This window comes from Flavobacterium beibuense F44-8 (assembly GCF_000769915.1).
Classification (GTDB): Bacteria; Bacteroidota; Bacteroidia; order Flavobacteriales; family Flavobacteriaceae; genus Flavobacterium; species Flavobacterium beibuense.
Window position 1 is genome coordinate 1 of record NZ_JRLV01000006.1, and the last position, 57,671, is coordinate 57,671.

A 57,671-nucleotide genomic window follows, 5' to 3' on the forward strand; every position below is an offset into this window, starting at 1 on the left:
AACTACAAATAATATAAACCAAAGCTTCTGTGTGGTGGATGCACCTACAGTAGCCGATATACAGGTAAATGAGACTGGAGTTGTTTGGTATGATTCCCCAACCGGAGGCACTGTGGTCGCGAACACGGCATCGCTCATAGATGGAATGGTGTACTACGCGAGCCTAACCGACCCTGTTTCTGGTTGTGAAAGTTCGGTAAGGTTAGCGGTAACAGTAAATGTAACCGATGCACCTACACCAACTACAAATAATATAAACCAAAGCTTCTGTACTGTGGATATGCCAACAGTGGCCGATATTCAGGTGAACGAAACCGGAGTAGTTTGGTATGATGCTGCAACAGGTGGTAACCTGTTGCCGGATACAACTGCATTAACCGATGGTATGACCTACTACGGTAGCTTAACCGATACAAACGGTTGTGAAAGTTCGGTACGACTAGCGGTTACAGTAAATGTAAACGATGGTATGACGCCAACAACTACAGAAACTAATCAGATATTCTGTAGTGTGGATAACCCTACTATAGATGATATACAGGTAAATCAAACAGGTATTACATTCTACAATACTGCAATGGGAGGTACTGCAATTGCAGCAGGAACCGAACTGGTAGACGGAATGACTTATTATGCAAGTATGGTTGACCCTGTTAGCGGTTGTGCAAGTGCTGTAAGGTTAGCAATTACTGTTACCCTGAGCAACGGTACTACGCCAACGACCAACAGTGATGCGCAAACATTCTGTGCGGTAGATATGCCTACAGTGGCCGATATTCAGGTGAATGAAACCGGAGTGATTTGGTACACGGCAGCTACAGGTGGCACACAAATACTGGATACAGCAGCGCTTGTAAACGGTATGACCTACTATGCCGGTATAACCGATGCCAGCGGATGTGAAAGCTCGGTAAGGTTAGCGGTAACAGTAACAGTAGATAGTGGTGAAACACCTACAACAGATGATGTTACTCAAAACTTCTGTGCGGTTGATATGCCAACAGTAGCCGATATTCAGGTGAACGAAACCGGAGTTACATGGTATGATGTTGCAACAGCTGGTAACGTGGTAGATCCGGCAACGGCTCTGGTTTCGGGAGCAACTTACTATGCATCGGTACAGTCAATAGCAGGTTGTGAGAGCTTAATACGATTAGCTGTAACAGTAACGGTAGATGAAGGTGTTACACCAACAACTACTAATACAACTCAGGATTTTTGTGGAGCAGATATGCCAACAATTGCCGATATTCAGGTATCACCTGTAGGAACTATATTCTATGCTTCTATGACAGGCGGTGATCCCCTGGATGTTTCAATGGCATTGGTAGACGGTATGACTTACTATGCTGCTTATGTGAATGCATCAGGTTGTGAAAGTGTGAACAGGCTTGCAATAACAGTTAATGTAAACGATGGTATTACCCCAACTACTACAGATACCACTCAGGATTTCTGTGCGGGTGATATGCCAACAGTAGCCGATCTTCAGGTAAACCAAACGGGAGTGATTTGGTACTCATCTCCAACAGGAGGAGCACCACTACCGGATGATACCGAGCTTATGGATGGAGGAGTATATTATGCTTCCATCATAAACGGAGGTTGTGAAAGTTTGGTAAGACTTGCAGTTACAGTTAATATATACGGTAATACTACAGCAACAATATCTACTTCTAGCCCTAGAACGTGTTATGGTACAGAAACGGTATATGTCACTGAAGATGGTATGACCGACTATGTATGGACAGTTGACGGAGGTATAATTGTAGACGGAGGTACTGCTACAGATAATACCGCTTCAGTAATATGGCTGGATCTTGGTCCTGGTAATATAAGTGTTTCTTATACAGATGCTAACGGATGTGCCGGAACTACAGAAGGTTCACTTGATGTGGATGTGGTAAGCTGTTCTGATTTAACGATATCCAAATCTGTTAACAATTTTAATCCGCTTATCGGTGAAAATGTTATTTTTACCATTACAGTGACAAATGAGGGTGACAGTACCTTTACTGATCTTGAGGTAAGCGAGCAGCTGCCAAGCGGTTATGATTATGTTGATTCTACAGTAACACAGGGTACTTATAATGAGGTAAGCGGTATATGGGTTATACCGTCACTTGGACCGGGAGAATCGGCAGTACTGCAGGTAGTTACTCAGGTACTGTTTGGGGGAGATTATAACAATATAGCCTTCATAGTTGGATCCAACCCTATAGACAGCCAAACAGATAATAATGAGGCTATAGCCTGGGTAGAACCGTCATGCTTAACAGTATATAACGAGTTTACACCAAACGGAGACGGTGCTAACGACACCTTCAGGATAGATTGTATAGAGTACTATCCAAACAATACGCTTTCGGTGTACAACAGGTATGGTTCGCCGGTATACAAAACGTCGGGTTATCAAAACGACTGGGATGGTACTGCAAACCAGGATGGTACTGTAAGAAGAGGAGAAAAGCTACCGGTAGGTACTTACTACTATGTTCTTGAAGTAGAGGGTGCAGTGAAAACAGGCTGGTTGTATATAATGAGATAAATAATGGTTTAGATAAAAAGAGTGGCAGCGCCGCTGTCACTCTCAATTATCAATTAACAAAATATATTTAAGTATGAAAATCACACCAAAATTTATAAAAAGATATTTCCTGTTCGGGCTACTCTTTGCGGCATTTGCTGTAAATGCACAACAGGAAGCTCAATATACCCAGTACATGTATAACACGCTAACTGTTAATCCTGCTTACACAGGTACGGTAGGGCACTTTCAGGGAGTGTTGCAGCACCGCTCACAATGGGTAGGGCTGGACGGTGCTCCTACAACCCAGGCATTTACTTTGCACTCTCCTGTGTTTAATGAAAGGATGGGCTTAGGCTTAAGTGTTGTGAATGACAGGCTGGGACCTTCTCAGGAATTTTTTGCCAATGCTAACTTTGCCTACATTATCCCTGTGGGGTATGATGCTAACCTTTCATTTGGGTTAAAAGCAGGTGTAAGGTTAATGGATATTGACTGGTCTAAGGGTATTTACTATCAGCAAAACGACCCGTTACTTAATACTAACATCAATAATAAAACAACACCTACCATTGGAGCAGGAGTGTATTATTATACCGAGAAGTTTTATGCAGGACTTTCTGTACCAAGCTTCATCAGGTCTGATTATTATGATGATGTTCAGGAGTCAACCGTGTCAGACAGGCTACACTATTATGTAATGGGTGGTTATGTATTTGACCTTTCAGAGAATTTAAAGTTCAAACCGGCTGTTTTAGGTAAGGTGGTTTCAGGAGCACCCGTAACGGTAGATGTTTCGGCTAACTTCTTACTGTATGAAAAACTGACTTTAGGAGCTTCATACAGGTGGGACGATTCGGTAAGTGCATTAGTGGGCTTCCAGATAACGAACTCGATTTTTGCAGGATATTCATATGATTATACCGTAACCGATTTTAATAAGTACAACGACGGATCTCACGAAGTAATACTACGATTTGATGTATTACCTAAAAACAAACGTGTTAAATCTCCAAGATTTTTCTAAAAGATAAAGATTATGATGAGAAAACTATTTTTATACAGTTTACTATTTTGCATAGCATCAGGATTTGCACAACAGAGAGAGCTTAAAAAGGCCGACAGGCTTTTTGAAGATCTGGCTTATGTGGAAGCAGCGAAAGCTTATGAGAAATATCTTAAGGAAGAATCTGCTCCCGGTACCCAAACCATAATGAATGTTGCTGATGCTTATTACTATACAGGTAATAACGGTAGTGCCCTAAGATGGTACACCAAGCTTTACAGTGTTTTAGCCGATAATATGGATGATACCCATTTTAACAGGTATATACAAACCCTAAGAGCTACCGAAGATTATAAAAAAGCAGACGAACTGTTAAAGAAAAGACTGGAGCAAAAAGGCGATCAGGCTATGATTGACAGGTTTATCAGTCAGAGAAAATACCTTGACAGTATTAACGGTCAGCCGTCTAATTATACGGTAAGTAATTTGGATTCTAATAGTGATAAAGCCGACTTTGGTACGGCATTTTACGGTAGCCAGATTGTGTTTTCATCCAGTAGGGATACCACAAAAGTAGGAGGGAAAACCTATTCGTGGAATGAGCAGCCTTACCTTGAGCTCTATGTGGCCGACAGGAATGCCGAAGACGGTTCGCTGTTTAATATCCAGAAGTTTTTGCCTAAAGAGCAAACACAGTATCATAACGCTACTATATCGTTTATGCCCGATTTGAAAACGGTTTATTATTCGGCAAATATTGTTAAGCCTAATGATAAGTTAATTACAGACGATGAGGGTACAGGGAACTTTGAGATAATCAAAGGAACTATAGAAGGTGAGAAGCTCTCTGCAACCGAAAAACTTCCTTTTGATAATAAAAAATATTCGGTGGGTCACCCGGCGGTAAGTGCCGATGGTAAATGGCTGTTCTTTGTGTCAGATATGCCCGGTGGTTATGGAGATGCCGATATTTATGTAGCCCAGATTTTTGACGATGGTAAACTGGGAGAGCCTAAAAACCTAGGCGATAAAATAAATACCAGTGGCAGGGAAATGTTCCCGTTTATTAACGACAGTATTTTATATTTCTCTTCAGACGGGCATTACGGACTTGGAGGTTTGGATGTGTTTGAAAGTAAAATGACAGGCAGGGCCGAATTTGAAGCGCCTAAAAACCTGGGAAATCAGGTAAACAGTAATGTTGATGATTTTGCCTTTATTATTGATAAGGATAAAAAATACGGATACTTTTCTTCCAGCCGTAAAGGCGGAATGGGCGATGATGATATTTATTACTTTACAAGGCAGGAGCCGGTTTGTATACAAACAGTGTCGGGTATTGTGACTAATGCCAAATATAAAGTGCCAATCAATCAGGCCGATATTAAGGTGTATGATGAATTTGGTGATGTAATAGCATCGGTTAAAACTAAAGAAGATGGTACATATAGTGTTGAGGTTCCGTGTGGTTCAAAAATCAAAGTAGAGGCTTCTAAGCCTAACCATACCAAAGCAGAAAAGGAACTGGAAACAGATAAAACACCTAACCATGAAACTAAAGACGTGAACTTTGAGCTTAACAACTATGAAGATCTTGTTAAGAAAGAAGACGACGTTGAAAAGGTAGATATCAATCCTATTTACTTTGATTACGACAAATGGGATATTACCCCACAGGCGGCAGAAGAGCTTGATAAGGTGGTGTATATTATGAAAAACTTCCCGGCAATTGTTATTAAAATTGAATCGCACACCGATTCAAGAGGTAAGGATGCGTACAACATGACGCTATCTGAAAACAGGGCGCAGTCTACTTACAAATATATCACTGAGCATGGTATCGATCCGTCAAGAATTGAGAGTGTAAAAGGATATGGTGAGTCGCAGCTTAAAAACAAATGTAGTAACGGGGTAAAGTGTACTGAAGAAGAGCACGCAATAAACAGAAGGTCAGATTTTATTATAGTGAAGAAGTGATTTTAGCTTAAGTTGTTTAAGTTGATTTTGATGGCAGGGCACCCTTCTTTGGGGTGCCCTTGTTTGTTTTTGGCGGATTAACACAAATAATGTTGTTAAATGTTCGCGAATTGTTATTTTTGTTGGTTGCAAAAAAGCAACGAAGCATAATTTTTTTATCTCCGTTGCGTTTACTTAACCGTATTACAGTGTTACAAACTATTTAATAATGAAATTAAAAAAGGTTCTTCTTGGGATTTCACTGTGTGTATCGGCACTTTCGTTTGCCCAACAAACAAAAAAAGAGGTGTTGTTTACCATAAATGAAAATCCTTATTATACAGACGAGTTTGTGAGGGTTTATAATAAAAACCTTGATTTGGTAAAAGACGACTCGCAAAAAGACTTAGATAACTACCTTAATCTTTTTATTGGTTATAAGCTTAAAGTAAACAGGGCTTACGAACTGGGACTTCAGGATAACAGGAAGTATCAGTTAGAGCTTAAAAACTACCGTGAGCAGCTTTCTAAAAACTATCATCTTGACAAAGAGGTGACAGACGAGCTGGTTCAGGAAGCTTATAACAGACTTCAAAAAGAGGTAAAAGCATCGCATATTTTATTCAAACTGGATGAAAATGCTTTACCTGCAGATACTTTAAGAGTATACAACAAAGCAATGGAAATAAGAGCCAAGGCTCTTGCCGGTGAAGATTTTGGTAAGCTGGCACAGCAATACTCTGAAGATATTCCTGCTGCAAAAACCGATAAAGGTGAACTAGGCTATTTCTCTGCTTTCAGAATGGTTTATCCGTTTGAAACAGGAGCTTACACTACTCCGAAGGGAGAGGTGTCAATGCCTATAAGAAGCCGTTTTGGTTATCACATTATAAAGGTTGAAGATGTTAGGCAAAACAGGGGAGATATTATAGTAGCCCATATAATGTTGCTTAAATCAAAAGATAATGCCTCTGAAGAAGAAAAGGCAAAAGTAAAAACCCGTGCCGAGGAGATATACCAAAAGTTAAAACAGGGAGAAGATTTTGGTGAACTGGCTAAGCAGTTTTCTCAGGATGGTTATACAGCTACAAAAGGCGGCGTGCTTGAAAAGTTCAGCTCGGGGTCATTAAGCTCTGAAGAGTTTGAGAACAGAGCGTTTGCATTAAAGGTGCCTGGTGATTATACTGAGCCTTTTGAAACACAATACGGTTGGCATATTGTTAAACTGGTTAAAAAATTCCCATTACTTACTTTTGAAGAAAGTAAAGAGGATTTAGAGGCAAGAGTAGCTAAAGATGACCGTTCATCTGTTATTGCAGAAGCGATGACTGAAAAGCTTAAGAAAAAATACCCTATGGATACCGATAAGAAAATGTATTCAAAGGTGCTTACAGCTGTAAACGATTCTTACTATGTTACTGCATGGAAACTACCTGAAAGTGCTGATAGCTTTAATAAAACTTTATTAACTATAAACAATGATAAAGAAATAAAGGCTTGGGAGTTTCTGGAGTATATCAATAAAGAGCAAAAAGGAGGTATTAAAGCGAAACCGCTTAACAGGCTTGTGTCTATTTTGTTTGAAAAATTTAGTAATGAAAAGCTAAACGAGTATTACGACGAAAATCTTGAAAATGAATTTCCGGAGTTTGCAGGTGTAATGCAGGAGTATAAAGACGGACTGTTGCTGTTTGATTTAATGGAAAAAGAGATATGGGATAAAGCTAAAAAAGATACAGTAGGCCTTAAAAACTATTACAACGCTCATCTTAATGAGTACAGATGGGGTAACAGGGTTGATGCCGAGGTTATTTCTTCTACAGATAAAAAGATTATTGAAAAAGCAAGAAAGCTTCTTAAAAAAGGTAAAGACATTGCTTTTATAAAAGAAGAGCTTAATACAAACGGTAAAATAAATGTAATAGAAAGATCGGGTGTGTTTGCTCAAAATGATGAAATGTTACCTGTTCTTGATAAATGGGAAACAGGGATAAGTGATGTGGTTAGCAAAGGTGATTACTATTATGTTATAAAAGTAAATAAGGTATTACCGGCAAGCACTAAAGCACTTGATGAATGCAGAGGTCGCGTGGTAAATGATTATCAGCAATATCTTGAAAGCACTTGGGTAGATACACTTAAAAAAGAGTTTACCGTTAAGATAAATAAAGGTGTTTTTGAGAATATAAAAAAACAGCTTAACCAGTAATGATTAAAAAAGCAGTATTGTTTTTACTGGCAGGGTTAGCCGTATCCTGTAATTATTTTCAAAAAGAGGCAAAGCCACATGCTGTTGCAAGGGTTAACGATTCCTATTTGTATGAAGAGGAAATAAATAAGCTTGTGCCGGCAGGAACCTCAAAAGAAGATAGTCTGGCTATTGTGAAAAGCTATATAGACAGGTGGGCTACTCAAAAACTACTTTATAATGCGGCAGAGCTTAACCTAGGTGCAGAAAAGCAGGAAGAGTTTAACGAACTGGTAAGGCAGTATAAAATTGATTTATATACAAAGGCATACATAGAAGAGCTGGTAAAAAGGAGTGTGGATACTGTAGTGGCAGATGCCGAGCTTAAGGCTTATTATGATGCCAATAAAGAAAACTTCAGGACTACCGGTACACTTGTTAAGCTTAAATACATACACTTATTAAAGGATCATCCTAAATTTGCATCGATAAAGGAAAAATTTTCCAGTAATAAGAAAACAGATATAAAAGCGTTAAGTGATATAGCAATACAATTTAAAAGTTACGCTTTTAACGATACAACCTGGGTAGATATGAACCAGGTATATAGAAAGCTGCCATTTATAACTCCAGAGAACAGGGATACATATATAAGCAGTAATATGTCTTATCAGTATCCTGATTCTACAGATGTATACTTGGTAAAGGTTTCAAAGGTGTTAGGTAAAAATGAGATTTCCCCGTATGAATATATAAGGCCAACTTTAGAGCAGCTTATAATAAACGGCAGGAAGTTTGAGTTAATAAAGAAATTCGAAAAAGATATAACGGATGATGCGATTAAAAATAAAGACTATGAAATTTATAAATAGCAAACTGGCTTTATTTCTTGTAACCAGCTGTATGGTTTTTGGAAGTGTGAGTGCTCAGGAAATAATTAAAGATGAGCCTGTGCAGGATACAGTAAAACCAAGAGCGCCAAAAGGCAAAATGAAAGTAGACGGTATTGTGGCTGTTGTTGGTGATTTTGTAGTACTTGATTCTGATATCGATATGATGTATAAGGAACTTCAGGCTCAGGAAGTATCTGTTAAAGATATTACCCGATGTGAACTGCTGGGTAAACTTATGGAAGATAAGCTGTATGCTCACCACGCTATACAGGATAGTATTATTGTAAGTGATGTTGAGGTTAACGAAAGAATGCAACAACAAATAGACTACTTTGTTGAGCAGTTAGGTTCTGAGCAGCGTATGGTTGAGTATTTCAAAAAAAGAGATCTTCCGTCGTTTAAGGAAGAGCTTTTTGAAATGATCAAAAACCAGAAGCTCACAGAGCAAATGCAGAAAAAGATTATTGATGAGGTAGAGGTAACTCCTGAAGAGGTAAAGATATTCTTTTCTAAATTTAAAGGAGATGAAATACCTCAGTTTGGTGCCGAGGTTGAGATAGCTCAAATTGTAGTGAAGCCTGAAATATCTCAGGAAGAAAAACAAAAGGTTATTGATCGTTTAAAGGAAATTAAGAAAGAAGTTGAAGGTGGGGCAAGTTTTTACAGTAAGGCTGTACTTTATTCTGAAGACCCTGGATCAAGATCATCGGGAGGTTTTTATAAAATGACCAGAAAAACAGCTTTTGTAAAAGAGTTTAAAGATGCAGCCTTTAGTTTAGATGAAGGTGAAATATCAGATCCGGTTGAAACTGAATTTGGTTACCACCTTATTTATGTAGAGAAAATCAGAGGTCAGGAAATTGATGTAAGACATATTCTTATGAAGCCTAAGGTTTCTAAAGAAGCGGAAGCAGCAGCAAAAAAGAAAATTGAGAATATAAGAGAAAGGATTTTAAGCGGAGAAATTACGTTTGCTGATGCTGCAAAGTCGGAGTCAGATGAAAAGGAAACCAGAAACAGCGGCGGACTTTTAATGAACCCAAGAACACTGGAAACCCGTTTTGAACTTACAAAACTTCCGTCAGAACTTTACAGTGCAGTATATGATTTAAAAGAAGGTGATATAACGCAACCGTTGCTTGAAGATGACCCAAGAACCGGTAAAGTTTTCAAAATAATGACTGTTGCTACACGTTATCCGGATCATAAGGCCGATTTCGCTCAGGATTACCTAAAAATTAAAGAACTGGCGCTTAAGGAAAAACAAATTGGGGTAATTGGAGAATGGTCTGAAGAAAAAATCAAGGAAACATACATAAAGGTTGCAAAAGAGTATCAGGACTGTAAGTTTGCTAATCACTGGGTTAAAAAATAGTAACCTTATTCTGTGGGAATTTTAGGTTTACTTTAAAAATATTTTTAAGTTTGGAGTAAGGGAGTTCCCTTTTTTAATTCGAAACCATTAACCAATTATGTCAGACGTAGCAGCGATACAAAATTTAGTTGAGAAGCAAGCTCAACTAAAAAAGGAAATTGCAAAAATAATTGTAGGCCAGGAAGAGGTTGTTAATCAAATTGTACTTAGCATTTTTGCCGGAGGGCATGCTCTTTTAGTAGGGGTGCCCGGGTTAGCAAAAACGCTTATGGTAAATACAATTTCCCAAGCCTTAGGACTGGAGTTTAAACGTATACAGTTTACTCCTGATTTAATGCCGTCAGACATTTTAGGAAGTGAAATACTGGATGAGAACAGGCAGTTTAAATTTATAAAAGGACCTATTTTCTCTAATATTATATTAGCCGATGAGATAAACCGTACACCGCCTAAAACTCAGGCAGCTCTACTGGAGGCAATGCAGGAGAAAGCAGTAACTGTTGCGGGACATCATTATAAACTATCATTGCCTTACTTTGTATTGGCAACCCAAAACCCTATTGAGCAGGAGGGAACCTATCCGTTGCCCGAGGCTCAGCTGGATCGTTTTATGTTTGCCATAAAGCTGGACTATCCTACATTTGAAGAAGAAGTTCAGGTGGTTAAGAGTACTACGACAGATACTACACAGCAGATAAATTCATTATTTACAGCACAGGAAATTTTAGATTTCCAGCACCTTATCAGGAGGATACCTGTGGCAGATAATGTTATAGAGTATGCCGTTCGACTGGTAGGTAAAACAAGACCGGGCAGTACCATGGCCGATGATTATGTTAATAACTACCTTGATTGGGGAGCAGGGCCAAGAGCTTCACAAAATCTTATACTGGCAGCAAAAACACATTCGGCATTAAACGGTAAGTATTCTCCCGATATAGAAGATGTGCAGGCTGTTGCTACTGGGATTTTACGGCACAGAATTATAAAAAATTACAAAGCAGATGCCGAAGGCATTACCGAAGAAATGATAATCAAAAAGCTGTTTTAAAAACAGCTTTTTTTATTTTAGGTGTTTTGTCAGAAAATCTGTAAAAATTGAAAAATGTTACCAAATTGTTAATAAATAGTTTTAGTTTTTTTATAATTGATATAGAATAGTCTCGTTATATGTTTTATATTTACGGTGCATCTGTATAAATATGAAAAAACTATTAGGAACATTTCCTGAATTCTATTATATAGGATTAGGAGCTTTTACGATTATTAATGATTATTATGCTAACAGTTATAATAATTATGTTGCCCTTTTAATTACCTGGCTTGTCTTTTTGCAAATTTTTTACAAGCATAAAGTATTAGGACTTGTGTATGGTAATATGCTTACTTTGTTTTCTGTATATATGTTGGTAAATGTTTTTGAAAACTACCGTGAAACAGGTTCTGTAATGCATTTTGTGTCAGGAACAGTTTTATTCGGTATAGCATTTATAGCTGCAATAGGAATGGTTTATAAGTATGCCGTAGCAGAGACAAAATTTAATGAAAACGAGTTGACTATAACTTATTAATAAAGTTTTATTTAGCTTATAAAAAGCCATTCTCCTGTGCAGAGAGTGGCTTTTTTTTATGGATTAGGATTGTTTTTTTAGGAATTATCAATATAGAGTGAAAAAATTAAGAATTCTTAAATATTTGGGTTAACTTCTTAATTTTATTGAGATATGTGCAGTATTATAGAATGTTTATAAATAATAATTGCTGCAAATTAATCAATCAATAAAAATTTTTTAATTGCTGCAATAATCAGTAAATTTACACACTTTTTACAAACGAACATTAATATACTTATTATGGCTTTTGATATTGAAATGATCAAAAAGGTGTATGAGAACATGGCAGAGCGTGTGGATAAAGCACGTGATCTTGTAGGTCGTCCTCTTACACTTTCTGAAAAGATTTTATATTCCCACCTGTGGGAAGGTGTGCCTTCACAGGCTTTTACAAGAGGTAAGGACTATGTGGATTTTGCGCCAGACAGAGTTGCCTGTCAGGATGCTACTGCACAAATGGCTCTGCTTCAGTTTATGCATGCAGGAAAGAATAAAGTTGCTGTTCCTACAACTGTACACTGTGATCACCTTATCCAGGCTAAAGTTGATGCAAAAACCGATTTAAAACGTGCAAAAGAGCAAAGTAATGAGGTTTTTGACTTTTTATCATCTGTATCAGATAAATATGGTATTGGTTTCTGGAAACCGGGAGCCGGTATTATTCACCAGGTTGTTTTAGAGAACTATGCGTTCCCTGGAGGTATGATGATTGGTACCGATTCTCACACTGTAAATGCAGGTGGTTTAGGTATGCTTGCAATTGGTGTAGGTGGTGCTGATGCTGTAGACGTTATGTCTGGTATGGCATGGGAGCTTAAATTCCCTAAATTAATTGGTGTTAAGTTAACCGGTAAATTATCTGGTTGGACTGCGCCTAAAGACGTTATCTTAAAAGTTGCCGGTATCCTTACTGTAAAAGGTGGTACGGGTGCTGTTATAGAATATTTTGGTGAAGGTGCTAAAGCTATGTCTTGTACAGGTAAAGGTACTATTTGTAACATGGGTGCAGAGGTAGGTGCTACTACTTCTACATTTGGTTATGATGAGTCTATGGATCGTTACCTGAGAGCTACAAACAGAGCTGATGTTGCTGATGCAGCTGCTGCAGTTGCAGATTACCTTACTGCTGATGCAGAGGTTTATGCTAACCCAGAGCAGTATTTTGATGAGGTTATTGAAATTAACCTTTCTGAACTTGAGCCACACTTAAACGGTCCTTTCACTCCGGATTTAGCTACTCCTATCTCTAAAATGAGAGAAGAGGCAGAGAAAAACGACTGGCCTTTACAGGTACAGGTAGGACTTATAGGTTCTTGTACTAACTCTTCTTACGAAGATATTTCGCGTTCGGCTTCTCTTGCTAAGCAGGTTGCTGAAAAGAAACTTAAAACTAAAGCTAAGTTTACAATCACTCCGGGTTCTGAAGTAGTTCGCTACACTATAGAGCGTGACGGATTTATTGATACTTTTGATAAGATTGGTGCTACTGTATTCGCTAATGCCTGCGGACCATGTATTGGTATGTGGGATCGTGAAGGTGCTGAGAAAGAAGAAAGAAATACTATTGTTCACTCGTTTAACAGAAACTTCTCTAAGCGTGCCGATGGTAACCCTAACACATTAGCATTTGTTGGTTCTCCTGAACTTGTAACTGCTCTTGCTATTGCAGGTGACCTTGGATTTAACCCGTTAACAGATAAGTTAATCAACGAAGACGGTGAAGAGGTAATGCTTGATGAGCCAACAGGTAATGAGCTTCCTCCAAAAGGATTTGATGCAGAGGATCCGGGTTATCAGGCTCCGTCTGTAGATGGTAGTGGTGTAGAGGTTATAGTAAGTCCTACTTCAGAGCGTTTACAGCTTCTTGCTCCGTTCCAGCCATGGGATGGTGAGAACATCACTGGTGCAAAACTTCTTATCAAAGCATTTGGTAAATGTACTACAGACCACATTTCTATGGCGGGTCCTTGGTTACGTTTCCGTGGTCACCTTGATAACATTTCTAACAATATGTTAATTGGTGCTGTGAATGCTTTCAATATGAAAACAAATTCAGTTAAAAACGAATTAACCGGTGAGTATGATGCTGTACCTGCGGTACAACGTGATTATAAAGCGGCTGGCATTCCTACAGTAGTAGTGGGTGATCATAACTATGGTGAAGGTTCTTCACGTGAGCATGCTGCAATGGAACCAAGACACCTTGGTGTTAGAGCGGTACTTGTAAAATCGTTTGCCCGTATTCACGAAACTAACCTTAAGAAACAAGGTATGCTTGCGTTAACTTTTGCTAACGAGGCTGATTATGATAAAATCCAGGAAGGTGATACTTTCAACTTTACAGATCTTAAAGAGTTTGCTCCTAACAAGCAGCTTACTCTTGAGGTTGTTCACAAAGACGGATCTAAAGATGTAATTATGGCTAACCACTCATACAACGAAGGTCAAATTGGCTGGTTTGTGGCTGGTTCTGCTCTTAACCTTATTGCTGCAGCGTCAAACGCTTAATCAGTAGGTTAATATAAATACAAAACTCCCGTGCATAGCACGGGAGTTTTTTTATATCCTATTTTGATTGTTTTAAAAAGTACGGGCATAAAAAAAACCGACCTTTTGGGTCGGCTTTTCCAGTTGCGTTTCCGCAGCTGTCCGCATCTATTAATAATAAGTGTACCTCCTTACTTGAGCTATGTATTTAGCCAGGCGAATTACCTGGTGGCTGTAACCGTATTCGTTATCATACCATACATATAATACAATGTTCTTGCCGTCTGCAGATACAATTGTTGCATTGCTGTCGTAAATTGAAGGAGCAGAAGTCCCAACAATATCAGACGAAACAAGTTCATTGTTTAAAGAATATTTAATTTGCTCTACAAGTTGTCCTTCAAGAGCATAATGTTTCATAGTGTTATTAATCTCCTCAACCGATGTTGGTTTTTCAACCTCAAGGTTAAGTACTACAAGCGATCCGTTTGGTACCGGTACACGAATAGCGTTTGATGTAAGCTTTCCTGCAAGTGATGGTAATGCTTTTGCAACAGCGCTACCTGCACCTGTTTCTGTAATTACCATGTTAAGGGCAGCAGCTCTACCACGACGGTATTTCTTGTGCATGTTGTCTACAAGATTCTGGTCGTTAGTGTAAGCGTGAATGGTTTCAAGGTGACCTTTTACTACGCCTAAAGTGTCTTCTACAGCTTTAAGGATAGGAGTAATGGCGTTAGTAGTACATGAAGCGGCAGAGTAAATATCTACTTCTTCAGGGTTGTATTCATTGTGGTTAACACCATATACAATGTTTGGAACACCTTTACCGGGAGCAGTTAATAATACTTTATCTGTTCCTTTAGATGTTAAGTGGCGTTTAAGAGCCTCTTCGGTTGTAAATGCACCTGTGTTATCAATCACTAATGCACTTTCAATACCATATTCTGTATAATCAATATCTTCAGGAGCGTTTGCCGTAATCATGTGAACAGTAGTTCCGTTAATGATAAGGGCATTGTTTTCGTGATCTGCAATAACCGATCCCTGGAAATCACCGTGGATAGAGTCACAACGTAAAAGAGATGCTCTTTTTTCTAAAAGTACTGCATCGTTTTTATCTCTGGTAACAATGGCTCTTAGGCGAAGTTGGTTTCCTTTACCTATTTTAGACATCATTTCTCTTGCTAAAAGACGACCAATACGACCAAAACCATAAAGAACAACATCTTTAGGTTGGATGTTTTTACTTTGTTTAGCGTCTTTTAGTTTGTCTATAACAAATGCTTTTGCATCGTTATACTTGTTGTCTTCAATGTGGTACTCGTAAGTAAGTTTACCAATGTCTATACGTGATGGAGGAAGGTCTAACGACTGGATAGCTCTTGCTATCTCAACAGAATCAAAAATATTTATCGGTTTCTGTACAAACTCTCCGGCATATTCATGAAGGTTAATAATGTCGCTAACGTTACGGTCAATAAGTTGATTTCTGAAAAGAACCAGTTCAATTGACTTGTCATACCATAGGTCGCTAACAATTTTAATAAATTCTACACCTGCCCTGCGTCTGTCTGCCTGGAAGGATAATTCTTTCTCGTATAAAACATTATTGTTCATGAAGATAGAAATAGTTTAGTGTGTTATTTGATTGCAAAAATATATATTTCAAACGTTTTCGTAAAAATTTTTTTCAATGTTTTTTATTTATTTTTAAAAAATCAATAATTGAGTTAAAACCATGATAATTATTGAAATTATAAATATTATACTATAACTATTGTTACGAAAACGATGTATTTGGCTGGTTTGTGTTAAGTAATAGTTAAAAGATAATTTTTTATTAGTGAGAATTTTTTGTCAAATCGTGAAAAATAAGCGATAACCATCTAATAATGAGTTTTTCATAACTTTTTAATTAATTTTTGTAGTATATTTAAATGCTAACATTAAAATAATTAATATGAAAACACACCTACGCTTAATTTTTTACGTTCTTTCTTTTTTTGCTATGCTCTCATACTCCGGTAAGGTGTATGCTCAAATAGATTATAATGACAATTTTGAAGACTATCTTTATGACTGGGATAGTTATGATTTTGACTACTACAGTCTTGTTCCCTGTGAAGGAGATCTCTCTTTTGTAACAAACCTTTACACTAGTTTTACCGAAGCTGAAATTGTTTCACCATCTTTAGGGATTTCAAATGGTTATGAAACGACTCTGTCTTTCGAATATAAAATTATGGATTATGCTGGCTTTGTAGATCCTACAGTTCCTACAGCAAACTCGGATAACTGGGGGAGTATAGAATTTTATTATTCTACTTCTGAAACCGGACCTTTTACACTAATACATACAATTGATACTGATAATCATATCGAATCTGTCGATTGTGCTACTCAAACAGTAACATTTACTCCTGCAGAAGGGGAAGAGGTTTTTGTGAAAATCCTTGCTCAGATTGGAGATACATCAAACGACTTCTATATTATCATAGACAGTTTTTCTGTAGTACAGGATTTACCTGCATGTACAGGTGCTCCAGCTGTTGCTGATGCTGTTTCTTCAACAGTTTATGCTTGTGATACAGCTGATATTAACCTGTCACTTTCTCCTGCTTATTCGGCTTCAGGTTTAGCTTATCAGTGGCAGTATTCTACTGATGGCGAAATATTTACCGATGTGGCTGAAGGTGGTGATATGGCAACCTATAGTGCTGTACAAACAGAAACCACATGGTATCGTGCTGTGGTTACATGTACTGATAGTGATGAGTCGGCAACTAGTACTCCTGTACAGGTAGTTCAAAGTGGTATACCGTGTTACTGTGATGTAGATTTTGATAGTGGAACAGAGCCTATAACTTATGTAGAGTTTGCAGGTATAGAAAACTCATCCTCAGTAGACACAAGTAGCCCGGGGATGGAAGACTTTACAGGTATGGCTCCCGGAGAAGTTTCTTTAGGAGAAGAGTATACTATTGTTGTAGAAGGAAATACAAACGGATCTTATGAAAATTACTTAACCGTGTTTATTGATTTTAATCATAACGGCGACTTTAGTGATGAAGGAGAAAGTTTTGAGATTGGGTTCTTAGATTCATCTACAGGTGAAGACGGACAGCAGGTTACAGGTACTATTGCTATTCCTGCTGATGCTATGTCCGGAATTACTTTTATGAGAGTATTCAAATCGTATGATGTTTATACATCAGATCCTTGCTCAAGTGAAGACGCATTGGGGTATGGACAAGTTGAAGATTATCTGCTAAATATTACTTGTGGTACCGAAGCGCCTGTTGCCGATGTTGTTCAGTATTTCTGTACATCAGGTGTAGTAGCTGATTTAATGGCTGAAGGTGATACTATAGTGTGGTATAATGCTGCTGAAGATGGTGATATGCTTGCTGAAACAGATGTTCTTGTGGATGGTACTACTTATTATGCAGCACAAGTGCCTGATGGTGGTTGTGAAAGTGAAATGAGAACTGCTGTTATAGCTATGGTTACTGTGGTTTCTGCACCTACAGGTGTGTCAGAGCAGTCTTTTGATGTAGATCCTGATTTGTTAGTTTACCCAACTTTAGCAGAAATTGAAGTTACAGTTGAAGAAGGTGCAGTGGTTAACTGGTATGCTTCTGAAGAAGATGCTCTTGCAGGAGAAAATGCTCTTTCGGGAGATACTATTGTAGATGCTAATGCAACATATTATATAACACAAACTGTAGATGGTTGTGAAAGTGCGCCGTTTGCAGTAGGTGTAATTTTAGGTAACGAAAGTTTTGCTTTTGGAACATTTAAGTACTATCCTAACCCGGTAAGCAATGTGCTTAACATGTCTTACACTAATACTATTACAGGTGTAGAGGTGTATAACCTGGTAGGGCAAAGGGTAATTGAGAAGTCGTATACTCAAAACGAGGTACAGTTAGATATGTCTCAATTAACAGCCGGTACTTATATGGTTAAAGTGATCACTGTAGACGCTTCATCTACCATTAAAGTGGTGAAGCAATAAATATAGTTGATTAATGTTTAAGGAGAAAGGGACGCATTAGCGTCCCTTTCGTATTTATTGCTTTATTAGCTTAAATGTTTTGGCCTGCCCGCCCGATATTATTTTAATAAAATATATGCCCATACTTAAGCTGCCTGTATTAATTTCGGTTTGTCCGTTTATGTAAATACTGTCATTGCTAACTGCCTGCCCAAGGTTATTATATATGGTATACTCAGCATCAAGGGATTGTTTTGATGTGATGTAAAGTTTGCTGCTTGTAGGATTAGGATATATACCTATTCCCTGTAAAGCAAAATCATTTGTGTTGAGTTCTTCTGTAATAGTAAATCCAACAGATTCTCCCAAGCCATAATCTCCGTTCGAAGCAATTTCGGTATCGTCATCTGTAGTAAGAGTGTAGTATCCATCACCAGATAAACAGCAAATGCCATCCCCAAAAGCATCCTTAATAGTAAACAGGTAGCACTCGTTTATGTTTACATCAAATAACTGCACAATAGCTCCCGGCATTTCATCGGTGTCATCATAAGGTCCTCCGCTGTAAAGTACATCACCTTCTCCGTTTTTAAGCTCCCAGCTTACTTCGCTTCCCCATATGTCATTTTGAAGTGTTAGAGTTACACTTTCGGTTGTATAGCTTTGGTTATCTACAACAACAAAGTCTTTGTCTTTGGTGTCGTTAAATTCATAAACATCGGCATTACCATTAACTGTAGCTACATCGGCAAACAGGGTGTGAGAGCCGGCAGTTGTGTTTAATCCGGTTATTGTAACCTGTTCAGACTCATTTGTAGCTAATTCGCCTGTCCAGGTGTATGTTTGAGTTGTTTCGTTATCAATAGTGTAGCTTATGATGGCTTCGGTCATTGTAGCGCTACCTATATTGGTTAATGTTAGCTCAATACTAAACGGACCCGAACATGCCATTTCTATATTGTCTATATTAAGAGAGCCGTCAAATTCAACATCTTCAGGGTAAACGCAGCTGTTTGAGGTTGCAAGTGACATACGTCTTGGTGAATTTTCGAGAACGGTCCATACACGTGTTTTCTGGTCGTTAGTAAAAACATTTTTACACTGATCCAATGTATAGTCCATGTGGTTTTCAATCATGTCACTCTTTACATCTTCTGTACAGGTGTCTACCTCTGCACAAGAGAAGTGAAGTCCTATCACCGGAGGAGTGTCATCACAAAAATCAGTTGCATCACAACTGTCTTCATTTCCCCATATATGTATAAGCCCGAAAAAGTGCCCTACCTCGTGGGTAGCACTCCTGCCTTTATCACGCCCGAAAATATAATCTCCTTCAGGATAAAGGTCTTCGCTTCCCATACACTGATAAGAAAGAATAACTCCATCAATTTCAGCAAAGCCTTCAGAACCTTCAAGGCCTTCAAGACCCGATAGTTCCGGATAGTAAGCATAACCGCCAACACCACTCATTTCGCCTCCCATTTTACAAACCCATATATTAAGGTAGCGCTCAGGATCCCACTGGGTTTCGGCTTTAAGTACTAAATCAATATTTTCAAAGTTATCCCAGCTTGCCCTGCCAAGGTTAATATGCTCTATGCCTGTGGTTGGGCTACCTCCCGGATCTCTTTGTGCCAGGCAAAACTCTATTTCCATATCGGCACCATCTGGGTGATCGTTATAACCGGGTGTGTCCAGCATTTTCCTGAAGTCTTCGTTAAGTACCTGTATTTGTGAAATTACCTGATCATCGGTAATGTTTTCATCGGTTCCTATAGCATCTCCGTTATGTATAACATGCACAACAACAGGTAGTGTAATTATCGTATTAGTGTTTTTTAGCTGAAAATTATTTTTGGAAGCTTCAATTTTAGCAGCCATATTAATTTCAAACTCCTCGCGTGATTGCAGGGTAGGGTGGGTTTTCTTTAAATAGTTTTGGTACTCGTCTGCTACACACGGTATGTGTCCGTTTGTGTCTGCCGGCAAGGTTTTACCAAAATAAGCTTTTTGCCTGTTTTTTTTGTTTTGAGCATTTGCATTATGGCAAACGGCGAGGAAAGCAAAACAGCATAAAGCAGCAGCATATTTTTTTATCATAGTTTAGTAGTTTTTAAATAGTTAAAGCAAAAATAAACTATGATGTTAAACTTTTAGCGTAAAAGTGAATTTTTATGATGAAAGATTTGGTTTTTATGGCGAAAGCCTAAAAATGCTGTTTGTTGATTTTCTTCCATTTTTTAGAAGATATAAAACCCATAACCGGATAGAGAAACGCAGCAATTAAAAAAATATAGGGAACAGTGTGTCGTCCTTCAAGGTAAGCAACATAAGATATTACCAGTAGTGCCGGAGCTTCTATAAAGTAGCAGGACCTTCGCGCTTCTTTTGGTTTTATTCTAAGCGGACGCCATAATAACATTATTACCAAAACCAGAAGACCGAAACTAAGTAGTATAAAAGCAGGGAAGAAAATGTGTTTCGTTAGCTCATCATATCCTTTAATAAGTATTATGGCAGCTGTTAGAAAGTGAAGGAATGTTTCTGTTTTCCTGAGTACTTTTTTCTTCATGTTTTTGGTTTGTCCAAAATTAACTCAGGTGGTGTTTGATTAGTGTTATGTGAGGGTTGTATTTAAGTAAATAAAAAAAGCCTCTGTTTTTACAGAGGCTTATGTTTATTTACGAGAGTAATGGTCAAATTAAGAATCTAACCAGTTCACCACTTTTAGTAATCATTTCTACACGAACTCTTTCGTTCGCTTTTTTAGAAGAAAGAATTTTAGAAACGGTTTCAATATCTTTTGCTTTGTAGTTACCAATGCTTAAAATGATTCCGTCTTTAAGTTCGTTGTAATATGGCATAAGGCTTTCGTCATTAATTTCCTTAACCTTAACGCCATAGTTTATTTTATACTGCTGTTTTTCGCCACTGCTTATATCTTCCAGTTCAAGACCATTGTATTTAAAGGTGTTGATGTCGTTTTTAGAAAGCTTAACCGGAAGAGTAAGTAGCTCCCCGTCACGGTGAATGCCTACATTAACCACGTCATTTGGTCGTTTGGTTCCTATAGCGTTGTTTAAATCAGCAAAGCTGTTAATGGTGCGGTTATCTACCTCTACAATAATATCACCTTTTTTAAGTCCGGCCTTATCAGCGCCCGAATCTTTAATAACATCATTAATGTAAAAGCCTTGTGTTTCGCTAACACCAAGCTCTTTTGAAGCATAGCTGTTCAGTTCGCCTCCTTTTACACCCAGCACACCACGTTGTACATTGCCGTACTCCATAATGTCTTCAATAATCTTTCGGGTAATGTTTGAAGGTACAGCGAAAGAATATCCTACATACGATCCTGTCATTGACGAGATCATGGTATTGATACCTACAAGCTCTCCTCTGGTATTTACCAGTGCACCGCCACTATTACCCGGGTTTACGGCAGCATCGGTTTGGATAAACGACTGTATGCCATCGTTACTAAGGTTACGTGCCTTAGCCGAAACAATACCGGCAGTAACGGTAGAGGTAAGGTTGTACGGGTTACCTACAGCCAATACCCATTCGCCAACTTTAATATCATCTGAATTGCCAAAAGTGGCAAAAGGCAGTTTCTCGCCGGCATCGATTTTAAGTAGGGCAATATCCATATTAGAGTCGGTTCCTACCAACTTAGCCTTGTATGCCTTATTGTTATTTAATGTTACCTCAAGTTCGCTGGCATTTTGAACTACGTGGTTATTAGTTACAATATAACCGTCTTCTGTAATAATAACGCCCGATCCGGTACCTACCTGTGGCTGTGGTTCTCTTTGTCCGTAGCCAAAGAAATAACTATATGGGTTAGACGGAGCAGTGCTGTAAGAAACGTTCTTGACGTGAACAACGGTGTGTACAGCTTTGTCTGCCGCAGCGGTAAAGTCGCCTGTTTCCGGCAGGTAATTAACATTTTTAGCAAAATTTGTTTGCGAAGGAGCTACAGATAATTCAGAACCAACCAGTGTATTTTCTTCAAATACCAGTTTGTAAGCTCCTAAGGTCATGGCACCGCTTAAAAGTGCCACAAGGAATAAACCTGAAATTCTTTTCATAATCCTTAACAGTTTTTTTAATTTTTGTGGTAAAAATTTATTGTGTTATATAAGCGAGAATCAGCCTTTCCTGTTGTCGTTAATATTCGTATTTTTGTCAAAATACCTGTAAAAATGCAATACACCTTTTACAAATACCAAGGGACCGGTAACGACTTTGTGATGATTGATAATCGCAATAATTTATTTCCCAAAAATGATACCAAACTCGTTGCCAGACTATGCGACCGCAAATTTGGCATTGGAGCTGATGGTCTCATTTTACTAGAGAACGATAAAGATGTTGATTTTCGTATGGTGTACTATAACTCTGACGGAAATGAAAGCTCTATGTGCGGTAATGGCGGAAGGTGTCTGGTAGCATTTGCAAAAATGCTGGGTGTAATTGACAATGAAACTAATTTTATAGCGACCGATGGCCCGCATTATGCAACGGTGAATGATGAAGGTATTGTTTCGTTGCAAATGAAGGATGTTAATTCGGTATCGGTATATGAGCATTATGTATTTATGGATACAGGATCGCCACACCATGTGGAAATTGTAGAAGGGCTTGATACTTTTGATGTGAAGAAAGTAGGTTCATCCATTCGTTACAGCGGACTTTATGGCGATAAGGGATCTAACGTAAACTTTGTTAGTCCGGCCGGAGAAAACACTTTTGATGTTCGTACTTACGAAAGAGGAGTGGAAGACGAAACACTATCTTGCGGAACCGGAGTAACAGCAGTAGCAATAGCTATGAATGTAACAGGGAAAACCAGTGCAAATGAAATAACTCTTAATACCGAAGGAGGTGAGCTTAAGGTTTCGTTTAAGCACGAGGGAGATCATTTTAGTGATGTGTTTCTTACAGGGCCTGCAACATTTGTATTTAAAGGAGAGATAGAATGGTAACACTTCAGGGAGATACGGTATTTTTAAGGGCTCTTGAACCAGAGGATCTTGAGTTTATATATAGTATTGAGAATAATGAAGAAATTTGGGAAGTAAGTAATACCCAAACCCCATACAGTCGTTTTTTAATACGTCAGTATCTTGAAAATGCTCATCAGGATATTTATGAGGCAAAACAGTTAAGGCTTGCCATTTGCGAGAAGGATGGTTTTACTGCTTTAGGACTTATAGATTTATTTGATTTTGACCCGGTAAACCAAAGGGCGGGTATAGGTATTATAATACGCGATGCCGTAAACCGAAATAAAGGTGTGGGTAAGGAAGCTTTAGGCTTACTCATTAACTATGCACTCACTAAATTGCAATTGCATCAGTTGTATGCAAATATTGGTACAGATAATACGGCAAGTATTTCTCTTTTTACTAATTTTGGCTTCAAACAGATAGGGGTTAAAAAAGACTGGAACAAAATACATGGCCAGTATAAGGACGAAGCTCTTTATCAGTTAATAAACAACAAACAATTATAAGCTATTTAAATTGAAACTAAGAAAAATAATAGGGATATTCTCCCTTGTGGCTGTTACTGCTGCCAGTATATATGCCTATTCTATTTACAAAGATATTTTTTCGCCTAATACTGCTTTTTCCGAAAACAGCGTAGCGATATATGTGCCAACCAATTCTACTTATGAAGAGGTTGAGGAACTTGTAAAACCTTATATTGAAGATATGGAGCGTTTTAGGATGGTTGCCGAAAAGAAGTCGTATGTAAGGAATGTTAAAGCGGGTAAGTTTTTTTTCAGAAGAGGTATGAACAGTAATGAGATTATAAACTCATTACGCCAGCCTGTTCCTGTAAAACTATCATTTAACAATCAGGAAACATTTGCTGATGTGGCAGGCAGAATAGCGCAACAGATAGAGCCTGACAGTATTTCTTTGTATACAGCCTTTACCGATAAGAAGTTTTTAGCCGATAACGGTTTTAATGAAGACAATGTATTGAGTATGTTTATCCCTAATACCTACGAATTCTTTTGGGATGTTAGTCCGAACAAGTTTCGTGAAAGGATGGCAAAGGAATACAGAAAGTTTTGGAATAAAGAAAGACTTGCAAAAGCAGAGGCTTTAGGTCTTACTCCACTTGAAGTTTCGGCGCTGGCTTCAATAGTACATAAAGAAACTGTAAAGGCAGATGAAAGGCCAAGGGTAGCAGGCGTATACCTTAACAGATTAAAAAAAGGAATGAAACTGGAGGCCGATCCTACGGTTATTTATGCGGTAAAAAGGGAATCGGGTGATTATGAACAGGTTATTAAACGTGTATATTTTAAACATCTTGAAACCGATTCACCATATAATACCTATATGTATGCCGGTATACCACCGGGGCCTATTGCTATGCCCGATATATCTGCTATAGATGCGGTACTCAACCCGGAACAGCATAATTACATTTATTTTTGTGCCAGTGTAACCAATTTTGGTTATCATGAGTTTGCCGTTACAGGGGCTCAACATGCTAAAAACAGACAAAAATATGTGGCATGGGTAAACAAAATGGGAATTAAATAAGGATACATTTACCAATTTTAAAACATAAAACCCCGAAAGCAGTAAAACGTTTTCGGGGTTAATTATTATTAAAAAATCAAAAAAATATTCTCTTAAGAGCAGTTTGGTATGGTTTTTCCGCAACACCAGTGTTTGCAGGTATTACAGAAAATTCTGTCTTAATCAAACCTGCTAATCTAGTGTTAAATTTAAAGCGAAGAGTTAAATTATTGTAAATCAATCTAATAATTTTTGTTATCTTTGCCGGCGAGAAATTTCACGGGGTGACAGGCTGTGAGAAATCAACATTTATGATAAAAAAATGGAGTTATTTTTTAGGGTTATCCCTTTTTATTGCAGTAGTAAGTTCTGGATTCAAAACTAACGATGCAAAACAATTTGGCAGAATAGAAGGTTTTCACCTTGCCGAAGATGAAATTACTAACTATACCGTGCCAACGGTTGATGAGACAGCCAAGATAAGTTATAACTTTCCATTCACAGGGAAGTCATACATTGGCTTTAAACAGGCGATAGCCATTAAAGAGTCGCAAGGACTTTATAAATTAGTAAATCCTTACGGCTATATGGGAAAATACCAGTTTGGTAAAAGTGCCCTTAGAGCTGTAGGAATAAAAGATGCTAAAAAGTTCTTGAACAGCCCCCAATTACAGGAACGAGCTTTTAAAGCATTGCTTTCTAAAAATAAATGGGAGTTGAGAAAAGAGATTAAACGTTACGAAGGAAAAGTAATCAACGGGGTTAAAATTACCGAATCAGGATTGCTTGCCGCAGCTCACTTAGGAGGGGCAGGATCGGTTAAAAAATACCTTAGAAGTAACGGTACAAAAGGTTTTAAAGATGGTTTTGGAACTTCGTTAAGAAGCTACATGAAAAAGTTTGGAGGTTATGATACCTCAAACATTATTGCAAATCCAAACCCTAAAGTAAAACTGGATTAAAAAGTAAAATTACACTACACAAAGCTCTGAGTTATCAGAGCTTTTTTTTTGCAACTCACTTATTAAGTCGTTAGTTCTTTTAATCTTGTTACTCTGTTCATTTAGCATGGAGTTGATTTTGTTTATAACTCTCCTGTTGTTACACCTTCTTATTTTAAGCAATAAGGGTTTTGAAAGGTTTTGGGAATATTCTTTCTTCATTTGGTGTAGGTACTCGCCACAGCTAATGCCGGGAAGTATAGGCTCTTCAATAGCGTCATGCGTTAGTATGTAATCGCTTAAGGAATCCTGTACTTTAAGAAAAGTGTTTTGGGTTTTCCTGTATTTGTTGAGCAGTGCAAGTCTTTCCTCTCTATACATCGGTATTTTATTTATGATGTATATGAGGAAAACCATTAGGAGCAGAGCTCCTGCTACTATTTCAAGTGGGGTGTTCATATAACTTACTGGTTAGCAGTTGCTAATATAATAAAACAAATTTTTTTAAGAGCTAATTAATATTTAAATTTCAGATATTTTTTTAAAAAGTTAAATAACTATTCAAAATGATATCATTTTTCTACAATATAGTTGGTATTTTTACCAAAAAATAAAAGTAATAATTTTATATTTAAATTAAGATTAAACTTACAGAAACTTCATATAGATGAAACACTTTGATGTTGTAGTAATAGGTAGCGGGCCTGCGGGAGCCGGAGCTGCGTTTAAACTTGCTGAAAAAGGAATATCGGTAGCTATTATTGAAAAGGAAAAATTGCCACGATATAAAACCTGTGGAGGAGGTTTTGTGTACAGAGGGCGTAAAATGCTGCCATTTGATATTAGTGAGGTGGTAGAAAAAGAGTTCTCTCAGGTAGATATTCTAATTGGTGATGAATTTCATCTTATAACTAATAGAGATGAACCAGTTATAAGTATGGTAATGCGTGATACTTTTGATGAGTTTCTTGTAAAAAAAGTAACAGAAAAAGGAGGGATAGTTATTGATAACTGTAAGCTTACCGGGTTAAGAAACGAAGATGATAAGGTGGTTTTATCTACTACAGGAGAAGAAATTAGTACACGTTTTGTTATTGCAGCCGATGGTGCTTTGAGTCCTACGGCAAAAATGGCAGGCTGGGATAAAGATACAAGAGATTTAATACCGGCCCTGGAGTATGAGGTAGAGGTTTCTGAGGCTGACTTTGAAAGACTTTCGGGGGTTGTACGATTTGATATTGATGCTATTCCGGGAGGGTACGCCTGGAGTTTTCCTAAAAAAAATCATTTATCTATTGGAGTAGCTTCCAGTAAAAGAACAAAAATAAACCTAAAGCAGTCCTATAAGGATTATCTTGTAACTTTAGGTATAGAGCATGTGATTGCAGAATCCCAACATGGTTTTCAAATACCCGTATCGCCAAGAACAGATGGGTTTGTAAAGAATAATGTGTTTTTAGTAGGTGATGCTGCAGGTTTTGCTGATCCGGTTACGGCCGAAGGTATTTCCAATTCCATATACAGTGGGTTGCTTGCTGCCGAGGCTATAATAGAAAGCAAGCAGGATGTTAAAGCGGCCGAAGGGCTTTATTTGGCAAAACTGAATGAGAAAATGTTACCTGAAATAAAAACGGGTTTAATGCTTTCTAAGTTTTTATACAGTCAGCCTAAAATAAGGAATCTTTTTATGAAAAAATACGGGCAAAGATCCTTTGAAGCTATGACTGATGTGTTTATGGGTAAAAGATCTTACCCTACAGATATAATGCAGACTTTAAGCAGAAGAATTAAAGGAATGCTTTTTTCATAAATAGCCTGATTTTATCTTATAAAAGTAATAAATTGCAATAACCATTATTTATCCATGATATAAGTAATGGTTATTTTACTTTTAGCAAAAACTAACTATAATTAATGAGAAGAATAGCAGCTATCCTAAATCTCCATGAAGGGGAAGACAATAGGGAGAAAATCCTTGAGAGTGTTAAAAAGAGTATTGAGTTTAAGGGTGCAAATCTCTGGATTTTAGCCTGTGCTATTATTATAGCTTCGGTGGGGTTAAATGTAAACTCTACAGCTGTGGTGATTGGAGCCATGTTAATATCTCCGCTAATGGGTCCTATAGTAGGGGCTGGTTTTGCACTTGGGGTTTATGATTTTACGCTTCTCAAAAAATCATTACGAAATCTATTAAATGCTACAGCAGTAGGTTTGGTGTTCTCGGCTATATATTTTTTGATAACTCCTTTTAAAGACGGACAGTCGGAACTTTTAGCAAGAACAGCACCTACCATTTACGATATTATAATTGCCTTTTTTGGTGGTTTAGTAGGGGTGATAGCGGTAACCAGGGTAGAGAAAGGTAACCCGATACCGGGTGTGGCAATCGCAACAGCCTTAATGCCGCCATTGTGTACAGCGGGATATGGTATAGCAACTTTTCAGTGGTCATTTTTTCTGGGGGCTTTTTACTTGTACTGTATAAATTGTGTGTTTATTGGTATTGCTACTTTTTCCATTATCAAATATCTGAAGTATCAGCCTAAGAAACAGGTTGACGAAAAGCAGCAAAAAAGGGTGAAAGTTATGATATCTGTATTAACTTTTGTGATGCTTCTTCCGGCAAGTTATCTGGCTTACTCTTTATATATGGAACAGCAGTTTAAAAAGAGTATCGATAATTTTATTGAAAACGAATTTACCGACAGAGGGTATACTGTTGTTTATAAAAAAACCCGATTTAGCACTACACCGAAAAAACTGGAGTTGGCATTTTTGGACAAAAGATTTGAAAAGAAAGAAATAACTGGCTTACAGGAAAGGATTGATAATAATAAATATATAAAAGGAACACAGCTTATTATAAGGCAGGATAGTACCGATAGGTTTAATGCTATTAAAGGAGATATTCTTAAACAGATTAAGAGTAATGAAAACGAGGTGAGCCAAAAGGATTTAAAAATTGTTCAGTTGGAGAAACAACTCGCGGCCAATACCTTTGATAACAAAAGATTTTTAAGAGAGGCTAAATCACTGTTTCCTAATATTAAGTCGTTCTCGGTTTCGCACCATGATATGGCTACAGCAAAAGACAGTATTGTAGGGATTACAGCTGTATTGTATGAAACACCTGAAGAAGATTTGAGTGATGAAGAGAAAGTAAAACTCAGAAACTGGTTAAACGAACGGTTATCGGTTAAGAATGTTGAGATATTCAGGAAGAAATAAGAAATAATAAATAAAGAAATAAAAAAGGAGAGTTTTAAACTCTCCTTTTTTATTTATGCCTGTTGAGGAATAACCTCTTTCTTTTTCTTTTTACTGTAGAAGTTAAGTAATGTAAATCCAATTATACCAGAGCACACAGATGCAACCAGTACGGCAAACTTAGCTTCGGTTTGCAGCGGTATACTATCTTTAAACGATAGTAGGGCAATGAATATGGACATGGTGAAACCAATACCTCCCAGCATTCCAAGTCCCAGTACATGCGTCCAGGTTGTTTTTTCAGGGAGTTCGGCAATCTTAGCCTTAACCGATAGGAATGACATAAGGAAAATACCTATTGGCTTACCTAAAAACAGTCCTAATACAATACCTAAACCTACATTGCCTGTAAGTCCTTCTACCATTCCGTCAACAAAAGTGATGTTAGTGTTGGCGATGGCAAAAATAGGCATGATCAAAAAGTTTACAGGCTTAGCCAGTGCATGCTCCAGTTTTTCAAGCGGAGACTCTTTATCATCAGGAGTAGTAGGTAGTGTTAATGCTGTAAGAACACCTGCAATAGTTGCATGGATGCCCGAGTGGTGTATTAGGTACCACATTACCATACCCGGTATTATATAGAAAAATATATTGTTTAGTCGCATGCGGTTAAAGCCTATCATTATAGCATAAACACCGGCAGCATATATAAGGTAGTCTAAGTGTAGGTTAGAGGTGTAGAAAATTGCTATAACCAGGATAGCCATAAGGTCGTCTACAATTGCAAGAGCAGCAAGGAAAACTTTTAATCCGCTTGGTACTTTATCTCCAAGTAACGAAACAATACCTAAAGCAAAAGCAATATCGGTAGCCATAGGGATACCCCATCCGTGTACTGCAGGAGTGCCACCGTTAAATAACGAATATATTGTTGCCGGTACAACTACACCTCCAATGGCTGCAAGCACAGGTAATGAGGCATGACGGATGGAGGAAAGTTCTCCCTCGATAATTTCCCTTTTAATTTCAAGTCCTACCAAAAGGAAGAATATAGCCATAAGTCCGTCGTTAATCCAGTGGATAACCGAGAATTCTAAATCTATACTTTCGGTTTTAAATCCTACTACAGCGTGCAGGAATTTTTCAAAGCTCCATGCTAATGGACTGTTTGCGATTGCCAGTGATATTACTACACAAATAAGGAGGATAATACCCCCTCCTGATGAAGAATTAAAAAATTCTTTAAATGTCTTTAGGTTAATGAGTTTTGCCATATTGCAAAAATACAAAATCGTTGAATTTTTGCGGGTAATTTATGGGTTATAAAAACCAATATTAACATATTTTAACAGGAATAGTTTTTAATTGGTTTTTTAAAGGGTTATCTTGCGTTTTTTCTAATTTTAAACAAAAAAGAATGATAAAAATTCAAAAATATCATCCAAATGAATCTATGAATGATGAATTGCAAAAAGAAGTTGTTAACTTTTTGTACAAAAGCCTAGAACAGTATGGAGACCCTGAGGATGATATTAATAAAGCAGTTAATTATGCTTTAAATAAGAATAATGAGAAGGACAAAACCACAGGCGGACTTGTGCTTACAGCCAGGCTTGAAGAAAACAACGCTGTAGTAGGTGCTGTGGTGATTAATGAAACTGGAATGGGCAGTTATATACCCGAAAATATTTTGGTATACATCGCAACAGATCCAAACCAGAGAGGTAAAGGTATTGGTAAGAAACTAATGCAGGAGGCTCTTGAATCCAGTAAAGGAGATGTAGCACTGCATGTTGAACCCGATAATCCTGCGAAAAAACTTTATGAGAATCTTGGATTTACAAATAAGTATCTTGAAATGAGGTACAAAAAAACAATCTAATGGCTTTTATAACACTCGATACAAAAAAATTAAAAAAGAACTTTAACTACTTAAACTCGTTTTTTAAAGAAAACAACATATACTGGTCGGTTGTTACAAAAATACTATGTGGTAACAAGGACTATCTTACCGAACTGCTTAAAATGGGAATCAGTCAGTATTCTGATTCCAGAATAAGCAATCTTAAAACAATCAAGGCGATTGATAAGAATGTAGAGACTATTTACATTAAACCTCCTGCAAAAGGAGCGATTAAAGATGTAATTAAATATGCAGATATCAGTATGAATACTGATTTCAGGACTATTGAAATGCTTTCTAAAGAGGCTCAAAAGCAGGGCGTTACCCATAAAATTATTATAATGATTGATTTGGGAGAACTGCGTGAGGGAGTAATGCGGGAAGATTTTGTAGATTTCTACTCTCAGGTTTTCCAAATGAAGAATATTGAGATTATAGGGCTTGGTACAAACCTGTCCTGCCTGTATGGGGTTCTTCCTAATAATGATAAACTTATTCAGTTAAGCCTTTACAAGCAATTGGTAGATATTAAGTTTAATGTGAACATTCCGTTTATTTCGGGAGGATCTTCGGTGACCATACCGTTGGTTAAGCAGGGACTTATTCCGGTAGGAATAAATCACTTCAGGGTAGGGGAAACCTTATTTATGGGTACAGATGTATATAACGGCGAGAAGCTTGATAATATGGAGAATGATATCTTTAAGCTTTATGCCGAAGTTATCGAACTGTATGAAAAACCGATGATTCCAAGTGGAGAAATGGGAACCAACCTTGAAGGGGATACTTTTGATTTTGACGAAAATAATCAGGGTAAGACCTCAATACGTGCTATTATTGATATAGGGCTCCTGGATATAGATATGAAGCATCTTGATACTACTGATACTGATATTAAATATGCCGGTGCCACGTCTGATATGGTAGTACTTGATTTAGGAGATAACCCTAAAGGATATAAAGTGGGAGATTTAGTAGAGTTCACTATGGACTACATGGGTATAGTGCGCATAATGAACTCTAAGTATATTGAAAAGCGTATTGTTTAACTGTGGATATTGGTCACTACTTTATAAGTAGGATCTTCCATAATGTTTACATCAATAACGGCTTCGGCATTTTTTAATAGTCTTTTGCAGTCTTCACTAAGGTGTCTTAAATGAACGGTTTTTCCTGCTTCATGATATTTTTTAGTGATGCCGTTAAGAGCTTCTATAGCCGACATGTCTGACACACGACTTTCCTTAAAGTCGATGATCACTTCCTGCGGATCGGTATCTATATTAAACTTTTCGGCAAACACGGTTGTGGAGCCAAAGAAAAGCGGTCCGTAAATTTCATAATGTTTAATGCCATTTTCATCTATATAGTGCCTTGCGCGTATGCGCTTGGCACTTTCCCATGCAAATACGAGTGCCGATATAATAACTCCTATCAATACGGCAAGCGCAAGGTTATGCATAAAAATGGTAATGAGGGCTACCAGTATACCTGTAATAATATCTGATTTCGGCATTTTGTTTATGATGCTAAAGCTTGCCCATTCAAAAGTACCTATTGCGACCATAATCATTACTCCCGTAAGTGCTGCCATTGGTAATTTACCAATAACAGGTGCGCCAACAAGTATAATGGCTAATATAGTTAATGATGCTATAATTCCGGATAATCGGGCTCTTGATCCTGCCGAAAGGTTAACCAGTGTTTGAGCAATCATAGGGCATCCGCCCATCCCGAAAAAGAATCCGTTAGTAATATTTGCAGCTCCCTGTGCCAAACATTCCCTGTTGCTGTTTCCTCTTGTTTTGGTAATCTCGTCTACCAGATTAAGGGTAAGTAAACCTTCGGTAAGGCCTACGGCTGCCATAATAAGTGAGTAAGGGAATATTATTTTTAGAGCTTCAAAGGTAAATGGTATTTCCGGTATGTGGAATGGAGGGAAACCTCCCTGAACCGATGCAATATCTTCAACGGTTTTTGTTTCAATACCAAAGCCTATAACTACTAAGAATACTACTATAATTGCAGCAAGAGATGCCGGTACAGCTTTAGTGATTTTAGGGAACAGTACCACTACAGCAATGGTAAGCGCTACAAGTGCACCCATAATAAAAAGCGGAGTACCGTTAAGCCAGCTTTCTCCGTTTTTAAACTGTTCCAATTGTGACATGAAAATTATAACTGCAAGTCCGTTTACAAAACCATACATAACAGGTTGTGGTACCAGTCGTATAAACTTTCCTAATTTAAAAAGTCCTACAGCTATTTGTAATACTCCGGCAAGAGCGACAGCTCCAAAAACATATTCAATGCCGTGCGACTGCATAAGGGCAATAAGTACCACTACTGTTGCGCCTGCACCACCCGATACCAGCCCCGGACGTCCGCCAAAAACCGATGTGATAAGCCCCATAATAAAGGCAGCATACAGTCCTACAAGAGGGGGGAAGCCTGCCAGTATCGCAAATGAAAGCGATTCGGGTATCATGGTCATGGCAACTGTAAGTCCGGCAAGGATTTCGTTTTTATAATTTACTTTTTGGGAAAAATCAAACAGGTTGAAAACTTTGTTCATTTTAAAAGTGTTGTATTTTAATAGATTAGCGCAGGCTGCGGTTTTAAAAGGCGCAAAAATAGGGCTTTTTTTGTAAACCCTTTTTATAGGGTAGTGATGATGATTTTCTTAATCAAAAATTAACGTTGAAATTGTTTTTGTAATTTATTTTATCGTAATATTGCAATATATAAATATAATAACATGGGAGCTACTAAATCAGATCAGTTTACAAAGGGGCAAAATGACCTTGCTTCTTTGGCAAAAGCTTTAGGGCATCCGGCGCGTATTGCTATTATAGAATACCTGTTAAAGGTTGATTCGTGTATATGTGGGGATATAGTGGGAGTGTTGCCATTGGCACAGCCAACGGTATCTCAGCATTTAAAAGAACTCAAAAATGCCGGACTTATAAAGGGGAATATTGAAGGGACGGCAATTTGCTACTGTATAGATGAGGAAGGTTTTGAGAAAATAAAATCATTTTTTGATCATATTACAGTGTCGCTTTCTAAAAAGAAATTTGATTGTTGTTAATTAAAAGGAATGGATATGAAGTTGTCTGAAATCAAAACAATACTGGAAACAGTAGAAACGGTAAATTTTCGTTTGCCTGACGGGAGCTATGTGCCCGAACATTTTCATGTAACAGAAGTGGGAGTTGTAACCCGCAATTTTATAGACTGTGGCGGAACGGTAAGGAAAGAGATTGGGGCTAATTTCCAGTTATGGGATGCTAACGATTTTGAGCATAGATTAAAACCTAAGAAACTACGTAATATAATAGCGCTGTCTGAACGTGTGCTGGGTATGGAGGATAGTGAGATTGAAGTGGAATATCAGGGAGTGACTATTAATAAGTACGGACTTGATTTTGACGGAAAAGACTTTGTGCTTACGGTTAAAAATACGGCCTGCCTTGCTGAAGATGCCTGTGGTATTACTGAAACGAAAAAAGAAACAGAAGTTAAAAACGAGCAGTCCTGCTGTACACCGGGAGGCGGCTGCTGTTAATTAAAATAAGATGACAAAAATTTTAGTGTTGTGTACGGGCAATAGCTGCCGTAGCCAGATGGCACATGGTTATTTAAAACATTTTGCTGAGGGTAGGGCTGAGGTTTACAGTGCCGGTGTTGAAACTCATGGTGTAAACCCAAAGGCTATTGCTTTTATGAAGGAGGATGGTATTGATATTTCAGGACATACTTCTAATAACGTAAACGAATACAGTGATATAGATTTTGATTTTATAATCACGGTTTGTGATAATGCTAAGGAGAATTGTCCGTTTTTCCCATCCAAGGCACAACGTTTTCATTACAATTTCCCAGATCCTTCCAAGTATGAGGGGCCTGAAGAGGAAATTGCTGCCGAGTTCAGGAGGGTGCGAGGTATGATTAAAACCTATTGTGAAGATTTTATAAAAATGATGGCAATATAAAGAGTAATATTTTCTGTCCTTTGCCGGTAAGCTTTTAAGTGTCGTTTAGGGTTTACAAATGGTAGAGGCAGGAAATATTATTCTGCAATATTTTATATATGAGTGTAAATAATTGTGCTCCGGCTGCCGAAAGGAAAAAACTGGGCTTTTTAGATCGTTACCTTACGCTTTGGATTTTTACTGCCATGGCTCTTGGTGTGGCTATAGGTTACTTTTCTCCTAATGCCGAGAGTTTTATCAATTCGTTTTCAAGTGGTACAACAAATATTCCGCTTGCTGTGGGGTTAATTGTTATGATGTATCCTCCATTGGCTAAAGTTAAATATGAAAATATAGGTAAGGTTTTCAGGAATACCAAAGTACTCGGGGTATCCCTTTTGCTTAACTGGGTAATTGGGCCTATAGTGATGTTTGTGCTGGCAATTTTATTTTTAAAAGGCTATCCGGAATATATGTCGGGACTTATTTTAATAGGAATTGCACGTTGTATCGCCATGGTGATAGTTTGGAATGAACTTGCTGAAGGTAACAGGGAATATGCTGCTGGGCTAGTGGCTTTAAACAGTGTTTTTCAGGTATTGCTGTATAGTGTTTATGCCTATGTGTTCATTACACTTTTACCTCCGCTTTTTGGTATAACCGGGCTTGAGGTTACGGTAACCATGGGTGATATAGCCGAAAGTGTTGCTATATATTTAGGTATTCCGTTTGTGGCCGGTATAGCATCACGCTATCTGTTAATTAAACTGAAAGGTGAAGAGTGGTTTACTAAAAAATATATTCCGTTTATATCTCCGTTTACCCTCATAGCTTTATTGTTTACCATAGTGGTAATGTTTAGTCTTAAAGGTAAACTTATTGTTGAAATACCGATGGATGTGCTGCGAATAGCAATACCGTTATCTATATACTTTGTGATAATGTTTGTGGTTAGTTTTTTTGTGGCTAAAAAAACAGGGGCAGATTACAGTCAGTCGGCTGCGATTTCATTTACTGCCGCGGGTAATAACTTTGAGTTGGCTATAGCAGTAGCGATCGGAGTATTTGGAATAAACAGCGGTCAGGCTTTTGCAGGTGTTATTGGTCCGTTGGTAGAAGTGCCAGCCCTTGTAGCATTGGTTAATTTAGCTTTTTGGATAAAGAAAAAATATTTTGGAGTTTCTGCGTTAAATAAATAAGTTTATTTTTATGATAAAGTATCTTATTTATGGAGAAACCCGAATTTCCGTTGGTTGATATATACGACTCCTATCATGTAGATTTGATTCCTGAAGAGGAGAATTTAAAAAAAGCTCCGGCTACAGAACTTCTTATAAAGGATAATCATTCCCTGTTGTATGATAAGGATGGTAATAAATGGCGCTATTTCCTTAAATCAGAATTTTTTGAAGATACACTGGTAAACAGGGTAGTAGCGCATACCTTATATAATCCTGATTTTGAAGTGGAGCCGGTTTGGGAATATGCGGGTGAATATCATATTGAAGATCTTAAAGAAGAGGTTTTAAGATGTATAGATTATGATGAAGGTATAATAACCCAATATGAGGATGCCGATATAATCCAAAAAGAAATAAGCATCTGTTTTTCGTTTGAAGACGTAGTTGCGGTTCTAAATAAGTATGTTTTTGATGTTGATGAGGATTTAATCCTTGCCGAACAAAAACGAAGGGAAGAAAACGATTATTAGTCTAAAACTTATGAATTATAAAAATGCTCGGTCTGTTATGCAGGTCGGGCTTTTCTTTTTTCCATTGTGCTACCGTTTTTGTTTTTATGTATTCTGTAGGTAATGTAATATCACAGGCTATACATAAATGAGTAGACGGTTGCAGGATTTGCAGTATGTCTTCAATAAGTTTATTGTTTCTGTATGGGGTTTCTATAAAAAGCTGAGACTGACTTTTCTCGTTAGAAAGTCTTTCGTAGTTTTTAAGAGCATTTTTCTTTTCACCTTTATCAATAGGGAGGTAGCCATTAAAGGCAAAGCTTTGTCCGTTCATACCCGATGCCATCATGGCAAGCAGTATTGATGACGGACCAACAAGCGGTACTACCTGTATTCCTTTTTCATGTGCCAGTTTAACAACTACAGCGCCGGGATCGGCTACACCGGGGCATCCCGCTTCACTCATTAATCCTACGTTAAAACCTTCAAAACAAGGTTTTAGGAAGTCGTCATATTCATGAGCTTCGGTGCGCTTGTTGAGTAGTGAAAGCTTTAGTTCGGGTTGTTTTTTAGTAGGTAGTATGGCTTTGATAAAACGGCGAGCCGTTTTTTCGTTTTCCACAATATAATGGTCGATAAATTCAACAGATCGCTCTACCGTTTCCGGAAGCACTTCTTTTGGATTGGCGTCTGGGCCAAGAGGTACGGGTAACAGGTATAGTTTTCCTATTGTTTTCATCGGGCGGTATCGTTAATAAGTTTGTTGGCTACAATTTGGCAGGCTTCGTTAAGCATATCATATACATTATCAAAACCTTCAGGTCCTCCGTAATATGGGTCGGGCACATTAATGCTTTCTCCGGGGTGCAATGCGTCCATCATAAGGCTTACTTTGGTTTTAGCCTTATCATTTGGGGCAAGTTTTAAAACATCTTTAAGGTTAGAGGTGTCCATAACAAAAATATGGTCAAACTCGGTAAAGTCGCTTACTTTAAACTGACGTGCCCTTTGGTGGGTAATATCCAGCCCGCGATCTCTGGCAGTTGCTATAGAGCGTTTGTCCGGCAATTCGCCTACATGCCATCCGCCTGTTCCGGCAGAATCTACCGTGAATTTGTCAGACGGGAGTTTAGATTGTAAAATACCTTCAGCCAAGGGAGAACGGCAAATGTTTCCCAGGCAAACCATTAAAACTTTAACGGGCATTATATCGATAATTTTTTGTTGATATCGTCAACAAATTTACGGAATTGCTTGTCGGTAGAAACCAGGTTGTCTACTGTTTTACATGCGTGTAATACAGTGGCATGATCACGGTCTCCAATTTGAGAGCCGATATTTGCCAGTGATGCCTTAGTGAACTTTTTAGCAAAGAACATAGCTAACTGACGTGCCTGTACTACGTGACGTTTTCTGGTTTTTGACTGTAGTGTGTCTATATCTAACTGGAAATAATCTGAAACTACTTTTTGAATGTAGTCTATAGATATTTCTCGTTTTACATTCTTCACAAACTTTTCCACTACCTGTTTTGCAAGGTCGATGGTTACTTCGCGTTTATTGAAAGATGATTGTGCTATTAATGATATGATAGCGCCTTCAAGTTCACGAACGTTTGATTTGATGTTTTTAGCAACATATTCCACAATTTCTTCCGGCATCTCCACACCGTCACGGTATAGTATGTTTTTAAGGATAGAGATCCTTGTTTCGTAATCCGGTTGATGAAGCTCGGCAGATAGTCCCCATTTAAAACGGGATAAAAGCCTTTGCTCAATATCCTGCATATCTACAGGAGCCTTGTCTGAAGTAAGGATAACCTGTTTTCCGTTTTGGTGCAGGTGGTTAAATATGTGGAAGAAAACATCCTGTGTTCCTGTTTTACCTGATAAGAACTGTACATCATCTATAATAAGTACATCTATTAACTGATAAAAATGGATAAAGTCGTTTCTTGTATTTCGTTTAACAGAGTCTATATACTGTTGTGTGAAAATCTCTGCAGAAATGTATAAAACCGTTTTCTCAGGGAATTTTTCTTTTATCTCCACACCAATAGCATGTGCAAGGTGGGTTTTACCCAAACCTACACCACCAAATATAAGTAGTGGGTTGAATGAAGTACCTCCCGGTTTGTTAGCCACAGCCATACCTGCCGAGCGTGCTAATCTGTTTGAGTCGCCTTCAAGAAAGTTGTCAAAGCTGTAGTTAGAGTTAAGCTGAGATTCGATTTTTACGTTTCGTATTCCCGGTATAACAAATGGGTTTTTAAGTTCCGGGTTTTTGTTTTGTAAGGGTACATCTACTTCCTGTGGTTTAACAGGAATACGGTTAGCACTTGGTAACTGTTCTGTGAACGGTTGTTTGTTGCCATAAGTGTTCTCCATTTTAATTTTATAGAGTAACTTTGCACCATTTCCAAGTTCTTTAGTAAGGGCAACCTTAAGCAGTTTTACATAGTGTTCTTCCAGCCATTCGTAAAAGAATTTACTGGGTACCTGTATGTATAGAGAATTATCAGCCAGTTCTACTGCTCTAATCGGCTCAAACCAGGTTTTGTAAGCCTGCTCCTGAATATTGTCTTTTATGAATGCCAGACAGTTCTCCCATACCGATTGCGCAGTTTTAGTCATATATCTGAAAATTAAATGTTTAATATTGGTTGTTTTGCAAAAGAAAAAACAGAGAATTTTACTCCTCTACGGGAGAACAAATATGTGAACATTTTTTTTTAAAAAAAAATGGTTTGCATATTGATTTTTCTAAAAAAATATTGTAAGCGAATTTAAATAAAAATTAAAACAAAATTAACAGTAAAAAAATATGAAAATTCATGAATTTAGTGTAAGAGTCAGATATGCTGAAACCGACCAGATGGGGGTTGTTTATCACGGTAACTACGCCCAATACTTTGAAATGGGTAGGGTGGAATGGCTTAGAAATCTGGGTCTTACGTATAAGTTTATGGAGCAAAACGGTGTTATGTTACCTGTTGTCTCCTTGTTAATGAATTACAAAAAACCAGCCCGATATGATGATTTGTTAACAGTTCGTACCATCTTCAAAAAACAGGAGTCTGTGAAGATAGAATTTGACTACGAAATCCTGAATGAGGCAGGTGAGTTATTAACAACCGGCAACTCAGTTTTGGTGTTTGTAGACATGAAAACAGGGCGTCCTGTTACTCCTCCCGACTATGTTGCAGAGAAAATGGAATTAGTTAAGAATTAACTAAATTTAACAGATTGTTGAATTACATAAAAACTGCAAAACGGAAGTTATACTTCTTTGATTTCTATCTCGAATAAACTCTTAAATGCCTCAAATACCATTGGGGCATTTTTCATTCGGGTACTTATCGTTACTTCACAGTCCATCTCCATTTTTTGAGCGACTATGTCAAGGTTCTTTTCTTTAATAACGCGCATAACCTTGTTCATATTATGGTAGCCAAATTTAATTTGGTAATGAACATCAATTGTTTTCTCTATTATCTCTGATGCTTCCAGTGCCATTTGTGCCGAAGTACGATAGGCTGTTATGAGTCCGCCTACTCCAAGTTTTACTCCGCCAAAATACCTTACTGATATAACCAGTACATTAGTAACATCAAACGATTGTATTTGTCCGTATATAGGCATGCCGGCACTATTGTTGGGTTCGCCGTCGTCGTTAGCACGGTAGTATAGCTTTTTCTCGTCGGTGCCCAGCTGGAAGGCATAACACCAGTGGCGTGCCGAATGGTGTTGCTTTTTAATATTTTCCAGTATGGATTTTACCTCGTCTTCACTGGTTACGGGAAATGCATAACCGAAGAACTTACTGTTCTTTTCTTTGAAAAGTGTTTCTTCCGATGGGGCTGCGAGTGTTTTGTAGGTGTCTTTTTCCAAGAGATTAGCTAATTGGCTGCAAAGGTATTTTATATAAAACGGAATTGCAAACCGTAGTAAAATTGAGTATACTTGTATATAACTAATTGACTTGACTATGAAAAATCATCTTACCTTTTTACTTGTTCTTTTTACCTCGTTTATTGTAAATGCAACCACATGGGATGAGCCATGGCAAAAAGAGATTATCCAAAAGTCAGACTGTTTTGTTTACGGAAGTGTTATTCAGGCTAACGATACTGTTGCTACTGTAAGTGTTATTAAATCTTTTGGTAGGAGTTTAACGGGACAGATAAAAATAGATGGTTTTTTTATGTTGGAGTTATGCAGTATGAGTGGGGGGCATGGACCGAAACTTCATTTTAAGGAAGGTTATGAAGGCTATTTCTTTTTAAAGAAAGGTGATAACGGTAATTATATGATACCTACTCCGTCATCAGGTTTTGATATGGTTGTTGATGGGTCAGTGCATGCAACTTACAGGCATACTTATCATCAGGCGGCTGTTGACGCTAAAGTATATGAAATGACTTATTCTCAAATATGGAACTATTATCATAACAAAAAAGTAAATTATACTGAAGTTAAAAAGTTTATAGAGGAGTCTCTTTCAAAACCGGTTGCGGGTTTTGAGGAGGATGAGCAGGATTTATTTTTTAATCAGCATGTGGCTCTTGAAACGGCTTATCTGTTAAATATCCCGGTTGATTTTGATTCGCTTAAAAAGTTTGCTGAGTCTGAAAATTATCATTCTCAAATATCAGCAATGCGTTGTATGGGGATACAAAACACTTCAGAAGCAAAAAAATATATTATCAGCTATATTCAGCAGGAAGATAAGAGTTCCTTTTCAAAAGTTATGGGTATAGAGGGGCTTGTCGCTTCGGGCGATAAAAAATATATAAAGCAACTGATAAGTATAAAAGATAAAGTAAGTAATGAGGAAACAGGGTTTGGCGGAAGTATTATGGATCCAAGGGTTTGCACCCATGTACCATCGCCAAGGGAAGTGATAGAAATGATTTCAGTAAAATAATAAAGTGAAAATAGCCCATACTAAAAGCGACGATGATTATTTCTGGTTGTGTATTCCGTTAAGGGATAAAATCAGGTTTGAATCTAAACTAATGGCAATGGAAATTGAGTTTCACTTTGATGAGAGTTATGCTCTATGCCTGTAAATGATATAAGATATTTTTTCAGGAAAGAAGATTCCGGTGTTGTAGAGGATGCTTACCGCAGTTGCCGGATTAGAGTGATTTCAGCTAATGAAGAGTTAGTAAGTGTTCCGGTGCCAATACGGCTATCCCGTTTTTATATAAAGATGTCGCTTATTGTAGTGCTTGTTTTTGTAATAACTACCGTGTTATTGATGCTTTTTACAGGCTAAATAATAGACTCTTTCGGTATCTGTTTTATTTTTTTCGGTATCCGCTATATAATTTTTACTTTTACATCATCACAATCAAAGCAGATGGATTCAATTTTAAAGGTAAATAATGTTGTTAAGCAGTATGGTGATTATACGGCTTTAAACAGCGTTTCTCTTGATGTTCCCAAAGGCAGTATTTACGGACTTTTAGGTCCTAACGGTGCTGGGAAAACTTCACTTATAAGAATTATAAACCAAATTACCATGCCCGATAGCGGTGAGGTTTTACTCGACGGAGAAAAACTTAAACCCGAACATGTTGCTCATATAGGTTATATGCCCGAAGAAAGAGGGCTTTATAAAAGCATGAAAGTGGGTGAGCAGGCATTATACCTGGCACAGCTTAAAGGGATTTCCAAGCAGGAGGCAAAAAAACAACTGGATTACTGGTTTGAAAAGCTGGAAATAAAAGGCTGGTGGAATAAAAAAATACAGGAGCTTTCTAAAGGTATGGCACAAAAAATTCAGTTTGTGGTTACTGTACTGCACCAACCGAAACTGTTAATCTTTGATGAGCCGTTTAGCGGGTTTGACCCCGTTAATGCCAATCTTATTAAAGATGAGATACTGGAACTTCGTGATAAGGGGGCAACAGTTATATTTTCTACCCACAGAATGGAAAGCGTAGAGGAGATGTGTGACCATATTGCACTTATCCATAAATCCAACAAGCTTATTGAGGGTAAACTGCACGATGTGAAAAAGCAGTACAGAACCAATACTTTTGATGTAGGTATCGCTCCTTATAATTTCCAGCAGTTACTGGCCGATATCAACACGAAATTTAAAACTGAGAAAGCCGACTTTAAAACGCTTGACGACGAACTTAAACTGGCTGTTACCCTGCCACAGGGAGGTTCTCCGCGCGATTTAATGCAGTACCTTATGCAGCATGGAGAGGTAACTTATTTTGTAGAGAAGATACCTAGTGTTAACGATATTTTTATTCAAACCGTAAGTCAGAAATAATATGAGCCTATCCCTTATTATAAAAAGAGAGTTTAATGCCAAGGTGCGTAATAAGTCGTTTATAGTAATGACTTTTTTAAGTCCGTTGCTTGTTGTGGTAATGGGGTGCCTGGTAGGTTATCTGGCGAGTGTAAATGGTGACGAGGTTAATAAGGTTGCTGTTTATGATAAAGCCGGTTTGCTGAAGTCGGATTTTGAAAATACAGATTATACGGTATATACTGACCTGTCTGGTATGCCGCTGGAGAAGGCAAAGGAAAAAGCGTCTGAAGGTTATTTGGGGCTTATTTATATTCCTCAGGTAGACAGCCTGCCACAACTTGTCAATAAGGTGGAGTATATTACTAACGAAACACCAAACCTTGAGTATGTTTCTGAGATTGAAGGTGTGGTAAACAGTAAGCTTACCAAATACAATTTGGAGCAGCTTGGTTTTGATTCTGATAAAATAGACAAGGCTAAAACCAAGTCAAATATCCACTTGAGTAAGTTTAGCGGTGAAGAGACATTTAAGGAAGGGAGTATACTTAAAATAGCTTTGGGAGGTTTATCTGGCTACCTTATCATGATGTTTGTAATTATATATGGTAACATGGTAATGCGAAGTGTTATTGAAGAAAAAACCAATCGTATTATAGAAATCATAATATCATCGGTTAAGCCGTTCCAGCTAATGATGGGGAAAATTATAGGTACATCACTTGCGGGTATATTACAATTTGTAATATGGGCCATATTGGGTTTAACCCTGTTTTTTGTACTTAACATGGTATTTGGAGTGCAAATGGGAGCAGCAGCATCTCAGCCTGAAGCTGCCGCAGCAACACAGGAGGCAATGAGTAGTATACAGATTTATCTTTCGGAGTTTGCAAAACTCCCTCTGGCTACCATATTTATTTCATTTTTACTGTATTTTATAGGGGGGTACTTCCTGTACAGTAGTTTTTATGCTGCAATTGGAGCAGCTGTTGATAGTGAAACCGATTCACAGCAGTTTCTACTGCCTATAATAATGCCGTTAATGCTTGGGGTATATGTGGGGATATTTACGGTTATAAGCGATCCGCATGGTACAGTGGCAACCGTATTCTCCATGATACCGTTAACATCGCCTATTGTGATGCTTATGCGTATACCTTTTGGAGTACCTATGTGGCAAATAATAGTTTCACTGCTTATTCTTTTTGGAACCTTTTTTGCAGTGGTATGGTTCGCCTCAAAAATATACCGCATCGGTATACTTATGTATGGCAAGAAACCAAGCTATAAAGAAATATTTAAGTGGCTTAAATATTAATTTTAAAATCAAACAATCAACGAGAGTATGTCTAAAATACTTATAATAGAAGACGAAGCAGCCATCCGCAGGGTATTGTCAAAAATACTGGCAGAGGAGAACGATTCGTATAAAATTGAAGAAGCCGAAGACGGGCAGCAGGGAATAGAAAAAATTAAGGAAAACGATTTTGACCTGGTGCTTTGTGATATAAAAATGCCTAAAATGGATGGGGTTGAAGTACTGGAAGAGGTGAAAAAGATTAAGCCCGAAATTCCGTTTGTAATGATATCCGGTCATGGTGATCTTGAAACGGCTGTTCAAACCATGCGTTTGGGAGCGTTTGATTACATTTCAAAACCGCCCGATTTAAACCGCCTGCTTAATACCGTGCGTAATGCGCTGGACAGAAAAACACTGGTGGTAGAGAACAAAAGGCTTAAAAAGAAAGTAAGCAAAAACTATGAAATGATAGGGAGCAGCGAACCTATAAACCTTATTAAGGATATTATAGAGAAAGTTGCCCCAACTGATGCCCGCGTGCTTATTACTGGGCCAAACGGTACCGGTAAAGAGCTTGTTGCACACTGGCTGCATGAAAAAAGTGAGCGTAGTGCTTCTCCGTTTATTGAGGTAAACTGTGCAGCTATACCAAGCGAGCTTATTGAAAGCGAACTTTTCGGTCACGTTAAGGGAGCATTTACCAGTGCTGTGAAAGACAGGGCAGGTAAGTTTGAAGCTGCCGATAAAGGAACTATTTTCTTGGATGAGATAGGAGATATGAGCCTTCCGGCGCAGGCAAAAGTACTGCGTGCACTTCAGGAAAACATGATACAGAGGGTAGGTGCCGAAAAAGATATTAAAGTGAATGTTCGTGTAGTAGCAGCTACTAATAAAGATCTTAAAAAGGAAATTGAAGAAGGTCGTTTCCGTGAGGATTTATACCACCGTTTAGCTGTAATTTTAATTAAGGTTCCGGCACTTAACGAAAGGAGGGACGATATTCCTGAACTGATAAACCATTTTGCCGGTAAAATTGCTGCCGAGCAGGGTACGGCTCCAAAATCGTTCTCAGACTCAGCAGTGAAGCTGTTACAGGAGTACGACTGGACAGGTAACATCCGTGAGCTGCGTAATGTGGTAGAGCGCCTTATTATTTTAGGTGGAGGAGAGATCTCTGAAAATGATGTAAAACTTTTTGCAAGTAAATAAAAATGACGGACCATAACTGTTGGTCAACGATATTATGTTTTTAAAGAAGATATACGACAAACTCGCGCAGGGAGTGGAGCTGGCAGGTTTTACCGAGCCTACCGAACTGCAAAAAGAAAGCTTTGGTACTATTAAGAGTGGTGCCGACTGTGTGCTTGCCATGCCTGATGGCGGAAGTAAAACCACAACTATTGTTATTAATGTAATTCAAAAGCTTCAAAAAGCGTTTGAACAGTCTCCGCGTGCCCTTATTGTGGTTCAGGATAAGGAAAAGGTTCAGGAAATGCAGGAGATGTTTGAGGTGCTGGGCAAGTATACCAATTTAAGGGTTTATGGCGTGTATGACAAGAGTGATATAGACGAGGATAAAAACCAGATATCTGTAGGTATTGATGTGCTTATTGGTACACCAAATAAACTGAATGATATGTTTGGCGGTGCCGGTTTTGATGTAAACCAGCTTAAAATGTTTATAGTAGATGATACAGAGATATTGCTTAAAAACAGGCTGGAGCCGAAAATTAGCAGGATTTCTAACAGTATAGCTAAGGTGCAGCGTATCTTTTTTACCGATGTAATTACCGAAAGGGTAGAGATACTTGCCGACAGGATTATGATTGAGCCTTATTTCTTTGAGTTTGATGATGAGCAGGAAGAAGCCGACGAGAACCAGTAAAGATGGACACATTTAAAATTTATGAATATACAGAAAAGGCTTCGGGCCTTTTCGGTTTTTTAAGGCGGAAAGGGTACAAGAGTCTGCTTGGGGAAATTGTTTTTCATAATGATAAAGTAGTAATTGCAGGTAAAGGAATTCTTTTGGCTGAATTGCAGCAAATAAGGATTCCTGTATGTAATGATTATTACGGTAGAAATGATAGAGGTAGCATAACACAGGGCGATAATAATGTGATAGAGTTATTGTTGGCTAACGGAAATGAAGAGACGTATTACTTTGCTTTGAGTGAGCGTTATGAAATAAGAAGTATAAAAGAGCAGCTTATAGCTTACTATAAAGCAGGGAGGTTTGATTTTGATAATCTTACCCTGGTTTTAGGGCTTGAAGATTATAATGCCGTGCTTAATTTTAAAAGGAGCCTTACAGATAATAATTTAACTTAAAAATGGAAAAGAAGTTTAAAACCAAAACCGGTTACTGTCATATTCTTCCAGATAATATAGTACTAACCAGAGATGGTGTTTTAGGTGAAATATCAAAAATTACCGTTGGTAATACAATGGTAAGAAGTATGGTTTTATATTCACTTTTTTTGTTATATCTTATTTATAAAGTAGTAACGCTATACGGAATAGGAGATATTGTAAGGGCTATACTTCATTTGGCTGTTGCGGCATTATTATTTTTCGTATTGCTTAAAAGCATTAACAATTCGGCTACTCCTGTAATACCAAGAAATAAAATAAAGTCAGTTACGTTTAAAAAAGCAACAGCTTTAACTAGAGCCTGTTTTTTGATTGATTTTGAAGATGAGAAAGGTAAACTGAAAAAAAGACTAATCATGTTGCCGGGGTCTATGTCGGGAGGTCAGGAAGCTGTAGAGGATGCCGTTAAAATAATGCAGCAAGAAAAGCTTATTGTCTAAAATACCGTATCTTTAAGTAAAAACATAAAGCTATGGCATTAGTAAAAGTATATTCCGGTAGTGAGATAGAGGTAGCTCCGGTAAAAGCAGTATTAGAGGAGGCAGGTATTAACCCTGTTGTTAAAAACAATGTACAGTCGGCTACCCTTGCAGGGTTTGGTTCATTCGGTCAGGCTATGGAACTCTATGTAGAGGGCTACGAGGCCGATAAAGCCAAAACACTTATAACAAACTATATTAAATAAAAGAATGCTTCCGGTAAAAGAAACCCAACGCTTACTATTTAGAGAACTTGAACTTAGAGATTCAGAGGTCATGTTTGAAATGGACTCTGATCCTGATGTGCATTTGTACTTAGGGAACAATCCGGTTAAAAATATTGATGAAGTAAAATTCGTTATAGAGAATCTGCAATGGCAATACAAAACCTTTGGTATGGGGCGCATGGCTGTTGTACTTAAAGAAACAAATGAATTTATAGGCTGGGCAGGATTTAAAAGAGAACGTAATGTAAACGGACATGAGGTTTTTTGTGACCTAGGTTATCGTTTTCTTAAAAAGCACTGGGGTAAAGGTTATGCGAGCGAATCGGCTAAAGCCTTTGTGGAGCATGGCTTTACTGTTATGAAACTGGAAAAAATAAATGCTTACGCCGATGCTGTACATACCGCTTCGCGGAAAGTGCTGGAAAAGGTAGGCTTACAATATATAGAAACTTTTGAGCTTGATGGTGTTGAAGAGGTATGGTATGAAATGCTAAACCCAAATACATATGTGGAAAAGTCTTAAACTGATAATGATTACATTACTTTCTTTTTTTACACTACTTTATTTACTGGCGGTAACACTGCTCTATTTTAATCAGGAGAAAATTATATTTCCTGCAGAGAGGCTGTTGCGGGAGTATGAATTTAAGTTTGAAGGCAAATTTGAGGAACTTTATATTCCGATGAGCGATAATATAAAGCTTAACGGACTCCTATTTATAGCCGAAAATTCTAAAGGGCTTATTTTCTATTTGCATGGTAATGGTGGTGCGCTTGATTCATGGGGAGATATAGCGTCTACTTATACTGATTTGGGTTACGATATTTTTATACTGGATTACAGGGGGTATGGTAAAAGTGAAGGTTATATAGAAAGTGAAGATCAGTTTTTTGACGATGTGAAAAGATCATATGCCGAGATCCTTAAAAGGTACGATGAGGACAATGTGATTATTATGGGGTATAGTATAGGTACCGGGTCGGCAGCTATGTTGGCATCGCTTAACAACCCTAAGCTACTTATATTAAAAGCACCTTATTACAGCCTTAATAATGTAATAGATGGCAGGGTGCCTTTTATGCCCGATTTTTTAAGGAAGTATAAGTTTGAAACCTATAAATTTCTGGAGAATGTTAAATGTCCTGTGTATACGTTTCACGGCACTAAGGATAGGGTGATACCTTATTCCAATTCAGAAAAGCTTAAGGAAGCCTTTCCTGATAAAATAGTCCTCACCACACTACAGGGAACCGACCATTTGATTAATGGTGATAACAAAGTTTTTACAGCAAAGCTTTCAGAGATACTTGAGGCCGACTAATATTTTGTTTTTTGATGCTTTTTTCTTTTTTCAAACAGGTAGCCTATAATTAGGCCTATTACTATCCAAAAAGGTATACCAAATAGTATTTTATGGTAGGAGAGTGTTTCGCCGTCAATTATAGGGAAAATAATCATGGCGATAATGTAAAGCACTCCGCCCCAAACAAGTCCGGATCTTAACCATCTTTTCATGACTTCTTATTTTTGCAGGGTTAATTCACTAAGAAAGATACGGTTATTCCCGCAACTAAGCAATGATGGGCTGGAAAAGAAATAGTTAAATGTAAATTTACAGGGTAGTTTTTTTGTTTACTGAAGTCTTTTTGATTCTTATCGAAATAAATGCAAAAAGAAATCCTCCTATAAGGTATCCGAATAAATCAGTTAAATTATATAATGCAAGAGAGTCATTAAGCTCAAATACTTTTACTAAAAACGGCAACAGAATAAATTTCCATAACCCCATCCAAACGAACAGACATAATACTCCTGTTAACCAGTTTTTTGATTTATTCATCTATTTGTTTTTTAGGTCCTTTTTTTCTTGAAAAATAACCAAACAGTAATCCGAATATTATCCATAAAGGAAACATGAAAAGACATTTTTTAATGTCAATTTCTACACCGTCATATAGCGGAAAACCTATGTTCATTAAAAAGAACATAAATATTCCCCAGCCTATCCCAAATTTCATCCAGCTTTTCATGCTTATCCGTCTATCTGTTTTTTAGGAACTTTATTTTTTCTGTGGTTGTAATAACTAAAACCTAAGCCAAAAATACACCATACAACAAAGCCTATTATAATTCTTAAAGGCTTAAGGGTTTCTTCACTCATTAACGGGAAGACTACATCTAATAAAAGGCTCATTATTGATGCCCATACAAAACCCTGTACTATCCAGTTTTTCATAAGTTATTGGTTTGGAGTTTTAGTGTTTTGTTTTTTTAACGAATACTTTACCCAAAAAAAGCTGGCAGCTATCCATACCGGTATACCTACAATAACTCTGGTTTGTAATGGCACTTCATCGCTTATGCCAATAAGGGGGAAAAGAAAAGTGGATATTGAAAACATAAAGACAAAAAATATAAGTCCTGCTATAAGCTTTTTATTCATTGTAAAGTGAATTTGTAGTAAAACCCAAATATATACAAACTTCTTAATCTAAACAAAATGCGTGTTGATTGTGTAATTGCCTAATTATCCTATCTTTGCGGCTTCAAAAAAATACCTCTATGATAACTGTAGATGCGCTTTCGGTACAATTTGGCGGTACCACATTATTCAGTGATGTTTCTTTTTCTATAAATGAGACTGATAAGATTGCCCTTATGGGTAAAAACGGGGCAGGAAAATCGACATTGCTAAAAATAATAGCAGGAGTTAACAAGCCTTCAACCGGAGCCATATCGGCACCAAAAGGAACTGTTATAGCTTATCTTCCTCAGCATTTACTTACCGAAGATAATGCTACGGTTTTTGAAGAGACATCTAAGGCTTTTGCTACTATCTTTAAGATGAAGGAAGAGATTGATGCCTTAAATGAGGAGCTTACTGTTCGTACCGATTATGAGTCAGACGAGTACTACAAGATTATCGAAAGGGTATCTGAACTTAGTGAGAAATTCTACTCAATAGAAGAGGTGAATTATGAGGCAGAAGTAGAGAAGGTGCTTGTTGGTATGGGTTTTAGCCGTACCGATTTTACAAGACCTACATCTGAATTTAGCGGTGGTTGGAGAATGCGTATTGAGCTTGCCAAAATACTACTTCAAAAGCCAGATCTTATACTGCTGGATGAGCCTACTAACCACATGGATATTGAGAGTATACAGTGGCTGGAAGATTTCCTTTTAAACAGTGCTAAAGCGGTTATCGTTATTTCTCACGATAGGGCTTTTGTTGATAATATTACTAACCGTACCATAGAGGTTACTATGGGAAGGATATACGATTATAAAGCGAAATATTCACATTACCTTGAGCTTAGAAAAGACCGCCGTGCACAACAGCAAAAGGCGTATGATGAACAGCAGAAGATGATTGCCGAAAACATGGAGTTCATTGAACGTTTTAAAGGTACTTATTCTAAAACCCTACAGGTACAGTCGCGCGTTAAAATGCTGGAAAAACTGGAGCTTGTAGAGGTAGATGAGGTAGATACATCGGCACTTAGACTTAAGTTTCCGCCATCACCACGCTCGGGTCAGTATCCTGTGGTGGTTAACGAGCTTTCAAAATCATACGGCGATCACGTAGTGTTTAAAGATGCTTCAATGGTTATTGAACGCGGACAAAAACTGGCGTTTGTAGGTAAGAACGGTGAAGGTAAATCGACCATGATTAAAGCCATTATGGGAGAGCTTGAGTTTGAAGGTAGCCTTGAGGTAGGACACAACGTACAAATAGGCTACTTTGCGCAAAACCAGGCATCGCTTTTAGATGAGAACCTAACTGTTTTTGAAACGATAGACCGTATTGCCGAAGGTGACATACGTACACAAATAAAAAACCTGCTTGGTGCATTTATGTTTAGCGGGGATGATACTACTAAGAAAGTAAAAGTACTTTCGGGTGGAGAGAAAACACGTTTGGCTATGATAAAGCTGTTGCTTGAGCCGGTTAACGTACTTATTCTCGATGAGCCTACTAACCACCTTGATATGCGTACTAAGGATATTATTAAGGATGCTCTTAAAGCTTTTGACGGTACGTTGATATTAGTGTCTCACGACAGGGATTTCCTTGACGGACTGGTGACTAAAGTATTTGAGTTTGGTAACAAACGTGTTAAAGAACACTTTGAAGATATTAAAGGTTTCCTAGAACTTAAAAAGATGGAAAACCTAAGGGAGATAGAGAAATAATATTTCTATTACATGATATAAAAAAGGCAGGATTAAATCCTGCCTTTTTTGTTATTGTACCATTTCTACCAGTCGTATAAACTCCGCTTTATAGCCATCGGTATCATTTTTAATACCTTCTTTCGCGAGTTTCTTAATCTTTTTAGATGATTTACTTGGTATAAGCTCAGAGTCCCTTAGTTTAAGCCCAAACCACGCTACTGATGAAGCAAACTTAAAGTCGGCCGAAGCTTCATCAAGTTCAACAGGTTTGTTTTCTATAACCAGTTCTGTTTCGGTACTCTTATTACCATCCGGCATTTTGTGTCTTAGCTTAACTGTTGCCAGTTCATCTTTATATTTGTTTTTCTCTTTTGCCTGTTGGGTGTACTTCAGTTTTGTATCTGGGGTAAAGTAATCACTTTCCACACCAACCGGGATTATTTCATATAAAGCCGTTACAGTATGCCCGCTACCCAGTTCGCCTGCATCTATAGCATCGTTTTCAAAATCTTCATCCCTTAGCTTACGGTTTTCATAACCTATAAGCCTGTACGACTGTACATGGTTAGGGTTAAATTCAATTTGTATTTTAACATCTTTGGCTATGGCATACATGGAGCCTTTAAATTCTTTTTGAAGAAAACGATCGGCTTCCTGCATGTTGTCAATATAGGCATAGTTTCCGTTACCCTTATCGGCCAGTATTTCCATTTTAGAATCCTTGTAGTTACCCATTCCGTAACCAAGGCAGGTAAGGAATACACCACTTTGTCTTTTTTCTTCAATTAGGGTTTGCATATCCCTGTCGGAAGAGTCACCTACATTAAAGTCACCATCGGTAGCCAGTATTACACGGTTGTTTCCGCCTTTAATAAAGTTTTCCTGTGCCGTTTTGTAAGCCAGTTCAATACCCTCCCCACCGGCAGTACTGCCACCTGCCGATAGCTCATCAAGGGCATCAATTATTTTTGTTTTTTCACTTCCGTTGGTTGAAGGCAGTACCAGTCCGGCAGCACCGGCATATACCACAATTGCAATTTTATCTTCAGGGCGCATTTGGTTAACCAAGAGCTTCATTGACTGTTTAAGTAACGGTAGTTTGTTGTCATCACTCATGGAACCGCTTACATCTATCAGGAATACAAAGTTAGAAGCCGGTAGTTGGTCCATTGGTATTTCTTTACCTTTTAGCCCTATTTTAAGGAGCTTGTGATCAGGATTCCATGGGGCATCACTATACTCTGTATTGATAGAGAACGGCTCTTTGCCTTTAGGCTGAGGGTAATCATACTTAAAGAAGTTTATCATTTCCTCAACACGAACCGCATCTTTAGGTACTTTTTGCCCGTTGTTTAAAAAGCGTCTTATATTAGTATAAGAAGCATTATCAACATCAATAGAGAAAGTGGAAAGCGGATTTGAGGTTGGGTTTTCAAACTGATTTTCCTCAAACATATTATAGCTTTCACGGTCTACCTGTATTTTAGACGGATCTATAGGTTCGTTTTCCTCTTCGTCTTCTTCAATAATTTCGCGGGCATATTCTCCCTGCTTTGTTTTGATAACCACAACACCGTTACTACCTCTCATACCGTATAACGAAGTTGCACCGGCATCTTTTATAACCCTGATGTTAGCCACATCATTTACATTCATATTCTTTACGGTTTCCTCATCTACAGGCATGCCGTCAAGGATGTAAAGAGGAGTACTGTTTCCGCGGGTTGTAACAACGCCCTGTAACAACGCTCTTTTCTCTGAATCCGACTGATTGTCTAAAGCGGCTGTGTTTAGTTCTATAGTTGTGCCTTTTATTGTAGTTATAACAATTACACCGTTAACACCTTTGTCTCCGTAAGCCGATATTGCATCCTGATCTTTAAGAACTCTAACTGTAGCAATATCATTTTGGTTTAAATTCCTGAAGGTATCTTCGTTAACAGCTACACCGTCTACTACATACAGTGGAGCTGTATTGGTCTTATCAGCTGTGTTTAAAGTGGCTATATATGTAGGCTCATCTGTCTCAGAAATTTGTCCCGGTATCTTACGAAACTGAATTCTTCCGTTAGATAAGGTGTCATATTGTATATCGCTGGAGGTTACTACTGTAGCACCTTCTTTATACATGTTTTTACGAGAATAGTCCTGATTGTTTTGAAAACCTTTATCAAGTTCCCCTTTTGGAGCGCTTACATAACTAGTAGTCTTTTTGTCTCCATCCCTATAAGTAGGTTTTGCAAAAGCAATAGTGGCTTCCTGTTCTGCGCGTTTTTTACGTCTTTTTTCTTTTTTTCTTTTTTGTGTTCCGTATGCAACAACAACTTCTTCCAGTGTATTTGTGCTTTCTTCCAGTAGTATATTGTGGGGGATGTTAGGATTATTAATAGCGACACTTTCTTCATTATAGCCTATATACGAAATTTCCAGGATATCCCCCTTTTTGGCTTCGATAGAGAATTTACCTTCAATATCTGTCGAAACGCTTTTATTTGTTCCTTTAATAGTTACATTAGCACCGGGTAAAGCTCCTGAAAAGTCACTTACTACGCCGGTAACCATATTATTGTTTACAGTAATAGTTGCTGTTATGGCTTCTTTGTTCTGTAAGCTGTCTTTACCAAAATAAAGACTGTTAAGATGAGTGTACTTATCTTTTGAGGGAACTATAAATTCATTCAGGTTTTCGTTTTCAGAATTCTGAATAGCTACGTTACTATAGGTGGTGGCAGAAGAAGTGTCAACATACATTACTGTATTTCCCACTACAACTTTCTTGCTGGGTACAATTTTTACTTTATCTGTCCTAAATACATAGTCAGGATTCTCACTGTCTTTACCTGTTGTAAAGGAGGCATTATCTGTATATACAACATCATCTTTTTTAGGTGTTATTTCTCCTTCGTCAGCTTTAGAGTTCCAAACTATTGCTTTTTTCGTTACAGGGTCAAAGTGTATAGAATCGGCTTCTATTGTATAAGTAGTATTGTTTCCTTTCCCTACAACCACTTCAATTTTTTGGGTGTCTTTTACTGTTGTTGGGTTAAACGTTTCCTCTACTTTATTATGGTCTATAGTGGTAACCTGTGTTTCGGGGTTTAGTTCTGGTTCTGTAGGGTTAGCATGTTTTTTAAAGAACTGCCCATCTACGGCTAATAATATTAGCAACAGGGCAGCAACACCGCCATACCTCCAAAAAACAAGGCCTCTTCGTTTCTTTTTGTGGTCTAGTTTTTCTTCAACCCTGTCCCATATCGTTTCCATTCGGTCAAAGCCTTTATTCTCGACTTTTCCGGCAGCGTTTTTAAACTGATTATCTAATTTATTTTGATTTTCCATAGCTGTTTTCATTTTGATAATAAACACTGTTTATTAAATCTTTTAATTTACTGCGGGAGACATTTAATTGTGATTTCGAAGTCCCTTCTGTAATATTCAGCATTGCAGCTATTTCTTTATGTGAGTAACCTTCTATGGCAAAAAGGTTAAATACCGTACGGCAACCTTCAGGAATGTAGTCAAGCAGTTTAAGCAGGTCTTCCTCTTCGAGACTGGCCGGTTCGTTTTGCGAAGGCTCTGCCGATGTGCTCATGTCTTCAATATAAATATTAAAGTTTACCTTCCTTTTTAAAGTTAAAAGACACTGGTTTATAGCTATACGCCTAGCCCAGGCCTCAAAAGCCTTAACTTCTTTTAACTGATTGAGTTTTGTGAAAATGGTATAAAAGGCATCGGCCACTGCCTCTTCTATTTCCTCTTCGCTCTTTAAATACCTTTTGCAGGTGTGGTATAGCTTGGGTGCCATAAGTTCATACACCTGCCTTTGGGCATTTCGGTGCATGTTCCTGCATGCTGTTATGAGTTTTTCGTCTATCACAATATGTCTCTTTGTTTATATAGAGCAGAAAAAACAGTTAAAGGTTGGGAGAGGGGGTGATTTTTGTTTAAGGTTTCAAGTTTTATGTTCAAGTTAAACACATAACTAATAACCCGTAACGCAAAACTATTTATCAATAGTAAGTTTATATATGTCAGATTCGGTTGCATCACTATCGGTATCTTCACATAAAAGGAATTCCAGTGATTTACCATTGTCCTTGTATAGGGTAATACCCTCAAATTTATTCTTGTTAGATATTATTTGGGTAAACTCCACCTTTACAGTTTCGATATCAATGCAACCTATAAGAGAACCAGCCACTTCACCATCAAGATAAGTTGAGTCTGATTTTTCGGCTGCAGCAATAAAGTACAGTTTATCACCTACTTTAACGGCATCGGTAAAACTGGCCTGAGCACCGTTTATTTTAGGTAGGGTAATAGGGTTGTATATAATCTGGAAATAAATTTCGTTAATATCACCGTCCAGTGTAAACAGTCCGTTTTGCTGTGCAGGTCCGTTACCACGCTGAAACAGGTACCATAATGTTCCGTCGTTAACCGCAGCCTCTATATTGAAGTCTTCGGGGCTTATCTCTCCAAAGCTCTGCATACCAAGGTAAAGGTCGGTTAGGTCGGTAGGAGTCTGTGTGATTTTAGTTTTAAAATTGTAATGGGCAAGGCTGTTTCGGCTTTCCTTTAGCCCTGAACCCGAACCAAATATATATAAGTCGTTGTCAAGTTTAGTGATGGCCTCAAAGTCCTGCTTGTCTTTTTTAGGGATGTTTTCAAGCGGCCCCGTATAAGTACTGTCGGCAAGCGATACCTTGCTGGTAGTCTCGTCGGTCATGTTGTATTCATACAGCATGTTGCTGTTGTCTGATATAAGGAATAGTGAATTGTTATTAAAAAGCAACCCTGATGCAGAGCCTATTCCTATGATGTGTAACAGCAGTTCCAGCTTAAATTTTTGCATAAACTTGTGTTTTTGTTGTAAACGTGTTGTTGTTTAATTTCTTACATTTATAAAGATAAATATTTCTTCGCATGAATATCAATACCGACGATTTTAAAGTAACCGAAGCTTTTTCCATAAGCAAAGCGCCTACAAAGATAGAACTGGAACTCACAGCTAAAAAGAAAATAAAGAAAATTGAGAAAACCAGTAAAAAGTTAGGTAAGCTTCAGGATAAGATGTATGCCAATAACCGATATAGTGTTTTGATATGCCTACAGGGTATGGATACAGCGGGGAAGGACAGTCTTATTCGCGAAGTGTTTAAAAACTTTAATGCCAGGGGGGTGGTGGTACATAGCTTTAAAACGCCAACATCAAACGAATTGAAGCATGATTATTTATGGAGGCATTATATTGCCCTGCCACAAAGGGGAAAGTTTGCCGTTTTTAACCGTTCGCATTATGAGAACGTGCTGGTAACCCGTGTGCATCCCAACTATATTTTAAATGAAAACCTTCCCGGAGTGGATAAAGAGGAAGATATAACCGATGCCTTTTGGGAAAGCCGTTTTGAACAGATTAATAACTTTGAGCAGCATTTAGCTGAAAACGGAACGATTGTGCTTAAATTTTTCCTGCACTTAGGGAAAGAGGAGCAAAGGCAAAGGTTGTTACGCAGACTGGAAAAGGAAGACCACCTGTGGAAATTTTCTGCCGGAGATCTTAACGAAAGGGGATTGTGGGATACTTATCAAACCTATTATGAGGAAGCAATAAGTAAAACCAGTAAACCCCATGCACCTTGGTTTGCTATTCCTGCAGACGACAAGGAAACGGCGAGGCTGCTTGTGGCTAAAACAATACTTAACGAACTTAAAAAATATGACTTTAAGGAACCTGAAGTAAGTGATGATGTACTGGATAATATTGCGTTATACAGGGTACAGTTGCTTAATGAAAAGCCTTAGAAAACATTAAAGCCTGTAACTTTTACATTACAGGCTTTAATTTGGTCTACTTAGGTTATTTATTTAATTGTTTTGGTGTTTCACAGTTTAAATCCGTAGGCTACCCTAAAGGCAATCTGATCGGCATTAAAATTATTCATCCCTTCATATCGCAGGCTCAGGTCAATAAAACTGTTGGCATACCCTATACCCGGCGACCATAAAAAGGTAGTTTCATTGTAATTGTTTGTTACAGCAAATCCGGCACCTGCCTCGCCCAGTACATAAAATCGGTCACCCCAAACAAAGGCTTTAAAACCGGCTTTAGCAGGAATATATCCAAGATCTTTTACTTCATCCTTTCCAAAAAGATGTGTGTAACCCGTTGTAAGGGTTAGAGAGGTTTTTTGAGAAAGGTCATACTGTAACCTTGCATCGCCTCCCAAGGCAAAATTGAAATAATCTCCTGTTACTGCCCCGGCGTTAAGACCGAATCCTAAACGAAATCCCTGGTCGTAATTAGTGTTCTCATTTACCTGTTGTGCATGGCTGACTCCCGTAATTAGCAGAATAGCAGCCATTAAAAAATGTTTCTTCAACTTCATAGATCAATTTGTTATGATTATGAAGTAAAATTAACTCTTCAAATATAAAAATATTTTTAATATAAGGTTAAAAACTGTTATTATTTTTAGTTTTTTAACGTTAAATTGGTTTTATATTGATTTTTAGTGTATTAGGTGTTCTTCTTACTTT

At 37.8% G+C, this 57,671-nt stretch carries 58 protein-coding genes; 38 read left to right on the top strand and 20 right to left on the bottom strand.

Translation table 11 applies throughout. From position 1 onward, the window contains the following. The 9 genes from Q763_RS06160 to Q763_RS06200 form a co-directional block, all read left to right on the top strand. Positions 1–2,548: T9SS C-terminal target domain-containing protein (locus Q763_RS06160; protein WP_035132289.1), on the top strand; the 2,548-nt coding region annotated here is incomplete at its 5' end. Positions 2,549–2,621: 73 nt separating this feature from the next. Next, a complete protein-coding gene (locus Q763_RS06165; protein WP_035132290.1) occupies positions 2,622–3,554 on the top strand; it encodes a PorP/SprF family type IX secretion system membrane protein in 933 nt (310 codons plus the stop codon). Positions 3,555–3,566: 12 nt separating this feature from the next. Next, positions 3,567–5,510: an OmpA family protein gene (locus tag Q763_RS06170; protein WP_232297504.1), complete on the top strand. Its 1,944-nt coding sequence runs from the start codon at positions 3,567–3,569 to the stop codon at positions 5,508–5,510. Positions 5,511–5,718: 208 nt separating this feature from the next. Continuing rightward, positions 5,719–7,698: a peptidylprolyl isomerase gene (locus Q763_RS06175; protein ID WP_035132294.1), complete on the top strand. Its 1,980-nt coding sequence runs from the start codon at positions 5,719–5,721 to the stop codon at positions 7,696–7,698. Continuing rightward, complete coding sequence (locus Q763_RS06180) at positions 7,698–8,549, top strand: hypothetical protein (protein WP_052123265.1); 852 nt, start codon at positions 7,698–7,700, stop codon at positions 8,547–8,549. The genes Q763_RS06175 and Q763_RS06180 overlap by 1 nt, the downstream gene beginning before the upstream one ends. After that, entirely contained in the window at positions 8,533–9,945 is a 1,413-nt protein-coding gene (locus Q763_RS06185; protein WP_157499347.1) for a peptidylprolyl isomerase, read from the top strand. Before Q763_RS06180 ends, Q763_RS06185 begins: the two co-directional genes overlap by 17 nt. 97 nt (positions 9,946–10,042) lie before the next feature. Then, positions 10,043–10,996 carry an AAA family ATPase gene (locus Q763_RS06190; RefSeq protein ID WP_035132295.1) on the top strand — a complete coding sequence of 318 codons (954 nt, stop codon included), beginning with the start codon at positions 10,043–10,045 and terminating at the stop codon, positions 10,994–10,996. A 151-nt stretch (positions 10,997–11,147) separates the two neighbouring features. Continuing rightward, entirely contained in the window at positions 11,148–11,516 is a 369-nt protein-coding gene (locus Q763_RS06195) for a hypothetical protein (protein WP_035132297.1), read from the top strand. A 282-nt stretch (positions 11,517–11,798) separates the two neighbouring features. Then, entirely contained in the window at positions 11,799–14,066 is a 2,268-nt protein-coding gene (locus tag Q763_RS06200; protein ID WP_035132302.1) for an aconitate hydratase, read from the top strand. A 150-nt stretch (positions 14,067–14,216) separates the two neighbouring features. On the opposite strand, the gene Q763_RS06205 is transcribed toward Q763_RS06200, so the two are convergent. After that, on the bottom strand, positions 14,217–15,665 hold the full coding sequence (locus tag Q763_RS06205; RefSeq protein ID WP_035132304.1) for a glyceraldehyde-3-phosphate dehydrogenase: 1,449 nt from the start codon (positions 15,663–15,665) through the stop codon (positions 14,217–14,219). Positions 15,666–16,008: 343 nt separating this feature from the next. On the opposite strand from Q763_RS06205, the gene Q763_RS06210 reads away from it, so the two are divergent. Next, positions 16,009–18,066 carry a GEVED domain-containing protein gene (locus tag Q763_RS06210; protein ID WP_035132306.1) on the top strand — a complete coding sequence of 686 codons (2,058 nt, stop codon included), beginning with the start codon at positions 16,009–16,011 and terminating at the stop codon, positions 18,064–18,066. Positions 18,067–18,120: 54 nt separating this feature from the next. On the opposite strand, the gene Q763_RS17410 is transcribed toward Q763_RS06210, so the two are convergent. The 3 genes from Q763_RS17410 to Q763_RS06225 all read right to left on the bottom strand — a co-directional run bounded on the left by Q763_RS17410 (position 18,121) and on the right by Q763_RS06225 (position 22,136). Further along, the gene (locus Q763_RS17410) at positions 18,121–20,145 is read right to left on the bottom strand and encodes a M43 family zinc metalloprotease (RefSeq protein ID WP_052123267.1); all 2,025 of its coding nucleotides are present in this window, start codon (positions 20,143–20,145) and stop codon (positions 18,121–18,123) included. Between the two features lie 106 nt (positions 20,146–20,251). Next, on the bottom strand, positions 20,252–20,617 hold the full coding sequence (locus tag Q763_RS06220) for a hypothetical protein (RefSeq protein WP_035132308.1): 366 nt from the start codon (positions 20,615–20,617) through the stop codon (positions 20,252–20,254). A 124-nt stretch (positions 20,618–20,741) separates the two neighbouring features. Further along, on the bottom strand, positions 20,742–22,136 hold the full coding sequence (locus Q763_RS06225; protein WP_035132309.1) for a trypsin-like peptidase domain-containing protein: 1,395 nt from the start codon (positions 22,134–22,136) through the stop codon (positions 20,742–20,744). A gap of 114 nt (positions 22,137–22,250) precedes the next feature. On the opposite strand from Q763_RS06225, the gene dapF reads away from it, so the two are divergent. The 4 genes from dapF to Q763_RS06245 all read left to right on the top strand — a co-directional run bounded on the left by dapF (position 22,251) and on the right by Q763_RS06245 (position 25,552). Continuing rightward, a complete protein-coding gene (gene dapF / locus Q763_RS06230; RefSeq protein ID WP_035132310.1) occupies positions 22,251–23,033 on the top strand; it encodes a diaminopimelate epimerase in 783 nt (260 codons plus the stop codon). Next, positions 23,027–23,563: a GNAT family N-acetyltransferase gene (locus Q763_RS06235; RefSeq protein ID WP_035132311.1), complete on the top strand. Its 537-nt coding sequence runs from the start codon at positions 23,027–23,029 to the stop codon at positions 23,561–23,563. The genes dapF and Q763_RS06235 overlap by 7 nt, the downstream gene beginning before the upstream one ends. 10 nt (positions 23,564–23,573) lie before the next feature. After that, positions 23,574–24,611 carry an endolytic transglycosylase MltG gene (gene mltG / locus Q763_RS06240; RefSeq protein ID WP_035132312.1) on the top strand — a complete coding sequence of 346 codons (1,038 nt, stop codon included), beginning with the start codon at positions 23,574–23,576 and terminating at the stop codon, positions 24,609–24,611. Between the two features lie 290 nt (positions 24,612–24,901). Then, positions 24,902–25,552: a hypothetical protein gene (locus tag Q763_RS06245; RefSeq protein ID WP_035132662.1), complete on the top strand. Its 651-nt coding sequence runs from the start codon at positions 24,902–24,904 to the stop codon at positions 25,550–25,552. 9 nt (positions 25,553–25,561) lie between these two features. Here Q763_RS06245 and Q763_RS06250 read toward each other — a convergent pair whose 3' ends face one another. Further along, the gene (locus tag Q763_RS06250; protein WP_035132313.1) at positions 25,562–25,990 is read right to left on the bottom strand and encodes a hypothetical protein; all 429 of its coding nucleotides are present in this window, start codon (positions 25,988–25,990) and stop codon (positions 25,562–25,564) included. Positions 25,991–26,198: 208 nt separating this feature from the next. Between Q763_RS06250 and Q763_RS06255 the strand changes: the two genes are divergently transcribed. Beyond that, positions 26,199–27,341, top strand: a complete 1,143-nt coding sequence (locus Q763_RS06255) for an NAD(P)/FAD-dependent oxidoreductase (protein ID WP_035132314.1) — start codon at positions 26,199–26,201, stop codon at positions 27,339–27,341. 104 nt (positions 27,342–27,445) lie between these two features. Beyond that, complete coding sequence (locus tag Q763_RS06260; protein WP_035132315.1) at positions 27,446–28,759, top strand: TIGR00341 family protein; 1,314 nt, start codon at positions 27,446–27,448, stop codon at positions 28,757–28,759. Between the two features lie 53 nt (positions 28,760–28,812). On the opposite strand, the gene nhaA is transcribed toward Q763_RS06260, so the two are convergent. Beyond that, positions 28,813–30,012 carry a Na+/H+ antiporter NhaA gene (nhaA, locus tag Q763_RS06265; protein ID WP_035132317.1) on the bottom strand — a complete coding sequence of 400 codons (1,200 nt, stop codon included), beginning with the start codon at positions 30,010–30,012 and terminating at the stop codon, positions 28,813–28,815. 143 nt (positions 30,013–30,155) lie between these two features. Here nhaA and Q763_RS06270 point away from each other — a divergent pair, with 143 nt between their 5' ends. Next, positions 30,156–30,620, top strand: coding sequence for a GNAT family N-acetyltransferase (locus tag Q763_RS06270; RefSeq protein ID WP_035132319.1), 465 nt, complete (start codon positions 30,156–30,158; stop codon positions 30,618–30,620). Beyond that, entirely contained in the window at positions 30,620–31,690 is a 1,071-nt protein-coding gene (locus Q763_RS06275; RefSeq protein WP_035132321.1) for an alanine racemase, read from the top strand. Before Q763_RS06270 ends, Q763_RS06275 begins: the two co-directional genes overlap by 1 nt. On the opposite strand, the gene Q763_RS06280 is transcribed toward Q763_RS06275, so the two are convergent. Further along, positions 31,687–33,216 carry a SulP family inorganic anion transporter gene (locus Q763_RS06280; RefSeq protein ID WP_035132324.1) on the bottom strand — a complete coding sequence of 510 codons (1,530 nt, stop codon included), beginning with the start codon at positions 33,214–33,216 and terminating at the stop codon, positions 31,687–31,689. The two genes, Q763_RS06275 and Q763_RS06280, sit on opposite strands and share 4 nt — an antisense overlap. 183 nt (positions 33,217–33,399) lie before the next feature. Here Q763_RS06280 and Q763_RS06285 point away from each other — a divergent pair, with 183 nt between their 5' ends. From Q763_RS06285 to Q763_RS06305, 5 genes are all read left to right on the top strand, one after another. After that, the gene (locus Q763_RS06285; protein ID WP_035132326.1) at positions 33,400–33,732 is read left to right on the top strand and encodes an ArsR/SmtB family transcription factor; all 333 of its coding nucleotides are present in this window, start codon (positions 33,400–33,402) and stop codon (positions 33,730–33,732) included. A gap of 15 nt (positions 33,733–33,747) precedes the next feature. After that, positions 33,748–34,209 (top strand): DUF6428 family protein, encoded by a 462-nt coding sequence (locus Q763_RS06290; protein ID WP_035132663.1) that lies wholly within the window; start codon positions 33,748–33,750, stop codon positions 34,207–34,209. Positions 34,210–34,219: 10 nt separating this feature from the next. Further along, entirely contained in the window at positions 34,220–34,636 is a 417-nt protein-coding gene (locus Q763_RS06295; RefSeq protein WP_035132328.1) for an arsenate reductase ArsC, read from the top strand. Between the two features lie 98 nt (positions 34,637–34,734). Continuing rightward, a complete protein-coding gene (gene arsB / locus Q763_RS06300; RefSeq protein WP_035132331.1) occupies positions 34,735–35,814 on the top strand; it encodes an ACR3 family arsenite efflux transporter in 1,080 nt (359 codons plus the stop codon). A gap of 29 nt (positions 35,815–35,843) precedes the next feature. Then, positions 35,844–36,326 carry a hypothetical protein gene (locus tag Q763_RS06305; protein ID WP_035132333.1) on the top strand — a complete coding sequence of 161 codons (483 nt, stop codon included), beginning with the start codon at positions 35,844–35,846 and terminating at the stop codon, positions 36,324–36,326. 1 nt (position 36,327) lies between these two features. Here the strand turns inward: Q763_RS06305 and Q763_RS06310 are convergent, their stop codons facing one another. The 3 genes from Q763_RS06310 to dnaA are packed head-to-tail and all read right to left on the bottom strand — an operon-like array spanning position 36,328 to position 38,938. Beyond that, positions 36,328–37,044, bottom strand: a complete 717-nt coding sequence (locus Q763_RS06310; RefSeq protein ID WP_035132335.1) for an SAM-dependent methyltransferase — start codon at positions 37,042–37,044, stop codon at positions 36,328–36,330. Next, positions 37,041–37,511: a low molecular weight protein-tyrosine-phosphatase gene (locus tag Q763_RS06315; RefSeq protein ID WP_035132337.1), complete on the bottom strand. Its 471-nt coding sequence runs from the start codon at positions 37,509–37,511 to the stop codon at positions 37,041–37,043. Before Q763_RS06315 ends, Q763_RS06310 begins: the two co-directional genes overlap by 4 nt. Continuing rightward, positions 37,511–38,938: a chromosomal replication initiator protein DnaA gene (dnaA, locus tag Q763_RS06320; protein ID WP_035132339.1), complete on the bottom strand. Its 1,428-nt coding sequence runs from the start codon at positions 38,936–38,938 to the stop codon at positions 37,511–37,513. Before dnaA ends, Q763_RS06315 begins: the two co-directional genes overlap by 1 nt. Positions 38,939–39,128: 190 nt before the next feature. Here dnaA and Q763_RS06325 point away from each other — a divergent pair, with 190 nt between their 5' ends. Further along, positions 39,129–39,536 carry an acyl-CoA thioesterase gene (locus Q763_RS06325; RefSeq protein ID WP_035132341.1) on the top strand — a complete coding sequence of 136 codons (408 nt, stop codon included), beginning with the start codon at positions 39,129–39,131 and terminating at the stop codon, positions 39,534–39,536. A gap of 47 nt (positions 39,537–39,583) precedes the next feature. On the opposite strand, the gene Q763_RS06330 is transcribed toward Q763_RS06325, so the two are convergent. After that, entirely contained in the window at positions 39,584–40,195 is a 612-nt protein-coding gene (locus Q763_RS06330; RefSeq protein WP_035132344.1) for an IMPACT family protein, read from the bottom strand. A gap of 97 nt (positions 40,196–40,292) precedes the next feature. On the opposite strand from Q763_RS06330, the gene Q763_RS06335 reads away from it, so the two are divergent. The 12 genes from Q763_RS06335 to Q763_RS06385 all read left to right on the top strand — a co-directional run bounded on the left by Q763_RS06335 (position 40,293) and on the right by Q763_RS06385 (position 48,276). Beyond that, a complete protein-coding gene (locus Q763_RS06335; RefSeq protein WP_035132346.1) occupies positions 40,293–41,231 on the top strand; it encodes a hypothetical protein in 939 nt (312 codons plus the stop codon). A 4-nt stretch (positions 41,232–41,235) separates the two neighbouring features. Further along, positions 41,236–41,376 (top strand): hypothetical protein, encoded by a 141-nt coding sequence (locus Q763_RS17785; protein WP_157499349.1) that lies wholly within the window; start codon positions 41,236–41,238, stop codon positions 41,374–41,376. After that, entirely contained in the window at positions 41,367–41,585 is a 219-nt protein-coding gene (locus Q763_RS06340; RefSeq protein ID WP_035132348.1) for a hypothetical protein, read from the top strand. Before Q763_RS17785 ends, Q763_RS06340 begins: the two co-directional genes overlap by 10 nt. Before the next feature lie 84 nt (positions 41,586–41,669). Continuing rightward, a complete protein-coding gene (locus Q763_RS06345) occupies positions 41,670–42,596 on the top strand; it encodes an ABC transporter ATP-binding protein (protein ID WP_035132350.1) in 927 nt (308 codons plus the stop codon). A 1-nt stretch (position 42,597) separates the two neighbouring features. Beyond that, on the top strand, positions 42,598–43,893 hold the full coding sequence (locus Q763_RS06350; protein WP_035132352.1) for an ABC transporter permease: 1,296 nt from the start codon (positions 42,598–42,600) through the stop codon (positions 43,891–43,893). 27 nt (positions 43,894–43,920) lie between these two features. Then, entirely contained in the window at positions 43,921–45,084 is a 1,164-nt protein-coding gene (locus Q763_RS06355) for a sigma-54-dependent transcriptional regulator (protein WP_035132354.1), read from the top strand. Positions 45,085–45,118: 34 nt separating this feature from the next. Continuing rightward, positions 45,119–45,760, top strand: a complete 642-nt coding sequence (locus Q763_RS06360) for a DEAD/DEAH box helicase (protein WP_035132665.1) — start codon at positions 45,119–45,121, stop codon at positions 45,758–45,760. 2 nt (positions 45,761–45,762) lie between these two features. Continuing rightward, positions 45,763–46,206: a hypothetical protein gene (locus Q763_RS06365; RefSeq protein ID WP_035132356.1), complete on the top strand. Its 444-nt coding sequence runs from the start codon at positions 45,763–45,765 to the stop codon at positions 46,204–46,206. Between the two features lie 2 nt (positions 46,207–46,208). Beyond that, positions 46,209–46,688 (top strand): hypothetical protein, encoded by a 480-nt coding sequence (locus Q763_RS06370; RefSeq protein ID WP_035132358.1) that lies wholly within the window; start codon positions 46,209–46,211, stop codon positions 46,686–46,688. 32 nt (positions 46,689–46,720) lie between these two features. After that, positions 46,721–46,933, top strand: a complete 213-nt coding sequence (locus tag Q763_RS06375) for a putative signal transducing protein (protein ID WP_035132360.1) — start codon at positions 46,721–46,723, stop codon at positions 46,931–46,933. 4 nt (positions 46,934–46,937) lie between these two features. After that, on the top strand, positions 46,938–47,477 hold the full coding sequence (locus Q763_RS06380) for a GNAT family N-acetyltransferase (protein WP_035132362.1): 540 nt from the start codon (positions 46,938–46,940) through the stop codon (positions 47,475–47,477). Beyond that, positions 47,461–48,276, top strand: coding sequence for an alpha/beta hydrolase (locus tag Q763_RS06385; RefSeq protein ID WP_084596020.1), 816 nt, complete (start codon positions 47,461–47,463; stop codon positions 48,274–48,276). The genes Q763_RS06380 and Q763_RS06385 overlap by 17 nt, the downstream gene beginning before the upstream one ends. On the opposite strand, the gene Q763_RS06390 is transcribed toward Q763_RS06385, so the two are convergent. The 5 genes from Q763_RS06390 to Q763_RS06400 all read right to left on the bottom strand — a co-directional run bounded on the left by Q763_RS06390 (position 48,273) and on the right by Q763_RS06400 (position 49,398). Continuing rightward, positions 48,273–48,470, bottom strand: a complete 198-nt coding sequence (locus tag Q763_RS06390) for a hypothetical protein (RefSeq protein WP_035132366.1) — start codon at positions 48,468–48,470, stop codon at positions 48,273–48,275. The two genes, Q763_RS06385 and Q763_RS06390, sit on opposite strands and share 4 nt — an antisense overlap. Before the next feature lie 97 nt (positions 48,471–48,567). Beyond that, a complete protein-coding gene (locus Q763_RS06395; RefSeq protein ID WP_035132368.1) occupies positions 48,568–48,795 on the bottom strand; it encodes a hypothetical protein in 228 nt (75 codons plus the stop codon). Further along, positions 48,788–48,985 (bottom strand): hypothetical protein, encoded by a 198-nt coding sequence (locus Q763_RS17790; RefSeq protein ID WP_157499351.1) that lies wholly within the window; start codon positions 48,983–48,985, stop codon positions 48,788–48,790. Before Q763_RS17790 ends, Q763_RS06395 begins: the two co-directional genes overlap by 8 nt. A 2-nt stretch (positions 48,986–48,987) precedes the next feature. After that, the gene (locus tag Q763_RS17795) at positions 48,988–49,191 is read right to left on the bottom strand and encodes a hypothetical protein (RefSeq protein ID WP_157499353.1); all 204 of its coding nucleotides are present in this window, start codon (positions 49,189–49,191) and stop codon (positions 48,988–48,990) included. A 3-nt stretch (positions 49,192–49,194) separates the two neighbouring features. Beyond that, entirely contained in the window at positions 49,195–49,398 is a 204-nt protein-coding gene (locus tag Q763_RS06400; protein ID WP_035132369.1) for a hypothetical protein, read from the bottom strand. 119 nt (positions 49,399–49,517) lie between these two features. Between Q763_RS06400 and Q763_RS06405 the strand changes: the two genes are divergently transcribed. Beyond that, a complete protein-coding gene (locus Q763_RS06405; protein WP_035132370.1) occupies positions 49,518–51,149 on the top strand; it encodes an ABC-F family ATP-binding cassette domain-containing protein in 1,632 nt (543 codons plus the stop codon). Between the two features lie 51 nt (positions 51,150–51,200). Here Q763_RS06405 and Q763_RS17690 read toward each other — a convergent pair whose 3' ends face one another. The 3 genes from Q763_RS17690 to Q763_RS06420 all read right to left on the bottom strand — a co-directional run bounded on the left by Q763_RS17690 (position 51,201) and on the right by Q763_RS06420 (position 55,986). Beyond that, positions 51,201–54,470 (bottom strand): YfbK domain-containing protein, encoded by a 3,270-nt coding sequence (locus Q763_RS17690; RefSeq protein WP_198133444.1) that lies wholly within the window; start codon positions 54,468–54,470, stop codon positions 51,201–51,203. Continuing rightward, a complete protein-coding gene (locus Q763_RS06415) occupies positions 54,454–54,972 on the bottom strand; it encodes an RNA polymerase sigma factor (RefSeq protein WP_035132371.1) in 519 nt (172 codons plus the stop codon). The genes Q763_RS17690 and Q763_RS06415 overlap by 17 nt, the downstream gene beginning before the upstream one ends. A gap of 162 nt (positions 54,973–55,134) precedes the next feature. Next, positions 55,135–55,986 (bottom strand): DUF6929 family protein, encoded by an 852-nt coding sequence (locus Q763_RS06420; protein WP_035132372.1) that lies wholly within the window; start codon positions 55,984–55,986, stop codon positions 55,135–55,137. A gap of 71 nt (positions 55,987–56,057) precedes the next feature. On the opposite strand from Q763_RS06420, the gene Q763_RS06425 reads away from it, so the two are divergent. Further along, entirely contained in the window at positions 56,058–56,936 is an 879-nt protein-coding gene (locus Q763_RS06425; RefSeq protein ID WP_035132374.1) for a PPK2 family polyphosphate kinase, read from the top strand. 80 nt (positions 56,937–57,016) lie between these two features. Here the strand turns inward: Q763_RS06425 and Q763_RS06430 are convergent, their stop codons facing one another. Next, positions 57,017–57,520 (bottom strand): hypothetical protein, encoded by a 504-nt coding sequence (locus Q763_RS06430; protein WP_035132376.1) that lies wholly within the window; start codon positions 57,518–57,520, stop codon positions 57,017–57,019. Between the last annotated feature and the right edge of the window lie 151 nt (positions 57,521–57,671).

What these genes read in the sequence shown, in the direction of transcription:
- Q763_RS06165 (WP_035132290.1), top strand. Translation starts at nt 2,622, where the DNA reads ATGAAAATCACACCAAAATTTATAAAAAGATATTTCCTGTTCGGGCTA.
- Q763_RS06170 (WP_232297504.1), top strand. Translation starts at nt 3,567, where the DNA reads ATGATGAGAAAACTATTTTTATACAGTTTACTATTTTGCATAGCATCA.
- Q763_RS06175 (WP_035132294.1), top strand. Translation starts at nt 5,719, where the DNA reads ATGAAATTAAAAAAGGTTCTTCTTGGGATTTCACTGTGTGTATCGGCA.
- Q763_RS06180 (WP_052123265.1), top strand. Translation starts at nt 7,698, where the DNA reads ATGATTAAAAAAGCAGTATTGTTTTTACTGGCAGGGTTAGCCGTATCC.
- Q763_RS06185 (WP_157499347.1), top strand. Translation starts at nt 8,533, where the DNA reads ATGAAATTTATAAATAGCAAACTGGCTTTATTTCTTGTAACCAGCTGT.
- Q763_RS06190 (WP_035132295.1), top strand. Translation starts at nt 10,043, where the DNA reads ATGTCAGACGTAGCAGCGATACAAAATTTAGTTGAGAAGCAAGCTCAA.
- Q763_RS06195 (WP_035132297.1), top strand. Translation starts at nt 11,148, where the DNA reads ATGAAAAAACTATTAGGAACATTTCCTGAATTCTATTATATAGGATTA.
- Q763_RS06200 (WP_035132302.1), top strand. Translation starts at nt 11,799, where the DNA reads ATGGCTTTTGATATTGAAATGATCAAAAAGGTGTATGAGAACATGGCA.
- Q763_RS06205 (WP_035132304.1), bottom strand. Translation starts at nt 15,665, where the DNA reads ATGAACAATAATGTTTTATACGAGAAAGAATTATCCTTCCAGGCAGAC.
- Q763_RS06210 (WP_035132306.1), top strand. Translation starts at nt 16,009, where the DNA reads ATGAAAACACACCTACGCTTAATTTTTTACGTTCTTTCTTTTTTTGCT.
- Q763_RS17410 (WP_052123267.1), bottom strand. Translation starts at nt 20,145, where the DNA reads ATGATAAAAAAATATGCTGCTGCTTTATGCTGTTTTGCTTTCCTCGCC.
- Q763_RS06220 (WP_035132308.1), bottom strand. Translation starts at nt 20,617, where the DNA reads ATGAAGAAAAAAGTACTCAGGAAAACAGAAACATTCCTTCACTTTCTA.
- Q763_RS06225 (WP_035132309.1), bottom strand. Translation starts at nt 22,136, where the DNA reads ATGAAAAGAATTTCAGGTTTATTCCTTGTGGCACTTTTAAGCGGTGCC.
- dapF (WP_035132310.1), top strand. Translation starts at nt 22,251, where the DNA reads ATGCAATACACCTTTTACAAATACCAAGGGACCGGTAACGACTTTGTG.
- Q763_RS06235 (WP_035132311.1), top strand. Translation starts at nt 23,027, where the DNA reads ATGGTAACACTTCAGGGAGATACGGTATTTTTAAGGGCTCTTGAACCA.
- Q763_RS06245 (WP_035132662.1), top strand. Translation starts at nt 24,902, where the DNA reads ATGATAAAAAAATGGAGTTATTTTTTAGGGTTATCCCTTTTTATTGCA.
- Q763_RS06250 (WP_035132313.1), bottom strand. Translation starts at nt 25,990, where the DNA reads ATGAACACCCCACTTGAAATAGTAGCAGGAGCTCTGCTCCTAATGGTT.
- Q763_RS06255 (WP_035132314.1), top strand. Translation starts at nt 26,199, where the DNA reads ATGAAACACTTTGATGTTGTAGTAATAGGTAGCGGGCCTGCGGGAGCC.
- Q763_RS06260 (WP_035132315.1), top strand. Translation starts at nt 27,446, where the DNA reads ATGAGAAGAATAGCAGCTATCCTAAATCTCCATGAAGGGGAAGACAAT.
- nhaA (WP_035132317.1), bottom strand. Translation starts at nt 30,012, where the DNA reads ATGGCAAAACTCATTAACCTAAAGACATTTAAAGAATTTTTTAATTCT.
- Q763_RS06270 (WP_035132319.1), top strand. Translation starts at nt 30,156, where the DNA reads ATGATAAAAATTCAAAAATATCATCCAAATGAATCTATGAATGATGAA.
- Q763_RS06275 (WP_035132321.1), top strand. Translation starts at nt 30,620, where the DNA reads ATGGCTTTTATAACACTCGATACAAAAAAATTAAAAAAGAACTTTAAC.
- Q763_RS06280 (WP_035132324.1), bottom strand. Translation starts at nt 33,216, where the DNA reads ATGAACAAAGTTTTCAACCTGTTTGATTTTTCCCAAAAAGTAAATTAT.
- Q763_RS06285 (WP_035132326.1), top strand. Translation starts at nt 33,400, where the DNA reads ATGGGAGCTACTAAATCAGATCAGTTTACAAAGGGGCAAAATGACCTT.
- Q763_RS06290 (WP_035132663.1), top strand. Translation starts at nt 33,748, where the DNA reads ATGAAGTTGTCTGAAATCAAAACAATACTGGAAACAGTAGAAACGGTA.
- Q763_RS06295 (WP_035132328.1), top strand. Translation starts at nt 34,220, where the DNA reads ATGACAAAAATTTTAGTGTTGTGTACGGGCAATAGCTGCCGTAGCCAG.
- arsB (WP_035132331.1), top strand. Translation starts at nt 34,735, where the DNA reads ATGAGTGTAAATAATTGTGCTCCGGCTGCCGAAAGGAAAAAACTGGGC.
- Q763_RS06305 (WP_035132333.1), top strand. Translation starts at nt 35,844, where the DNA reads ATGGAGAAACCCGAATTTCCGTTGGTTGATATATACGACTCCTATCAT.
- Q763_RS06310 (WP_035132335.1), bottom strand. Translation starts at nt 37,044, where the DNA reads ATGAAAACAATAGGAAAACTATACCTGTTACCCGTACCTCTTGGCCCA.
- Q763_RS06315 (WP_035132337.1), bottom strand. Translation starts at nt 37,511, where the DNA reads ATGCCCGTTAAAGTTTTAATGGTTTGCCTGGGAAACATTTGCCGTTCT.
- dnaA (WP_035132339.1), bottom strand. Translation starts at nt 38,938, where the DNA reads ATGACTAAAACTGCGCAATCGGTATGGGAGAACTGTCTGGCATTCATA.
- Q763_RS06325 (WP_035132341.1), top strand. Translation starts at nt 39,129, where the DNA reads ATGAAAATTCATGAATTTAGTGTAAGAGTCAGATATGCTGAAACCGAC.
- Q763_RS06335 (WP_035132346.1), top strand. Translation starts at nt 40,293, where the DNA reads ATGAAAAATCATCTTACCTTTTTACTTGTTCTTTTTACCTCGTTTATT.
- Q763_RS06340 (WP_035132348.1), top strand. Translation starts at nt 41,367, where the DNA reads ATGCCTGTAAATGATATAAGATATTTTTTCAGGAAAGAAGATTCCGGT.
- Q763_RS06345 (WP_035132350.1), top strand. Translation starts at nt 41,670, where the DNA reads ATGGATTCAATTTTAAAGGTAAATAATGTTGTTAAGCAGTATGGTGAT.
- Q763_RS06350 (WP_035132352.1), top strand. Translation starts at nt 42,598, where the DNA reads ATGAGCCTATCCCTTATTATAAAAAGAGAGTTTAATGCCAAGGTGCGT.
- Q763_RS06355 (WP_035132354.1), top strand. Translation starts at nt 43,921, where the DNA reads ATGTCTAAAATACTTATAATAGAAGACGAAGCAGCCATCCGCAGGGTA.
- Q763_RS06360 (WP_035132665.1), top strand. Translation starts at nt 45,119, where the DNA reads ATGTTTTTAAAGAAGATATACGACAAACTCGCGCAGGGAGTGGAGCTG.
- Q763_RS06365 (WP_035132356.1), top strand. Translation starts at nt 45,763, where the DNA reads ATGGACACATTTAAAATTTATGAATATACAGAAAAGGCTTCGGGCCTT.
- Q763_RS06370 (WP_035132358.1), top strand. Translation starts at nt 46,209, where the DNA reads ATGGAAAAGAAGTTTAAAACCAAAACCGGTTACTGTCATATTCTTCCA.
- Q763_RS06375 (WP_035132360.1), top strand. Translation starts at nt 46,721, where the DNA reads ATGGCATTAGTAAAAGTATATTCCGGTAGTGAGATAGAGGTAGCTCCG.
- Q763_RS06380 (WP_035132362.1), top strand. Translation starts at nt 46,938, where the DNA reads ATGCTTCCGGTAAAAGAAACCCAACGCTTACTATTTAGAGAACTTGAA.
- Q763_RS06385 (WP_084596020.1), top strand. Translation starts at nt 47,461, where the DNA reads ATGTGGAAAAGTCTTAAACTGATAATGATTACATTACTTTCTTTTTTT.
- Q763_RS06390 (WP_035132366.1), bottom strand. Translation starts at nt 48,470, where the DNA reads ATGAAAAGATGGTTAAGATCCGGACTTGTTTGGGGCGGAGTGCTTTAC.
- Q763_RS06395 (WP_035132368.1), bottom strand. Translation starts at nt 48,795, where the DNA reads ATGAATAAATCAAAAAACTGGTTAACAGGAGTATTATGTCTGTTCGTT.
- Q763_RS17790 (WP_157499351.1), bottom strand. Translation starts at nt 48,985, where the DNA reads ATGAAAAGCTGGATGAAATTTGGGATAGGCTGGGGAATATTTATGTTC.
- Q763_RS17795 (WP_157499353.1), bottom strand. Translation starts at nt 49,191, where the DNA reads ATGAAAAACTGGATAGTACAGGGTTTTGTATGGGCATCAATAATGAGC.
- Q763_RS06400 (WP_035132369.1), bottom strand. Translation starts at nt 49,398, where the DNA reads ATGAATAAAAAGCTTATAGCAGGACTTATATTTTTTGTCTTTATGTTT.
- Q763_RS06405 (WP_035132370.1), top strand. Translation starts at nt 49,518, where the DNA reads ATGATAACTGTAGATGCGCTTTCGGTACAATTTGGCGGTACCACATTA.
- Q763_RS17690 (WP_198133444.1), bottom strand. Translation starts at nt 54,470, where the DNA reads ATGGAAAATCAAAATAAATTAGATAATCAGTTTAAAAACGCTGCCGGA.
- Q763_RS06415 (WP_035132371.1), bottom strand. Translation starts at nt 54,972, where the DNA reads ATGCACCGAAATGCCCAAAGGCAGGTGTATGAACTTATGGCACCCAAG.
- Q763_RS06420 (WP_035132372.1), bottom strand. Translation starts at nt 55,986, where the DNA reads ATGCAAAAATTTAAGCTGGAACTGCTGTTACACATCATAGGAATAGGC.
- Q763_RS06425 (WP_035132374.1), top strand. Translation starts at nt 56,058, where the DNA reads ATGAATATCAATACCGACGATTTTAAAGTAACCGAAGCTTTTTCCATA.
- Q763_RS06430 (WP_035132376.1), bottom strand. Translation starts at nt 57,520, where the DNA reads ATGAAGTTGAAGAAACATTTTTTAATGGCTGCTATTCTGCTAATTACG.